We start from the raw sequence: 53977 nt of genomic DNA on the forward strand, positions 1-53977 counted from the left end.
CCGACTACTGCGAGCGCCTCCTGCGCGGCTTCCTCGCCCGGCGCACCGACGGCGAGTCGTTCGCGCACTACGTCTCCCGCGCGGAAGAGGACTGGCTGCTGTGAGCGAGGAGGACGGCGGCACGGGAAGAACCCGGCAGCTGCCGGTCTTCCACTGCCCGTACTGCGGGGACGAGGACCTGACCCCGTACGAGGACGAGACGACCTCGGGCTGGCGCTGCGGCGCCTGCCTGCGGGCCTTCTCGGTCCGCCTGATCGCGACAGGAGTGCACCCGTGACCACCGCCGTCCGGCCCACGCCGGAGCTGGCCGCCGAGGCCGACGCCCGCTTCGAGGGCATCGCCGACCCGGTCGAGCAGGCGCTCGCGGTCCTCACCTGGGCCGGGGAGACCTTCGGCGACGACTTCGCCGTGACGTCGTCCATGGCCGACGGCCTGCTCGCGCACCTGGCCTCGCGCGCCGTGCCCGGCGTGCAGGTGGTCTTCCTCGACACCGGCTACCACTTCGCCGAGACCATCGGCACCCGCGACTGGATCACCAGCGTCCTGCCGATCACGCTGGTGAACGTCACGCCGCCGCAGACCGTCGCCGAGCAGGACGCCGAGCACGGCCCCGAGCTGCACCAGCGCGACCCCGACCTGTGCTGCTCGCTGCGCAAGGTCCAGCCGCTGGCGCAGGCGCTGGCCGGCTACGCCGCGTGGAGCTCGGGGGTGCGCCGCGACGAGGCGGCCACCCGGGCCGGCACCCGGGTCGTCGACTGGGACGCCAAGCGCGGCATGGTGAAGGTCAACCCGCTGGCGGCGTGGACGCAGGACGACGTCGACGCCTACATCGCCGAGCACCAGGTGCCGGTGAACCCGCTGCAGGAGATCGGCTACGCCTCCATCGGCTGCGCGCCCTGCACCCGGCCGGTCGCGCCGGGCGAGGACCCGCGCGCCGGGCGGTGGGCCGGCCGCGGCAAGATCGAGTGCGGTCTGCACCTGTGAGCTGACGGCGGCAGACTGACCGCCGTGTCACGACCCCCGCGCCTGTCCCCCGACGAGGTCTCCGCCGCGCTGCGGGAGCTGTCCCTGTGGTCCGGCGACGCCGACGGGCTGCGGCGCACCGTCGAGCTGCCGTCGTTCCCCGACGCGGTCGCCGCGATCGTGCGGATCGGCTTCCTCGCCGAGGCGATGGACCACCACCCCGACGTCGACCTGCGCTGGCGGACGGTGCACCTGGCGTTGGTCAGCCACTCGGCCGGCGGCGTGACGGAGCTGGACCTGGAGCTGGCCCGGAGGATCGACGCGGCCCTGCCCGCGTAGGGACAGGGCCGCGCCGGCGGTCCTCAACTGCCGATCACGCCGCCGTCGTCCTTGGTGACCACGACGGTCGCCGAGCGGGGCGTGGTGATCCCGTCCAGCCGCGGCCAGGTGCTCCCGCCGTTCTCGCCCGGGTGCTGGAGGTTGACGAACAGCGTGCGCCGGTCGGGCGTCATCGCGATGCCGGTGACCTCGCAGCCGATCACGCCGGTGAGGAACCGGCGGACCTCCGGCTCGGCGGCGTAGGGCACACTCGCGTCGGCCACCAGCATCTGGTTGTTCGCCCCGCCGGGCTGCGAGCCGTCGGTCTGGACCCAGGCGCGGCGGTCCGGGTCGACCCACAGGCCGTCGGGCGAGCCGAAGGCGTCCTCGGCCGCGATCGTCGAGCCGTCCACGCCGCCGCCGGGACCCGCGAGCAGGAACAGGTCCCAGTCGAAGCGGGTACCGGTGTGGTCACCGTTCCGCTCGTCCCAGCGCACGATGTGGCCCCACCGGTTGGCCGCGCGCGGGTTGGGGGCGTTCGGCGCCGTGCGCGAGGTGTTGTTCGTCAGCGTGACGAACACGGTGCCGCTGACCGGGTCGACCGCGGTCCACTCCGGGCGGTCCATCGGGGTGGCGCCCGCGCGGTCGGCGGCCTGCCGGGTCCGCACCAGGACGTCGGCCTGGTCGGCGAAGCCGTTGGCCGCGGTGAGCCCGTTCTGGCCGTGGACCAGGGCCAGCCACTCACCACTGCCGTCCCCGTCGAACCGGGCGACGTAGAGGGTGCCCTCCGACAGCGGGTTCCTGCCGGCGCGGCGCATCTGCTCCCACGGCCGGGCGCTGACGTACTTGTAGACGTACTCGTTGACCTGGTCGTCGCCCATGTAGACCACCAGGCGGCCGTCCCGGGCGGTGTGGGTGCTGGCGTCCTCGTGCTTGAGCCGGCCGAGGGCCGTGTGCTTGACCGGCGTCGAGCGCGGGTCCATCGGGTCGATCTCGACGATCCAGCCGAACCGGTTCGGCTCGTGCGGGTCGGCGGCCGACACGACGAAACGCGGGTCGTGGTCGGCCCAGTAGAAGCTGTCCCCGCCGACGCCGTAGCGCGTCAGGTTCGCCTGCTCAGCCGCGGGCATGCCCGCCGCGTCGACGCGGAAGTACTGGTTGAAGTTCTCCTCGCAGGTCAGGTACGTGCCCCACGGGGTCTCGCCGTTGCCGCAGTTGTTGATCGTGCCCAGCGGCGTCCGGCCCGCCCGGTCGGCGGTGGTGCGCAGGAGCGCGGAACCGGCGGCCGGTCCGTCGAAGGTCATCGGCGTGTTCGCCGTGATCCGCCGGTTGAGGTCGGAGCGGACGACGGTCCACCCGTTGCGGCCCTGGGAGCGGACCTCGACGACGCTGACGCCGTGCGCGGCCTGGGACTTGCGCACCATCTCGGCGGTGTACTCGGCCCGCGTCGGCCGGCTCGTGGTGCCGGTCTGCAGGTAGAACTCGTCGGTGTACTCGTGGTTGACCACCAGCACGCCGTGCGTGTTGCCGGCGGCCGCGGGCCGGGTCGGGAAGTACGTCATGCCGTCGTGGTGGCTGCCGACCTGCTGGGCCTGCTCGTCGGCGGTGTTGCCGCCGGCCGTGGGCAGCCCCGGCCGGAACGCCGGCATCGACCCGGTGAGCGGCGTGCCCCAGGGGATGAACGGCCGCGCCGTGTAGCCGCGCGGGACGACGACGTCGTCGGCCACGCTCGGCGGGATCGCCTGGAAGCCGAGGACGGGGGCACCCGCCGCCGGCCGGCCGGGCGTCCCGCCGGGCGCCGCCGCGGCGCCGGGCGCCCGGACGACGCTCGCCGTGAGGAAGCCGGCCGCGGCGACGAGCCCGCCACCGAACAGGGAGCGGCGGGAGAAGCGCTCCTCGGCGAGGGCCCGGAACGGCGTGGCCGTCGAGGGGTTGCTGGAGAGGTCGTCGGGGTCGATCGCTGCGTCGTGGGCGCGGTCGGGCGACACGGTCATGGAAGGTGAGCTCCTGAGGTCCCGGGAGGGTTGCCGCCGGGACGCTAGGGAGTCGAGTCGACCGCCAGGTGTCCGGTCCGGGCACGGAACGTGAATCGCTCGATCACCGAGCGTTCACCTCAGCCGTGTATCCGGAACGGGATCGGGTGGCCCGGATCACGGGTCCGGCCCGCCGCCTCAGTCGGTGGGCGGCAGGACCAGCAGCCGCAGCAGCCGGTCGGCCTCCGCGTCCGGGTCGGTGGTGAGCCCGGTGTGCACCGGCCCGGTCTGGACCACGGTGCTGCGCGGCGCGGTGAGCCACCGGAACCGCGAGCCCAGCGCCTCCCGGCCCGCCGCGCCCGCGGCGCCGTCGGCGGCGCACACGTCGGCGACGGCCTGCAGGGCGCCGGCGATCGCCCCGGCGTCCGCGGTCGGGTCCAGCGCACGCAGCCGCTCGGGGTCCAGGTGCAGCCGGACGCCGAGGTAGTCCCGCTGCCGGCAGTAGACGATCACGCCGGCGTTGAGGAACTCGCCGCGCTCGACCCGCGGCACCACCCGCAGGACGGCGTACTCGAAGGTGTCCATCCCGTCCTTCACCGCTGGACACCCCGCTCCGACTCGCGCCTCACCGCTGGGTGACCCCCTCGGGCGGCGGCGGCCCCAGCCACGCCGGCCGGTTCTGCCCGATCCGGGGGCGCTGCCGGCCGGCGCCGCCCGCGGCCGCGGCCGCCACGAGCCCCGGCAGCCACGCGTCGCGGGCGGCCAGGCGGGCCAGCAGCTGGTCGACGTAGCGCCGCCGCACCGCGTCCGGCGGCTCGTCGGCCCCGGGGCCCTCCAGCCACTCGTCGGGCACCTGCGCCAGCACCTGCTCCAGCAGCGGCGGGGTCACCCGCGGCGCCAGGTCGGCGTCGGCGGCGCGGACGTCGGGGCGGCACTCCACCAGCGCGTGCTGGGCGGCGTCGTAGGGCCGGGCGACCGCGGCCGGGGCGCCGGGCCAGGAGTGGTGGAACGTCAGCGCGGCGCCGTGGTCGATCAGCTGCAGGCGGCCGTGCCAGAACAGCATGTTGGGGTTGCGCCAGGACCGGTCGACGTTGCCGATCAGCGCGTCGAACCACAGCACCCGCCCGGCGAGCTCCGCGCCGACCTCGGCCACCCCGGCCTCGAAGTCCAGCGCGCCGGGCAGGTAGTCCAGCCCGAGGTTGCGCCCCGCCGAGCGCTGCAGCAGCTCCTGCACCTCCTGGTCGGGCTCCCCCACCGCGAGCTCCGCGGCGACGTCGACGGTGACCAGCGCCGGAACCGGCAGGGCGAGCGCGCGGGCCAGCTCCCCGCAGACGACCTCGGCGACCAGCACCCGCACGCCCTGCCCGGCGGCCCGCCACTTGACCACGTAGGTGCCCAGGTCGTCGGCCTCCATGAGCCCCGGCAGCGAGCCACCCTCGCGCAGCGGGGTGACGTAGCGGGTGGCGGTGACGGCGGGCAGCACAGTGCTGGCCAACCTAGCGGCCGGGGCAGACTCGGCGGTGTGGGACTCCTGCGCGCCGTGACCCCGGCCGACCTCGCCGACGCCCCGTTCACCTACGCCGAGGTGGGTGCCACGGCGGACCCCGTGCTGCCGGCCGGCTACCGGCACTCCGAGCACACCGTCGTCGTCGGGTCGGGGCGCGCGGTGTTCGAGCGGACCGTCTCGGCGGTGTTCGGCTGGCGCGCGCAGCGCAGCGTCGGCCTGCGGGTGCGCGCCACCGGCCCCGCCACGCAACCGGGCACGGTCGTCGTCCTCACCGCCGGGCTGGACCGGCTGGGCTACGACATCCCGTGCCGGGTGGTCTGGGCGCGCACCGAGGGCGACGAGCGCGGCTTCGCCTACGGCACGCTGCCCGGCCACCCGGAGAGCGGCGAGGAGGCGTTCCTCGTGCGGATCGCGCCGTCGGGCGAGGTCACCGTGGTGTTGCGGGTCTTCTCGCGGCTGGCGTCCCCCGCCGCGCGGGTGGCCGGTCCGGCCGCGTGGGCGGCGCAGGCGCTGGCCACCAGGCGGTACCTGGCGGCGCTGCGCGCCGCGGCGCGCGGCTGAGGCGGCCGCTCAGGCCTCGCGGCGGGCGGCGACCGCCGCGGAGATCCGCTCGACCAGCTCCGCCGGGACCGGCCGCCCGTACCGCAGGTGGACGGCGTCCTCGCCCGACCGCGGCGGCGCCACCTCCGCCTCCAGCGCGCCGTCGAACACCGGCACCGGGTACAGCGCCGCGTGCTTCTCCCAGGCCGCGAAGTGCGGGCCGTAGCGGCCGCCGAGCATGGCGGCGGGCATCCCGTAGCGGATCGTCTCCGTCGCCCCGGGCATGCCGCGCAGCACGGCCGCGCGGACCTCGCCCAGCACCGCGCGCGCCTCGTCGGGCAGCGCGGCCAGGTACTCGTCGACGGTGGTCGGTGCGGTCACGCCGGCTCCTCGGGTCGGCGGTGCGGCGATCGTGCCGCACCCGGGGGACCGATGAGTCCGGCGCCGGGCGCCGGTCGGTACCGGCATGGGGCTCGCAGCGGACGTCGAGGCGGTGGTGGCCGGCGCGGTCGCCGAGGGGCAGGTGCCGGGCGCGGCCTGGTGGGCGGCGCGGGACGGCGAGGTGGCCCGCGGCGCCGCCGGCTCCCCCACCCCCGGCGGCGGGGAGGCGCTGCGGCCCGACGCGGTGTTCCGCATCGCCTCGACGACCAAGCCGATCGTCGCCGCGGCCGCGCTGGCGCTGGTCGACGACGGGCTGCTCACCCTCGACGAGCCGGTCGACCGCCTGCTGCCGGAGCTGGCCGGCCGGGTGGTGCTCGCCGACCCGGCCGACGCCGGCGCCGGCACGGTGCCGGCCGACCGGCCGATCAGCGTCCGCGACGTGCTCACGTTCCGCCTCGGGCTGGGCATCGACTTCACCGCGCCCTGGCCGACGCCGACCCTCGCGGCGCTGGCCGCCACCGGGCTGCCGGCCGGGCCCCCGCAGCCGCAGGCCGCGCCCCCGCCCGACGAGTGGCTGCGCCGGGTGGCCACGGTGCCGTTGGCGTACCAGCCGGGGCAGCGGTGGCTCTACCACCTCGGGGCGAGCGTGCTCGGCGTGCTGGTGGCCCGCGCGACCGGCCGGCCGCTGCCCGAGGTGCTCGCCCAGCGGGTGCTCGCGCCGCTGGGCATGCGCGACACCGGCTTCGGTGTGCCCGAGCACGCCCGCGACCGGCTCGGCCCGCACTGGACGCCGCCGGACGGGGACGGCCGGCGCGACTGCTACGACCCGGCCGACGGCCAGTGGGCCCGCCCGCCGGCGTTCCCGGACGGCGGCGACGGGCTGGTGTCCACCGTCGACGACGTGGCGGCGTTCGCCGCGATGCTGGGCGCCGGTGGGTGCGCGGCCGACGGCCGGCGGGTGCTCGCCGCCGGCACCGTCGCGGCGATGCTCACCGAGCAGGCCGGCCCGGTCGACGACGAGGGCGGCGGCTGGGGGCTGGGGATCGGCGTCCGCCGCGCCGACGAGTCCGGCGGCCGGTCGGCGGGCTCCTACGGCTGGGACGGCGGGCTGGGCAGCTCCTGGTGGACCGACCCGGTCACCGGCGCGACCGGCGTGCTGCTGACCAACCAGCTGTGGGCCTCGCCCCAGCCGCCGCCGGTGTTCGACGCCTTCCGCGCGGCGGTGTTCGGCCCGCGCTGACCGCCGCTCACGCCGGGACGACGATCTTCCAGTAGGAGTCCTTGCGGCGGATCCGGCCGTCCGGCGCCAGGTCGTACAGGTCGCAGCCGCGGACCCGCAGCCGCTCCCCCGCCGCCGTGGTGCCCGTCAGCAGCCAGCGGGAGACCGCGTGGTCCCCGCAGGACCAGTGCTCGTCCTCGCCGTAGTGCACGTCCGGGATCCCGGCGAACCGGCCCGCCAGCCCCTCGCGCACGGCCGCGCGGCCGCAGAACCGCGTCCCCCAGGGGTCGGTCCCCCGCGGCATCTCCAGGACGCAGTCGTCGGTGAAGAAGGCCATGATCCGGTCCAGGTCGTGCGCGTTGAACGCCTCGAGGAGCCCGCTCAGTGCCTGCTCGTCGGCCACGCCGGGAGTCTGCGCCGCCCGCGGGGCGCCGGACGAGGGTCGTCGGTCACCGGACGTCGCGGCGCTCCAGCACCAGCGCGCCCAGGGCCCACGCGCCGACCGCCCAGGCGCCGCACACGGCCAGCCCGACCGGCCAGCCGGTGGCGACGGCGAGGAACGCGTCCTCCCCCACCCGCAGCGCCGGCAGCGCCTGCGAGGCCGCCGACGCCCACCGGCCGCCGGCCAGCGCGCACACCGGGGGCAGCACGAACACCAGCGCCATGCCCAGCCCGACGCCGCCGGCCGTCGACCGCAGCAGCGTGCCCAGCCCCACCGACAGCACGGCGACCAGGACCGCCCCCGCCACCTGCAGCCCCAGCACGCGCAGCACCGCCGGATCGGTCAGCGACACCCCGCCGGGCACCGCGACCAGCGCCCGCGCGGCGACCGCGCACAGCACCGCGAGCGCCGCGCTCAGCAGCGCCGTCCACGCCGCGACGACGGTGGTGGTGGCGGCCAGCCACGCCGTCCGGCGGGGCACCGCGACCAGCGCCGAGACCGCGCTGCCGGTGCCGAACTCCGCGCTCACCGCGAGCACGCCCAGCACGACGAGCACGAGCTGGCCGAAGCCGAAGCCGGTGAGCGCCACCCCCACGGCGACGTCGGCGCGCGCGGACGTCGGCGTCCCCGCCGCCGCCAGCCAGCCGAAGCCGCCCACGACGACGAGGTAGGCCGCGGTGCACCACCACGTGGAGCGCACCGAGCGCAGCCGCACCCCGGCGCCGGCCAGCAGGTCGGCGCTCACGCCGGCCCGGCCCGGTACTCGACCTCGCCGCCGGTCAGCGCGAGGTAGGCCGCCTCCAGCGAAACGACGACCCGGGAGAGCTCGTGCACCGGCACGCCGGCGGCGAAGGCGACGTCCCCCACGCCGGCCGCGTCCAGGCCCTCGACCCGCAGCGCGCCGTCCGGCTCCAGCTCCACCCGCGCGCCGGCCCGGCGCAGCGCCGAGCCCAGCAGCGGCGCGGACGGGCTGCGCACCCGGACGGCGGCCGAGGCGCCGAGCAGCTCGGCCATCGGGACGTCGGCGAGCAGCCGCCCCCGGCCCAGCACCACGAGGTGGTCGGCGGTGTCCTCCATCTCGCTCATCAGGTGGCTGGAGACCAGCACCGTGCGCCCCTCGGCGGCCTGCGAGCGCAGCAGCTCCCGGACCCACCGGATGCCCTCCGGGTCCAGCCCGTTCACCGGCTCGTCGAGCAGCAGCACCTCCGGGTCGCCCAGCAGCGCGGCGGCGATGCCCAGCCGCTGCCCCATCCCGAGCGAGAACCCCCCGATCCGGTCGTACGCCACGGCCTCGAGACCGACGAGGTCGACCACCTCGTCCACCCGGCGCCGGGGCAGGCCGGTGGACCGGGCCAGGGCGAGCAGGTGGGCGTGCGCCGTCCGCCCCGGGTGGGAGGCGCGCGGGTCGACCAGCGCCCCGACCCGGCGCAGCGGCCGGTCCAGCCGCCGGTACGGGACGCCGAGCACGGTCGCCGTCCCCGCGGTGGGCCGGGCCAGGCCGAGCACGCAGCGCATCGTCGTCGTCTTGCCCGAGCCGTTCGGGCCGAGGAAGCCGGTCACCCGGCCGGGCTCGACGCGGACGGTGAGGTCGTCGACGGCGACGCGGTCCCCGTAGACCTTCGTCAGCCCGTCGAGCTCGATCACGCGGCGATCATCGCGACCCGGCCGCGCCGGGCGGGGAAGGCGCGGCGGTGGTCAGTCCCCCGCGCGGACGGCCGCCCGCTCCCGCTGGATCAGCTCCTTGCTGCGGACCAGCCGGAGGAACGTCACGACGAACAGCCCGCCGGCGACGTTGAGCACCGTCGTGTACCAGAACCACGCGAGCCAGTCGGCGTAGCCCATCGGGCCGCCCGCGTGGATGGCGCCGAAGACGATCAGCGAGTCGAGGATGCTGTGGAACAGCACCAGGCCCGCGAGCAGGAAGGCGCCCGCCACGGCGGCGGCCAGCTTGCCGGCCTCGGACGCCGCGCCGTGCTGCATGCGGGTCATCAGCGTGATGAAGGCGCCGGCCAGCAGGGCCAGGCAGACCGCGGCGAGGTCCAGCGGGGCGTCGACGAACGTCCGCGCCGACTCGACCGCCGTGGCACCCAGCTCGGGGAGCGCGTGCACGACGAGCCACATGACCACCCACCCGCCGGCGAGGTTGGCGACCAGCGTGCCCGCCCACAGCTTCGCCAGCTGCGCCGGGGCCGCCCGCTTGGCGACCACGGCGGTGACCGGCACCAGGAAGCCCTCGGTGAACAGCTCGCTGCGGGCCAGCATGAGGGCGATGAACCCGATGCTGAAGGCCAGGCCGGCCAGCAGGTGGCTGCGGGTCTCGGCGTAGACGGCGAGCAGCGCGACCACGCCCGCCCCGACCTCCAGTCCCCCGGCGAAGCCGGTGGTCAGGACTTCCCGCCACGAGCGGTGCAGCCGCTGGGCGCCCTCGTCGACGATCCGGTCGAACGCCTGGACGACCTGGTCCTCGGCCGGGGCGTCGGTCTCGCCCAGCTCCTCGCGTGCGCTGACCATGGGGACCCCTCCGCGCGGCGCCCTCGTCCGGCCGGTGCTGACCGGCCACCGCGTCGCGGGCGGCTCTACCCCGCCGGCCGGCCGGCACACCGGCGGCCGCGGCGGTCACAGCCGGTGGAGCAGCAGCACCTCGTCGCGGTCGTCGCCGGGCGCCACCCGGATCGCGCCGGGCATGCGGCCGAACACCTGGTAGCCCAGCCGCTCGTAGAAGCCCTCGAGGCCGTAGCCGCCGCGCACGGTGAGGTGCAGGAACTCCAGGCCGCGGGCGCGGGCCACGTCGTGCACGCCGGCCATGAGCACCCGGCCCAGGCCCTGCCCCTGCCGGGAGGGGTGCACCTGCACCCGCAGCACCGTCGCCCAGTGCCGGCGCAGCGGGCTGACCGAGGTGGACAGCACCGCGAAGCCGGCCGGCTCGCCGTCGACCCGCAGCAGGCACAGGACCTGCGAGCCGGCGTGCACCCGCTCGACCAGCGCGTCCAGGACCGGCTCGACGACGTCGGGGGTGACGGGGGCGACGAAACCCACGGCGCCGCCGGCGTTGGTGACGTCGGTCCACATCCGCAGCAGGACGGCGCGGAGGTCGTCGTCGACGCAGGTGGTCGCGGTGACCTCGGCGTGCGGCATGCCGCGATCCTCCCGCCCCGGCGACGCGGCGCCGCGCGCGCCCCCCTGGGCAGCGGCGGGACGATGGTGCAGGCTGCGCCGACCCGTCGCAGCGACGGACGCACCACGACAGACGGGGAACACACGTGACACGCGGGCGCAGGGCGCGGTCCGGGACGGCGGCGCTCACCGGCGCACTGCTCGCGGGCGGGGTGGTGCTGGCCGGGTGCACCACGGAGGTGGGAGGCAGCGCCAGCCCGGCGCCCGCCCCGGGCGCCGACGGGTACGGCGACCCCTACTTCCCGCTCGACGGCAACGGCGGCTACGACGTCGGCAGCTACGCGCTGGAGCTGCGCCTCGACCCGGACACCGACGTCCTCGGCGGCACGGCCACGGTCGTCGCGACCGCGACGCAGGGCCTGTCGGCGTTCAACCTGGACCTGTTCGGGTTCGAGGTGTCGTCGGTGACCGTGGACGGCGAGGAGGCGGAGGTGGCCCGCGACGGCGGCGAGCTCACCGTCACCCCGGCGGCCGGGATCGACGAGGGCGCGGAGTTCACCACGGTCGTCGCCTACGAGGGCGTGCCCGAGCCGCTGGACGACGGCCTGGGCCTGGCCGGCTTCATCCAGACCGGCGACGGCGCCCTGGCGGCCGGCCAGCCCGACGTCGCCGCCAGCTGGTTCCCGGTGAACGACCACCCGGCCGACGCGGCCTCGGTGGAGGTGGCGATCACCGTCCCCGAGGGGCTGGAGGGCATCTCCAACGGCGAGCTGGTCGACAGCTCCACCGAGGACGGCTGGACGACGTGGCGCTGGTCGGCGGAGCAGCCGATGGCGCCGTACCTCGTGACGCTGGCCGTCGGTGAGTTCGACATCCGGGAGTACGAGGAGGACGGCATCCGCTACTGGGACGCCGTGGACCCCGCGCTGGAGGACGAGCGCGCCCGGGGGTCGGCGACGGTGGCGGGGGTCGCGCGGGACTCGCTGGCGCTGCAGCCCGAGGTCATCGCGGTGCTGTCCGAGTGGTTCGGGCCGTACCCGTTCGACGTGGCCGGCGGCATCGTCGACGACGTCCCGGACCTGGGCTTCGCGCTGGAGAACCAGACCCGCCCGGTCTACGCCCCGGTGTTCTTCACCGACCCCAGCAGCGGCGAGACCGTGGTCGTGCACGAGCTCGCCCACCAGTGGGCCGGCGACAGCGTCCGCCTGGCCGGCTGGCAGCACATCTGGCTCAACGAGGGGTTCGCCACCTACGCCGAGTGGCTCTGGGCCGAGGCGCAGGGCACGTCCACCGCGCAGGAGCAGTTCGACCGGCTGGCGCGGACGCCCGCCGCCAACCCGTTCTGGCGGGTGGCGATCGGCGACCCCGGCCCGGAGACCGACGGCCTGTTCTCCGAGTCGGTCTACTACCGCGGCGCGATGACGGTGCACGCGCTGCGGCAGGAGGTCGGCGAGGAGGCCTTCACCGAGATCACCCGCGAGTGGTTCGGCTCCGCGGCCGGCGAGGCGGTGACCACCGACGACTTCGTCGCGCTGGCCGAGGAGGTCTCCGGCCGGCAGCTCGACGAGCTGTTCGCCGAGTGGCTCGGCGAGGGCCGGCCGGCCTCGCTGGGCTGAGCTACCCCGGAGAGCCGTGCTGGTCGGCCTCCCTGCAGGGGCCCGCCGCGAGCTCGCGAGCGGTGGGGGGCAGGGAGGTCCTCCGTCAGCCGCTGGGGCCGAACCGCTCCACGCGGATCAGCGGCGCCGGCACGCCGAGGCCCGTCAGCAGCCGGGTGGCCGCCTCGGCGAACGGCGTCGAGCCGCACACGTAGACGTCCTGCCCGTCCTCCCACAGCGGCACGAGGTCCGCGGCGGTCAGCCGGCCGGGCGGGCGGATCCCCGACGCCTCGCGGCTGGTGAGCACCACCGCCCCGGCCGCCTCCAGCTCCGCGGCGTAGGGCAGCAGGGCGCGGGTGCGGGCGGAGACGGCGATCCGCAGCAGCTCCGGCCGGCCGAGCTCGGCGGCGGTGCGCAGCATGGACACGAACGGGACGACGCCGGTGCCGCCGGCCACCAGCAGCGCCGGGCGCTCGCCCTCCCAGACGAACCAGCCGCCGATCGGGCCGCGCACCTCCAGCTCGTCGCCGGGTTCGACGACGTCGGCGAGGAAGGTCGACACCTCGCCGTCGTCCAGCCGCTCCACCAGCAGCTCGACCAGCGGGTCGGCCGGGGACGACGCCAGCGAGTAGGACCGCTGGGCGCGGTAGCCGTCCTCGGCGGTCAGCCGGACGACGTAGTGCTGGCCGGCCAGGTGGTCGACGCGGTCGGGCACCTCCAGCCGCAGCCGGACGGTGCGCGCGGTCGGCCGGTCGACCTCGCGCACCGTCGCCGTGCGCCAGCCGCCGGCCGGCGCCCGGGAGCCGAGGCCCTGGATCGGGTCAGTCACCCTGGTACCGCTGCTCGAGCCACGGGTCGCCGCGGTCGTGGTAGCCGTTCTGCTCCCAGAAGCCGGGCTGGTCGCGGGTCATCAGCGTCAGCCGGGTGACCCACTTGGCGCTCTTCCAGAAGTACAGGTGCGGGACGAGCAGCCGCACCGGGCCGCCGTGCTCGACCGGCAGCGGGCCGCCGTCGTACTCCCAGACCACCCAGGCCTTGCCGCCGGTGACGTCCTCCAGCGGCAGGTTGGTGGTGTAGCCGGTCTTGGACGTCGCCATGACGAAGTGCGCCTCGGCGGTCGGGCGGGCGGCCTCGAGCAGGGTGTCGACGCTGATCCCGGCGAACCAGGTGTCGAACTTCGACCACGTCGTCACGCAGTGGATGGCGCCGCGGTACTCCGACCGCGGCAGCGCGTGCGCCTCGTCCCAGCTCCACGTGGTGGGCTGCTCCACCTTGCCGTCGACGGTGATGCTCCACGTCTCGGGGCTGATCCGCGGGGTCGGCTCGGCCGTGAGCACCGGCCAGTCGCTGCCGGCGTCGTACTGGCCGGGGGGCAGCCGCGAGTCGCGGTCTCGGCGGCGGCCCAGGAAGCCGCGGGTCGGTCCTGCCACGGTCGTCGTCCTCTCGTCGGAGATCTCCGAGCCTGCCCGACGATCGCCGAGGTCACGATTCGGACACCGACCTGCGATCCCACCGCGGGAATCGGGCATTAGGCAACCCTTACATGAGCTGAGTCACCTGCCGTTTACCTGGCCGCTCGGAGTGCCACGACCTAGCGTTAGGGCTCGTGGTGACGGTGACGACGCAGTCCGGCCAGCGCAGGGCGCCCAAGGCCGCGAAGACCAGTTCGGTCTTCAAGAAGGTGGTGATGGCGGTCAGCGGCATCATCCTGGTGCTGTACCTGATCGCCCACATGATCGGGAACCTCAAGGCGTTCTTCGGCGCCGAGGACTTCAACCACTACTCGCACTGGCTGCGGACGCTGGGCAACCCCGCACTGCCGGGCTCCACCCTGCTGTGGATCATCCGCATCGTGCTGCTGGCCGCGGTCGCCGCGCACATCTGGGCCGCGGTCTCGCTGTGGCGCCAGGCCAAGCGCGCGCGCCCCCAGGGCTACGTCACCAAGAAGGCGGTGGCGCAGAGCTACGCCTCGCGGACGATGCGCTGGGGCGGGGTCATCATCGCCGCCTTCGTGATCTGGCACCTGCTCGACCTGACGTTCGGGGCGGTGAACAGCGAGGGCCACGACAGCACGCCCTTCGACCGGCTGCTGGCCAGCTTCCAGAACCCCGTGTCGGTGATCTTCTACACGATCGCCGTGGTCCTCGTCGGGATGCACCTGCGGCACGGCATCTGGAGCGCCACGCAGACCCTCGGGCAGAGCAACCGGCGCCGGGAGGTGACGGTCAACTACGCGGCCACCGCGATCGCGACCGTCATCACCGTCGGCTTCCTGCTCACGCCCTTCGCCGTCCTCTTCGGCATCATCGAGTAAGGACTCCCAGGCATGCCTCTCGACCTGTTCACCGTCGGCGACCCGATCGCCGACACCAAGGCGCCCACCGACGTCCCGATCGGCGAGCGCTGGAGCGAGCGCCGCTTCCGGGGCCGCCTGGTCAACCCGGCCAACCGCCGCAAGATGACGATCATCGTCGTCGGGACCGGCCTGGCCGGCGCCTCGGCCGCCGCGACCCTCGGCGAGGCCGGCTACCAAGTCAAGTCGTTCTGGTACCAGGACAGCCCGCGGCGCGCGCACAGCGTCGCCGCGCAGGGCGGCATCAACGCGGCGAAGAACTACCGCAACGACGGCGACAGCGTGCACCGGCTGTTCTACGACACGGTCAAGGGCGGCGACTTCCGCGCCCGCGAGAACAACGTGCACCGCCTCGCCGAGGTCAGCGTCAACATCATCGACCAGGCCGTGGCCCAGGGCGTCCCGTTCGCCCGCGAGTACGGCGGCCTGCTCGACAACCGCTCCTTCGGTGGCACCCAGGTGTCGCGGACCTTCTACGCCCGCGGCCAGACGGGCCAGCAGCTGCTGTACGGCGCCTACCAGGCGCTGGAGCGGCAGATGGCCGCCGGCACGGTGGAGCAGCACGCCCGCACCGAGATGCTCGACCTGATCATCGTCGACGGCCGGGCCCGCGGCATCGTCGCCCGCGACCTGGTCACCGGCGAGCTCAGCACGCACTACGGCGACGCCGTCGTCCTGGCCACCGGTGGGTACGGCAACGTCTTCTACCTGTCGACGAACGCCAAGGGCTCCAACGCCACGGCGATCTGGCGGGCGCACAAGCGTGGCGCGTACTTCGGCAACCCCTGCTACACGCAGATCCACCCGACCTGCATCCCGGTGCACGGCGAGTACCAGTCGAAGCTCACGCTGATGAGCGAGTCGCTGCGCAACGACGGCCGCGTGTGGGTGCCCAAGGAGCGCGGCGACACCCGCGACCCGCGGCAGATCCCCGAGGACGAGCGCGACTACTTCCTCGAGCGGCGGTACCCGGCCTTCGGCAACCTGGTGCCCCGCGACATCGCCTCCCGCGCGGCCAAGAACGTGTGCGACGAGGGCCGCGGCGTCGGCCCCGGCGGGCTGGGCGTGTACCTGGACTTCGCCGAGGCCATCCAGCGGCTGGGCCGCAAGGCCGTCGAGGCCAAGTACGGCAACCTGTTCGACATGTACGCCCAGATCACGGGCGAGGACCCCTACGCGACGCCGATGCGGATCTACCCCGCCGTCCACTACACGATGGGCGGGCTGTGGGTGGACTACGACCTGCAGTCGACGATCCCGGGGATGTTCGTGATCGGCGAGGCCAACTTCTCCGACCACGGCGCCAACCGGCTCGGCGCCAGCGCCCTGATGCAGGGCCTGGCCGACGGCTACTTCGTGCTGCCGGCGACCATCACCGAGTACCTCGCCGACGGCCCCTTCCCCAGGGTCGACGACAGCCACCCGGCGGCCCAGGAGGCCGTCCAGGGCGTCACCGAGCAGATCCACAAGCTGCTGTCGATCCAGGGCACCCGCAGCGTGGCCTCCTTCCACCGGGAGCTGGGCCAGCTGATGTGGGACTACTGCGGGATGGAGCGCACGGACGAGGGACTGCGCAAGGCCATCGACCGCATCCAGGAGATCCGCCAGGAGTTCTGGAGCAACGTGAAGGTGCTCGGCACCTGGAGCTCGTTCAACCAGAACCTCGAGCACGCCGGCCGGGTGGCCGACTTCATCGAGCTCGGCGAGCTCATGTGCATCGACGCCCTGCACCGCCGCGAGAGCTGCGGCGGCCACTTCCGGGCCGAGAGCCAGACCCCCGACGGCGAGGCGCTGCGGGACGACGAGAACTTCGCCTACGTGGCGGCGTGGGAGTGGACGCCGCAGGGCACCGCCCCCGTGCTGCACCGCGAGGACCTCGCCTACGAGTACGTGCACCTCGCCCAGCGCTCCTACAAGTGACGAACCAGCGGAGTCAGCAGTGACGATGACTGAGGACGGCCCCCGGGCCGCCACGGCGCCCCACCAGGAGCGCACCATGCGGGTGACGCTGCGGATCTGGCGTCAGCCGAACGCCGCCTCCCCCGGCAAGATGGTCAGCTACGAGCTGGACGACGTCTCCCCCGACATGTCGTTCCTCGAGATGCTCGACGTGCTCAACGAGCAGCTGATCATGGCCGGCGAGGACCCGGTGTCCTTCGACCACGACTGCCGCGAGGGCATCTGCGGCATGTGCGGCGTCATGATCAACGGTCGCGCCCACGGCAACGGGCTGCACGACGGCCACCCGCAGACGACGACCTGCCAGCTGCACATGCGGTCGTTCAAGGACGGCGACGTCATCGACGTCGAGCCGTGGCGGGCGACGGCGTTCCCGGTGATCAAGGACCTCGCCGTCGACCGGCGGGCGCTCGACCGGATCATCCAGGCCGGCGGCTACATCAGCGCCCCGACCGGCACCGCGCCCGAGGCGCACTCGGTGCCGGTGCCGAAGAAGGACGCCGACTTCGCCTTCGACGCCGCGACCTGCATCGGCTGCGGCGCGTGCGTGGCGGCCTGCCCGAACGCGTCGTCGATGCTGTTCACCGCGGCCAAGGTCACCCACCTCGGGCTGCTGCCGCAGGGACAGCCCGAGCGCAACGACCGGGTGGTCAACATGGTCGCCCAGCAGGACCGCGAGGGCTTCGGCGGCTGCACCAACATCGGCGAGTGCTCCGCGTCCTGCCCGAAGGGCATCTCGATGGAGACCATCTCCCGGCTCAACCACGACCTGCTCGGCGCGCTGCGCGCCGGCGCCCGGCCGAAGAGCTGATGTAAGGACCCCGTCCTCCTCACCCCTCACGAGCTCGGGGCGAGCCTCTGGACGGGGCCAGGAACGCCGCCGGCGGGCGGGGACCCCTCGCGGGTCCCCGCCCGCTCGCGTTCCCGGGGGCGGCGGTCGCCGTCCTCCCTCACCGCAACGCGTCCTCCCTCACGGTGTGCGGTGAGGGAGGACGCGCCACGATCAGGTCACCTGATCCCGGCCGGTGCGTCGAGGCGCTCGAGGATCGTCGCGTTGGCCAGGCCGCCGGCCTCGCACATCGTCTGCAGCCCGTAGCGGGCGCCCCGCTGGTGCAGCGCGTCGACCAGCGTCGTCATGATCCGGGCGCCGCTGGCACCCAGCGGGTGGCCGATCGAGATGCCGCCGCCGTTGACGTTGACCTTGTCGGTGGTCACGCCCGTCTCCGCCTGCCAGGCCAGGACGACGGAGGCGAAGGCCTCGTTCACCTCGAACAGGTCGACGTCGCCGATGGACAGGCCGGCCCGGCGCAGCGCCTTCTCCGTCGCCGGGACGACCGCGGTCAGCATCATCAGCGGGTCGTCGCCGACGACGGTCATGGTGTGGATGCGGGCGCGCGGCCGGAGCCCGAGCTCGCGGGCCTTCTCGCTGGTGGTCACGAGCAGCGCGGCGGCGCCGTCGTTGAGCGGGCTGCTGTTGCCGGGCGTCACCCTCCACTCGGTGAGCTGCGGGAAGCGGGCCGCGATCCGCTCGTCGGCGAAGGCCGGGCGCAGCCGGGCCAGGGTCTCCAGGTCGGTGCCCGGCCGCACGGTCTCGTCGGTGGTCACCAGGGCGAGCGAGCCGTCGGCCTGGCGGGCCTTGACGGGCACGACCTGGTCGGCGAACAGGCCGGCGGACCAGGCCTCGGCGGCGCGGGCGTGGCTGCGGGCGGCGTACGCGTCCAGCTGCGTCCGGGACAGCCCCCAGCGGGCGGCGATGAGCTCGGCCGCCACGCCCTGGCTGACCCCGCCCTCGGGGTAGCGGGCGGCGTAGCGCTCCCCCATCACGTCCTCGGCGCCGCGGGCCGCGCTGCCCATGGGCACGCGGCTCATCGACTCCACCCCGCCGACGACGGCGACGTCGTAGGCGCCGGAGATCACGCCCTGGGCGGCGAAGTGCACCGCCTGCTGGCTGCTCCCGCACTGCCGGTCGACCGTCGTCGCCGGCACGTGCTCCGGGAAGCCGGCCCCGAGGGCGGCGCGCCGGGCGATGTTGGCCGCCTGCTCCCCCGCCTGCGACACGCAGCCGACGATCACGTCGTCGACCACCGCCGGGTCGACGCCGGATCGCTCGACGAGGCTCTCCAGGGTGCCGGCGAGCAGGTCGGCCGGGTGCACCCCGGCCAGCGACCCGCCGGGCTTGCCCTTGCCGACCGGCGTCCGGACGGCCTCCACGATCACCGCGTCCCGCATGGCGGGCCTCCTCAGTTCGATTCTCCAACCGACGAGGCGGCACGCTAGCCGGAGTCGGTTTGATGTGCAAACCTAGAGCCATGACGTCCGCCGTCGACCTCGCCGAGCTGCCCGGCCGCCCCTGCTCGATCGCCGCCGCCCTGGAGCTGGTCGGCGAGCGCTGGTCGCTGCTGGTCGTCCGCGAGGTGTCGCTGGGCAACCACCGCTTCAGCGACATCGCCCGCGGCACCGGCGCGCCCCGCGACCGGCTGACCGCCCGGCTCAACGCCCTCGTGGCCGCCGGCGTGCTGGAGAAGCGCCCGTACAGCGACTCCCCGCCGCGCTCGGGCTACCACCTGACGCCGGCCGGGCGGGACCTGCTGCCGGTGCTGCAGGCGCTGCTCCAGTGGGGGAACCGGTGGGCCGCCGACGAGCCGCCCGTCCGCCTCACCCACGCCCCCGGCGACTCCGCCGCCCACGAGGTGGACGCCGAGTGGGTCTGCCGCACCTGCGGCGAGCCCGTCATGGGCTCCCGGGTCACCCGCGAGCTCACCCCCGCCGGCCGGGTGCTGTCCGGCCTGCCCGCCGACGAGGAGTCCGACGATGAGCGCTGACCCGACCGCCGCCGAGGCGCCGCCCGCCTGGGGCGAGCCCCGCTCGCGCACCGTCACCTGGTACGACCCGATGGTCACCGCGGCGGGCGCGCTGGAGCGCTCGGGCCTGGAGACGCTGGAGGCGCTGCGGGACGGCGTCCTGCCCCCGCCGCCCATCGTGCCGCTGGTGCAGATGGACCTGGTCGCCGTCGAGGCCGGCCGGGTGGAGTTCTCCTGCCTGGTCGACGAGTCGGTCTACAACCCGATCGGCGTCGTCCACGGCGGGCTGGTGTGCACCCTGCTCGACACCGTCGCCGGGTGCGCCGTCCACTCGACCCTGCCCCGGGGCACCGGCTACACCTCGATCGAGCTGAAGGTGACCTACCTGCGCGCGGTCACCGCCGACAGCGGGCCGCTGCGCGCGGTGGGCCGGGTGGTCAAGCCCGGCCGGCGGGTGGCCTTCGCCGAGGGCGAGGTGTTCGACGCCGCCGGCCGCAGCGTGGCCACGGCGTCGAGCTCGCTGCTGGTCTTCCCGATCCCCGGCTGACCGTCGGCAGCACGGCTAACCGGCGTGCGGCGCGGCCCCCTCGGGCAGGATCCGCGCGAGCAGGTCGGCGTCCACCAGGCCCGCGGTGCCGAACCGGCGGCCGATCTCGACGAACTGCGGCGCGACCTCGGCCAGCTCGCTGAGCATCCCCCGGGCGGCGTCCTCGCGGCCGGCCAGCCCGGCGACCACGGCGCGCCACAGCACGTGGTCGGGCTCGGTGTGCGGATCGGGCAGCCGCAGCGCCTCCAGCACCCGGTCGGCGGTGACTGCGTCGCCGCCGATGGCCTGCTGGAAGGCGCGGACGACGTCCTGGTAGCGGGACAGCCGGACGACGAGCGCGTCGAGCTCGCCGACCGGGTCCTCGGAGTCGTCGACCCGCAGGTCCACGACGGTGTCGCGCCACGGCCGGCCGGTCGTGGTGGCCCGCACGACGAACACCGCCGCCGACCGCCGCCCGCGCAGGTCCCCGCCGGCGTCCTCCCCCGCGTGCAGCGCCAGCAGCAGCCGCTGGGCGAGCGGCCCCTCGGTGGTCTCGAAGGTGGCGACCATCGACTCCCACACCCGCGGCCCGGTCACCATGTTGGCGAGCGCGACGCAGCCCTCCCCCACCATGTGCCCGGCGTCGGCGACGCACGCCTCGCCGGTGTAGGCGGCGAGGTCACCGGAGACGTCGAGGACGGCGACCTGCCGCAGCTCGGGGTTCGGGTCGACACTGCGCAGCGCGGTCAGCACCTCCTGGGCGGTGAAGCCCCCGCGCAGCAGGTCCAGGCCGATCTGCCCGTACATCGGCTCGCCCATCGACTGGCTGGCGATCACCCCCTGGCCGGGGAGGGCGAAGGGGACGCCGCTGCCGACGGCGAACGCCTGCGACTGGGTGGCGACGCCCATCTCCCCGGTCGTGGTGTCCCGGGCGACGATCGAGTAGGTCACGCGCAGCCGCCTGCCCCCATCGGGACACCGCGCAAACACCGGCCCGGTCTTGCGGAGACCTTGCGGGAGGGCGGCGGGCGGCCTGCGGTTCGGGGCCGAGAGTCCTCCCTGCCGGCGGAACAGCCCGCCCGGCAACCGGACTGGAGGAACCTGAGATGACGTCTTCCCGCAACGTCGTCGCCCGCCGCCGCACCCAGGTGCTCGGCTCGCTGGGCGTCGTGGCCGCTGCCGCCGCCGTGGCCGGCCTGGGCACGTTCGGCACGTTCACCGACAGCACGACCCCGATCTCGACGCAGGTCTCGACCGGCACCGTCTCGATCGACGTGAGCCAGCGCGGCGCCGCCGTCCCGGTGACCACCGCCGGCTTCGTGCCGGGCGACTCGATGACCCGCGCGGTCGACCTCGTCAACGACGGCACCTCGCCGCTGGGCCAGGTCAGCCTGGCATCCTCGGCCGCCGCCGGCGTGCTGACCAGCGACCCCACCTCTGGCCTGCAGCTGTCGGTGCGCTCCTGCCCGGCCGCGTGGACCCAGGGCGGCACGCCGTCCGCGCCGACCTACACCTGCTCGGGCGGGGCCTCGACGCTGTACTCCGGCCGCGCGGTGATGGACGCCCCGCTCGCCGGCGTCGCCAGCCTGCAGCCCGGCGGGGTCGACCACCTGGTGTTCACGCTGTCGCTGCCGACGTCGGCCGGCGACGCGTTCCAGGACCAGAGCGCGACGCTCGCGCTGACCTTCACCGGCGTCCAGCGCGACGGCGCCGCTCGCTGACCCGGCCGCCCCCGCCCCGCCGTCCGCGGGGTCACGGCGGAGGGGGCAGGCCACGCCGACGCCCCCCGCTCCCCCTGGCCCGGGAGCGGGGGGCGTCGTCGCGTCCGCGCGCGGGGAGTCCCCGCGCGGCGGCCGGCGCTGCTAGCTTCCGCGACCGCCCGGCGGCCGGGCACGAGGGAACGGGAGGCAGGCGGGTGCAGGAGCACGAGCGGGAACTGGCCGAGGCCGACGCTCGGCGGGCGCGGCGGGAGCGGCGCTGGGGACGGATCGGCTACTGCCTGGCCGCGGCCGGCGTGCTGGCCCTGTTCTCGGAGTTCGTGCTGCCCGTGGACCGCAGGATCACCATCGGCATCGCCGTCGCGCTGTGGGCGGTGGCCGCCCCCTTCCTGATCGCTGCGGACTGGCGGCGCCGGGTCGGCGGCGGGGGCCACCTGGGCGCGAACTCCTCGGGCGGGCTGCTCGGCCTGGTGTCGGCCTTCTTCCGCTGACCCGGCTCAGCGGCTCTGCAGCGCGTCCAGGGCCACGGCCATCGACGCCGCGACCCGGAAGTCCAGCCGCGGGTCGTGCACCGTCACGTCGTAGCGGTCGCGGACGGACTTGCGCCGTTCGCTGGTCATCACCGGCGTCCCGGTGGCGGTGTCGACGAAGTCGAAGTGGAAGACGAACGGCACCCAGACGTCGCCGACGTAGGGGATCACCGTCCAGATCCGGCGCAGCAGCGCGATGACCGGACGGCGCTCCTGCCCGACGGCCTGCAGGCCGGGCATCGACAGGTCCCAGGTGGAGCGCAGCAGGCTGGCGCCGAACCGCTTGCCGAAGCTCCCCAGCGCGTTGCCGTGCTCGTCGAGCACGTCGTGCTGGGCGTGCACGTCCAGCCGCTGCCGGGCCTTGAAGGAGAACACCGGGCGGCCGTCGGCGGTGAAGACGACCTCCTCCCGGAGCTTCATCCGCTTCTGCTCGGCCAGCGCCAGCAGCGGTCCGTCGCTGCCGTCGGGCTGGGTGGCGACCAACTCGTAGCGGTTGACCATGACGGTGATCCGCTGGTGCACGGAGAAGCGCGGCACCACCATCGGGGCGGGCTGGGTCACGGTGGGCTCCCGTCGTCGTGGGTGGTCCGGGTTGCGGCCCGGCGCCAGTCCCGTGGCGCCATGCCGTACTCGGCCCGGAACCGGCGGCTGAAGTAGGAGGGGTCGCCGAACCCCCAGCGGCGGGCGACCGCGCCGATCGCGCGCCCGCTGTGGGCGAGGTCGTCCCGGGCCCCGCGCAGCCGCTGGCCGATGACCTCCTGCTCGAGGCTCGCCCCGGCGGCGGCGAACATCCGGTACAGCTGGCGGACCGAGACGGCGTGCGCCCGCGCGATCCGCTCGACGTCCAGGTCGGGGTCCCGCAGGTGCTGCCGCACGTAGGCGCGCACCTGGCCGAGCAGCGTGCCGGGGTGTCCGCCGGGCAGCGGGCGGCCCGCGGCCGAGGCGAGCAGGGCCCGGGCCAGGTCGACCGTCGCCGCGGCGAGGGTGTGCGCCTGCGGCTCGCGGGCGAGCCGCTCGGCGTCCCGGGTGAGGTGGACGACGTGTGCGCGCACGAGCGGGAAGAGCGGGCTGCGGTGGGCGACCGGCACCGCCGCGCGGACGACGTCGACCGGGAGCCCGAGCCGCTGGGCGGGGATGCGCAGCGCCCGGCAGGCCCCTGCACCTGCCCACCGGTACTCGTAGGGCGCCGACACGTCGGTCACCGACAGCCCGCCGGCCGGCACCACCCGCTGGACGCCGGCCTGCTCCTGCCGGGCGCTGCCCACCTCCTGGACGGCGAGGGACACCACCGACGCGGGGTCGGCGCGGGCGTGCCGGGCGGTCCGCAGCAGGGACAGGTCACCGGTGAGCTCGGCCCGCATCACCGACACCCCGCCGAGGTCCCAGCCGTCGAGCCGGGCGGAGGCCGCCGCGTGCGGGTCGGGGAAGCGCACCCGCGAGGACATCGAGGCCTCGAGCAGCTCGGAGACCGCGCCGGCCCGCCGCTCGCCCGGCGGCAGCGCGGCGGTGTCGACGAGCGTGACCACGGTGCCTCCAGTCCGGCCGGGAACCGGCCGCGTCGCCGGGAGGACGCGATCGTGGCGGCGGGCGCGCGGGCGTGTAAAGGGCCGGGACCCGGCAGGCAGGGTCCAGGACCGGTCGGGCAGGGCACCGTGCGCCGGCCGTCACCGGCCCTAGCGTCGCGGCGTCGCGGCCGCCGGTCGCCGCGCCCCTCGTCCGTCCGGGAGGACCCGTGAGCGCCGCCGAACCCGTCCCCGTCGTCCTGGTCCACGGGCTCTGGCTGCACGCGAGCAGCTGGGCGCCGTGGGCCGAGCTGCTGACCGCGCGCGGCTACGCGCCGGTGGCCCCGGGCTGGCCGGGCGAGCCGCCCACCGTCGCGGAGGCCCGGGCGCACCCGGAGGCGGTGGCCGGCGTGGGCATCGGCGAGGTCACCGACCACCACGCGCGGGTCATCGCCGAGCTGCCCGCCCCGCCGGTCGTCATCGGGCACTCCTTCGGCGGGCTGGTGGCGCAGAAGCTGCACGGGATGGGGCTGACCCGCGCGTGCGTGGCGCTGTCGCCCGCGCAGTTCCGGGGCAACCTGACGCTCCCGCCGGCGCAGCTGCGCACCGCCTGGCCGGTGCTCTCCCGTCCGCAGCTGCGCAGCCGCACCTGGGCGCACACCCCGGACAGCTTCGCCCGCGGCTTCGCCAGCGCCGTCCCCCGCGAGGAGTCCGACCGGCTGTACGCGGCGTACGCCATCCCCTCCCCCGCCCGGCCGCTGTTCCAGGCGGGGCTGGCGGCGTTCGCCCCGCGCGGCGCCGCCACGGTCGACGTCCACCGCAGCCGCGGGCCGCTGCTGGTTATCGGCGCGGGCCGCGACCGCACCGTGCCCGAGGCGACCTCGCGGACGGCCTACCGGATCCAGCGGCGGCACGGCGGCGGCATCACCGAGTTCGTGTCGTTCCCCGACCGGGGCCACTCGCTGGGCATCGACGTCGGCTGGGCGGAGGTCGCCGGGACGGCGCTGGACTTCCTGGACCGCCACTCCGTCGGTGCGGCGGCCGCGGACCCGCCGGTGGTGCCGCAGCCCTGACCGCGGCGCTGACCGGCGATCAGGCCGGCGGGCTCTCCTGCCCGGCCTCGAGGAGGCGCAGCCGCTGCTCGACCTGCGCCAGCCGGTCCTCCACCGAGGCGTCGCCGTGCCCGGCCGACGGGTCGCCGTCCTCCCCGGCGCCGGGCCGGACGGCCATGCCGGCCAGTGCGGCGCTCAGCCGGCCGACGAGCGAGGCGGCCTCCTCCGGGGTCAGGCGGACCGTGCCGGCGCAGCGGTCGTCCCGCCAGAAGCTGACGGTCAGCAGGCCCGCGTCGACGTGCGGCGAGACGCGCACGGCGCGGGTGAGCCCCCGGGCGCTCTCCCAGGTCCAGGAGTCGGAGCGGAGGGGGACGACGGTCATGCGCCGAGGGTGACCGTCCGCTGCCCCGCCGTCAACGATCCGGCGCACGGCCGCGACCTGCGCCGACGCCGCCGGTGTGCAACGGGTTCACCCCGGCCGGGCGGGGTACGGCGCGGTCCGGACGGCCGCAGAGCGCGGGCCGCAGAGGAGGAGCGACTCATGGGCAAGCTGTCGTTGGCGTTCGGCATCGGCGTGGGCTACGTGCTCGGCACGCGGGCCGGACGCGCGCGGTACGAGCAGATCCAGCAGGCCGCCACGCGCCTGACCGAGCGGCCGGAGGTGCAGCAGGCCGTGGGCAAGGTGCGCGAGAGCCTGCCGCCGCAGCTGCAGGGCGCGGTGGACGGGCTGACCAAGCACGCGCCGGCCGCGTCGAGCGGCGGCAGCGGGGCGGCCAACGGCGGCGCGGCCGGCGGCGGGTTCCCGCTGGAGGACGAGGAGCCGGTCGCCCAGACGTTCTCCGCCTTCACCGAGCGCACCGCCGACGACCCGTCCACGGAGCAGGCCGGCGCCGGCGGCACCCCGGCCCCCGTCGACCCGGCCGCGGTCGACGAGGAGCCGGTCGCCCAGACGTTCTCCGCGTTCACCGAGCGCACCGCCGACGAGCCCACCACCGAGCAGTCCCGCTAGCCCCTCCCCGCGCTCATCGCGTGGGCGGCGCGGGCGGCGCGCCGGTCGGCGGCGTCCCGCCCGCGCCGGGGCCACCGGGCGCGGCCATGCCGCCCCCGGTCGGCGTGGTGGCCGCGCCGACGCCGGAGGGAGGGCAGGTGGCGCCGGCTGAGCAGCGTGCCGACGTCGAAGCCCAGCCCCTGGCCGACGAGCTCCTCTCCGGCGCTGGGCGCGCGCGGTGGGTCCGCCGGCAGCGACACGGATCGGGCACAGCCCCTTCCCTCCGGACGACGTCCGTGGTCGGATGCGCCCCACCGCCATGCGGCGGCGCGTCAGCAACGGTGCTGGAGGCGCTCATGGACGACGTGTCGTTGGAGGCCCCCGACGGGGCTCATGCCCCCGGCGTCCCCGGGACGCCCTTCCTCGGCGGCCGGCGGACCACGCCGTGACCGCGACCGCTCCGCGCAGAACCGGGGCGGTCACCCCCGGGCGCGGCAGGAGCGAGACCCCGCCCCGCCGCGCGGCCATCGCGGCACGCACCCTGCGCACCGACCGCTGGTGGCTGCAGCCGCTGATCACGGTCGTCGTCCTGGTGCTGTTCATCGTCTACTCGACGATCCGGGCGTTCCAGAACGCCCACTACTTCGCCGAGCCCTACATCTCGCCGTTCTACTCGCCGTGCATCACGACCGACTGCGAGGGCGACACCTTCCCGGAGCTGTTCACCGGCCCGTCGTGGATCTCCCCGGCGATCTACATCCTGGTCGTCCCGCTCGGGTTCCGGCTGACCTGCTACTACTACCGCAAGGCCTACTACCGGTCGTTCTGGCTGTCGCCGCCGGCGTGCGCGGTCGCCGAGCCGCACCGCCGCTACACGGGTGAGACCCGGCTGCCGCTGCTCGGGCAGAACGTGCACCGCTACTTCTTCTACGCGGGCCTGGTCTTCAACGTGATCCTGACCTACGACGCCGTCCTCGCCTTCCGCGACGAGACCGGCGCCTGGGGGCACATGGGGCTGGGCACGCTGGTCCTGCTGGCCAACGCGGCGCTGCTGTGGCTGTACTCGCTGTCCTGCCACTCGTGCCGGCACATCGTCGGCGGACGGCTGAACTCCTTCTCGCGGCACCCGCTGCGCTACCGCTTCTGGACCGTCGTCTCGAAGCTCAACGCCAACCACATGAAGTTCGCGTGGATCTCGCTGTTCGGCGTCGCGTTCGCCGACTTCTACGTGCTGCTGCTGGCGACCGACACGATCTCGGATCTGAGGTTCTTCTGATGGTGGAGCTGGAGCGGCACGACTACGACGTCGTCGTGGTGGGGGCCGGCGGCGCCGGCCTGCGGGCGGCGATCGAGGCGCACGAGCAGGGCGCCCGGACGGCGGTGGTGTGCAAGTCGCTGCTCGGCAAGGCGCACACCGTGATGGCCGAGGGCGGGATCGCCGCGGCGATGGCGAACCTGTACCCGGAGGACAACTGGCGGGTGCACTTCCGGGACACCATGCGCGGCGGGAAGATGCTCAACCACTGGCGGATGGCGCAGCTGCACGCCCAGGAGGCGCCCGACCGCGTGCGCGAGCTCGAGGACTGGGGCGCGCTGTTCGACCGCACCGCCGACGGGCTGATCAGCCAGCGCGACTTCGGCGGGCACCGGTACGCCCGGCTGGCCCACGTCGGGGACCGCACCGGCCTGGAGCTCATCCGCACCCTGCAGCAGCGGACGGTGGCGCTCGGCATCGACGTGTACATGGAGTGCACGGTGACCCGGCTGCTCACCGACGCGGACGGCATCAGCGGCGCGTTCGGCTACTGGCGGGAGTCGGGCCGGTTCGTGGCCTGGCGGGCGCCGTCGGTGGTGCTGGCCACCGGCGGGATCGGCAAGTCCTACAAGGTCACCTCGAACTCCTGGGAGTACACCGGCGACGGGCACTCGCTGGCGCTGGCCGCCGGCGCCTCGCTGGTGAACATGGAGTTCGTCCAGTTCCACCCCACCGGGATGGTCTGGCCGCCGTCGGTGCGCGGGATCCTGGTGACCGAGAGCGTCCGCGGCGACGGCGGCGTCCTGAAGAACTCGGCCGGCAACCGGTTCATGTTCGACTACATCCCGGACTTCTTCCGCAAGGAGACGGCGGAGACCGAGGACGAGGCCGACCGCTGGTACGACGACAAGAAGAACAACCGGCGGCCGCCGGAGCTGCTGCCCCGCGACGAGGTCGCCCGGGCGATCAACAGCGAGGTGAAGGCCGGCCGGGGCACCCCGCACGGCGGCGTCTACCTCGACATCGCCTCCCGCCGCTCGGCCGAGTACATCCGCAAGCGGCTGCCGTCGATGTACCACCAGTTCAAGGAGCTGGCCGAGGTCGACATCACCGCCGAGGCCATGGAGGTCGGCCCCACCTGCCACTACGTGATGGGCGGGGTGGAGGTCGACCCGGACACCGAGGCCGCGCGGGTGCCCGGCCTGTTCGCCGCGGGCGAGGTGGCCGGCGGCATGCACGGCTCCAACCGGCTGGGCGGCAACTCGCTGTCGGACCTGCTGGTGTTCGGCCGCCGGGCCGGTGCGGCCGCCGCCGAGCACGCCGGCGCCCGGCCGCCCGGCAGCCGGCCGCCGCTGGACGAGGACGCCCTGACCGACGCCGCCCGCGCCGCGCTGGCGCCGTTCGAGCGGGAGGGCGGGGAGAACCCGTACACGGTGCAGCAGGACCTGCAGCAGACCATGCACGACCTGGTCGGGATCATCCGGACCGCGGCCGAGATGGAGCAGGCGCTGGACCGCATCGAGGCGCTGAAGAAGCGGGTGGCGGCCCTGTCGGTGGAGGGGCACCGGCAGTACAACCCCGGCTGGCACCTGGCGCTGGACCTGCCGCACATGCTGCGGGTCAGCGAGTGCATCGCGCGGGCGGCGCTGGAGCGGCAGGAGAGCCGCGGCGGGCACACCCGCGACGACTTCCCGGCCACCGACGACGAGTGGTCGCGCACCAACCTCGTCTGCGCGCTGGCCCCCGACGGCTCCGTGTCGCTGACCCGGCAGCCGCTCCCGCAGATGCCGCGCGAGCTGGCCGAGATCTTCGAGGGATGAGGCGATGAGTTACGACGCGACGTTCCGGGTCTGGCGCGGGGACGCGTCCGGCGGGGACCTGCAGACCTTCACGGTGCCGGTGAACGAGGGCGAGGTCGTGCTCGACGTCGTCCACCGGCTGCAGGCCACCCAGGCCGGCGACCTCGCCGTCCGGTGGAACTGCAAGGCCGGCAAGTGCGGGTCATGCAGCGCCGAGATCAACGGCCGGCCGCGGCTGATGTGCATGACCCGGATGAGCACCTTCGCCGAGGACGAGACGGTGACGGTGACGCCGCTGCGCACCTTCCCCGTCGTCCGGGACCTGGTGACCGACGTGTCCTACAACTACGAGAAGGCGGCGCAGATCCCGGCGTTCACGCCGCGCCCGCGGGAGGAGGACGGCAGCCACCGGATGCAGCAGGTGGACGTCGAGCGCTCGCAGGAGTTCCGCAAGTGCATCGAGTGCTACCTCTGCCAGAACACCTGCCACGTCATCCGCGACCACGAGGAGAACAAGGCCGCCTTCGCCGGGCCGCGGTTCCTCATCCGGCTGGCCGAGCTCGACATGCACCCGCTGGACACCGTCGACCGCCGGGGCCTCGCGCAGGACGAGTTCGGGCTGGGCTACTGCAACATCACCAAGTGCTGCAGCGAGGTCTGCCCGGAGGGCATCCACCTCACCGACAACGGGATCATCCCGCTCAAGGAGCGGGTGGTGGACCGCCGCTACGACCCGCTGACCTGGCTCGGCTCGAAGATCCGCCGCCGTCCGCGGGACTGACGGCGTCACTCCGGGAGCGGACGCCGCGATGACCGGGTCCGGCGACCAGCCGGGCGGGCCCAGCGCTCCCCCGCCGCACCCCCGGCTGCGCGACCTCGACGTCCTGGTGGGGACGTGGCGGCTCGAGGGCCACGACCTCGACGGCGGCTCGCCGTTCACGGGCACGGTGACCCGCCGCTGGCTCCCCGGTGGCCACTTCCTCGTCCAGGTCATGCGGATGGACGGCGACGAGTCCGAGGGCGCCGAGTACATCGGGTACGACCACGCCCAGCAGACGCTGCGCTCGATGTTCTTCAGCGCCGAGGGACCGGGACCGTTCTGCTCGTTCGCGCTGGAGTACTTCTGGCAGGTGGAGGGCGACCGGCTGACGATCTGGCACGGCGCCAGGGACTCCCCGGCGCGCTTCACCGGCAGGATCGACCGCGAGGCCGGCACGGTCGACGGGCGCTGGGAGTGGCCCGGCGGCGGCTACCGGGCGACCGAGACCCGCGTCGACGAGCCGGACTGAGCGGGCGCGCAGCACGCCGTCCCGGCCGACGGGCGGCGACCGCCCGGATCAGTGCTGCCGCGCTGGCCGGGTCAACGCGCTCAGGACCGTCTCGGTCACGAGTCGTCCCACCTCTCGCACCGCGAGCTGTCCGAGCCGAACGCCGTCGGCACCGCCGACGAGCAACCACGTCACCATGATGACGACCCACTCGGCGCTGAGGTCGACGCGGAAGACGCCGCCCTCCTGGCCCCGCCGGACCAGCGCGCGCAGCTGTTCGTCGCTGCCGTGCACCAGGGTCAGGAGTTCCTCCTCCACCAGCTCGTCCAGCGGTTGGGACGTCAGCAGCCCGAAGCGGACACCGAGCGGGGCCAGCGCGGCGATGAGCCGACGCAGGGCCTCGTCCGGAGGCCCGTCCTCGAGCCGGGCGGCGTCCGTGGCCTCGACGTAGGCCTCGGCGGCCGCGCGCGCCACCGCCGACACCAGCACCTGCCGATTCGGGAACCGCCGGAACAGGGTGGCCCGGCTGATGCCCACGGCTGCGGCGATCTGCTCCATGGACGCGGTCGGCGCCGCCGACAGGACCTCGGCCGCACGCGTCAGGAGCGGGTCCACGGCCACCGGGACACCCTACCGTGTTGAGACGGTCACATCTCAACTGAGATAGCATCGTCTCATGGCTGTGTGGGTCCCGCGATGACACCCAGCCTGCTGGCAGGCATCGCCGGGTTGGCGGCGCTCGACTCCCTGAACCCGGCCACGATCGCCGGCGTGGCGCTGGTCCTGCTGGCGCCACTGCAGCGCCGGGTGGCCACCGCGCTGGCATACGTGGGCGGGGCCTACTCGGCCGTCCTCGCCGTCGGGGTCGCCGTCTACGCCGGCGCGGACCTGGCGGCGGACGTGGTCACCGGCGGGCTGGTGTGGGTGCGCCGGGGCGCCTTCGGCCTGGCCGCGCTGCTCCTGCTGGTCGCGGCTCTCCGCCGACTACGCCCCCGGGAGCGGTCGGCGGTCGCCCTGCCCCGGTGGTTCGGCCCGTGGACCGCCGCCCCCGTCGGGGTGCTCGTCACGGCGGCCGACCTGCCCAACGCCTTCCCGTACCTGATCGCCATCGAGCGACTGGTCACCGCCGACGTGCCCCTGGCGACCGGACTGTGGGTGCTGGCCGGTTACGCCGTCGTGTACTGCCTGCCCTGCCTGCTGCTGCTCGCCGTGGGCACCCTCCACGGGGAGCGGGTCCGCCACCGGCTCCAGCGGGTCTACGACCGCATCGGCCGGGCGCGCACGGTGCCACGCAGCATCCCCGCCGCCCTGGGCCTGCTGCTGCTCGGAGCCATCGTCGCCGCCATCGCGGCACGGGTGTGAGCGCGGTGGGCCTGTGACCGGCTGCGCTCGGTGCCGCGTGCGCGACGGACGTGGCGCTCAGCGAGGCTCGGACGGCCCGCTCGCGAGGCAGCCCCGGGAGACGCCGGGCTGCCGATACGACAGTCGTGATCGTGGCCAGTCGAGAGGACATCGCCGAGCAGTTGTGGCTGCGGGACGAGCACGAACTCGCGCGGATGGTGCTCGACGCCGACGACCGCACACATGGCCGGGTCATGGAGCTCGCCGCGAAGCCGACTCTCGGGCGCCTGATCCACGACCGGGTGGATCAGCTGCTGGTCTCCGCTGCCATCGAGGTCCTCACCGGTGAGCGACGCAAGCCACGTCGCTGGCGTGCCCGGTCGGACGAGCGGCTGCCGCAGTTCTGGCAGGAGGTCGGTCCCGACCGCGACCGTCGCAGCGAGTCGGACCCGCTGGCCGACATCAGGCGTGTGCTGGGCGAGGGCTGACCGCGCCTCTCGGCTCGCCGGACGCGCGACCTCACCCGCCCAGTGCGCCCGCCCAGCGCCAGTCGCCCTCCGGCCCGAGGTACTCCACGCGCTGGACGTCCTCCTCCGCCTCGTCCTCGGCCCACGCCAGCGCCTGGGCGTGCTCGGCGAACTCCTGCTCGGCCACGACGTCACCCATCGCGTCGAGGAACCTGTACCGGGTCACGCAGCGAGGCTAGGGCGGACGGGCCCACGTCTCAGCGGCTTCTCGCGTCCCACCGGAGGACCGATGAGTGCGGCGGCCGACCGCGGTCTCCACCCCCGACGGGCAGCCCGAGCGGACGGAGCGAGCGAGATGACACGGACCCGCATCCACAACCTCTCCATCTCGCTGGACGGGTTCGCCACCGGCGAGGGTCAGTCCCTCGAGACGCCCTTCGGCCACGCCGGCGAACGGCTGCACGAGTGGATGGTCGCCACCCGCTTCGGCGCCCCGATGGTGGGCCGCGAGGGCGGCAGCGCCGGCGCCGACGACGCCTTCGCCCGGCAGCACGAGCCGGGCATCGGCGCCGAGATCATGGGCGCGAACAAGTTCGGCCCCCCGGGCTGGCAGGACGACGCCGGGTGGACGGGGTGGTGGGGCGAGGACCCGCCGTTCCACACGCCGACCTTCGTGCTCACCCACCGGCCGCGCCCGCCGATCGAGATGGCCGGCGGGACGACGTTCCACTTCCTCGACGCCCCGCCGGCCGAGGCCCTGGACGTCGCGCGCGAGGCGGCGGCCGGCCGGGACGTGCGCATCGGCGGCGGGCCGACCGTCGCCCGCGACTTCATCGCGGCGGGGCTGGTCGACCACGTCCACCTCGTCCAGGTGCCGATCGTGCTCGGCCGCGGGGTGCGGCTGTGGGACGGCCTCGAGGCGATGGAGGCCGGCTACGACGTCGAGGCGGTCTCGACGCCCGGCGGGGTCACCCACCTGACGTTCACGAGGTCGTGACGGCGCGCCGTCCCCAGAGCGAGCGCACCAGGTCCCCCAGCCGCCGGGTCTGCCACAGGTGCAGCGCCCGCGTCGCCTGGTGCAGCTGGATCCGGGCGTTCTCGTGCCGGCTGAGCCGGGTGTCCCGGTAGCTCTCCACGGCGTCGAGGTCCTCGACCTCCCGCGGCACGGCGACCGGCGCCCCCAGCGAGTGCGGCAGGCCGGACGCCGCCCCCAGCAGGATGTGCAGCCGCAGCTCCTCCAGGTCCAATCGCGGCCCGCCGGCGGCCGCGTACTCCTCGGCGAACACGGTCAGCAGGTGGTCGAGGTGGTCGTCCCAGACGAAGGGCTCGGCGCCGCTGATCGCCCCGGTGATCGACTGGGCCACGCTCAGCTGCCCGGCGTTCGCCCAGTCCAGGAAGCCGGCCTCCAGCCGGCCGTCCGGGCCCGGCCGGAAGAAGCAGTTGTCGATGTTGGCGTTCCAGTGCGCGAAGGCGATGAGGTCAGGGTTGCCGTGCAGCACCTCCCGGATCCGGTCGCCGGCGGCGAGCACGTCCGGGATGTCGGCCAGCACCCGGTCGCGCAGGCCCGGGGCGCGCACGGTGTCCGGGAACAGCCGCGGGTAGCGGTCGACGAAGTCGAACAGCCGGGTGGCCCACTGCACGACCTTCGCCTCCGGCACCTGGCCGCCGAACCCCGCCGAGGCCTGCTCACGGTCGTAGGGGAACCGGCGGTCGACCTCCGGGGACAGCCGGCCGGCCCGGTGCGCGCCCGAGAGCCGCGCCAGCCCGCGGAGGATGGCCTCGTAGTGGCCGACCTGGTCCGGCACGGCGTAGTCCATGCACTTGACGTGGTGCGGCTCCACGCCGTCCCGCCCGTAGGGGATGCACTCGGAGACGATCAGCCCGGTGTGGGTGTCCGGGTCGACGTCGGCGAACAGCACGGCCGGCACGGGCACCGGGAAGTCCGGGGACCGGGACAGGTTCGCGACGGCCACCTCGGACACCATCTGGTGCCGGCCGCTGTCCCACAGCGCGTCGTCGTAGTTGCGCGAGAACTTCACGAACAGCTCGTGGGGCAGGCCCGGCCCGGGCCGGTCGTACTCCACCGTCAGCACCAGCTTCCTGCCGGTGCCGCCGCCGTGGAACTCCCGCGCCCCGACGACGCGGCGGACGCCGTTGTCGGCGGCGAGGGCGCCGGAGGCCCGGAACGCCCGGGTGAGGAAGCCCGGGCCGTCGACGAGCAGCGTGGCCGCGTCGCCGGGGACCTGCAGGCCGGAGGTCGCGCCCGGCGCCCACCGCTCGGTGTCCGGGGCCGGCCCCTCGCTCGTCGCAGTCACGCCTCCCTTCTACCGGGTGGGGTGACCGCCCGTCCCCACCCGGGCCCCGACAGCCCGGGGAGGGGACCCTCCCGTCGTCGCCGGCACTACGGTTCGGCGTGGCCGGTTCCGCACTGGTGATCCGCCCTGCCCGGGCCGGGGACGCCGCGTCGATGGCGCGGGTGAACGTCCGCTGCTGGCAGGAGACCTACCGGGGGCTCGTGTCCGACGCCCTCCTCGACGACCCGGGCTTCCCGGCCGCCCGCGAGCGGTTCTGGACCGCCGCGCTGACCGACGAGCGGTACCGCGCCAACCGCGTGGCGGTCGCCGAGCGGGACGGCGAGCTGGTCGGGATCGCCATGTCCGGCCCGCCGCTGGACGCCGGGGCGACGTGGGCGCGGCAGCTGTACGTGCTGTACGTGCTCGCGGCCCACCACGGCACCGGCGCGGGGCCGGCGCTGCTGGACGCGGTCGTCGGCCCCGGGGAGCCGACGGTGCTGTGGGTGGCCGACCCCAACCCGCGGGCGCAGGCCTTCTACCGCAGGCACGGGTTCGTCGCGGACGGGGCGACGCAGGTCGACGGCGGCGTCCGCGAGATCCGGATGGTCCGGGACGGCGGCTAGCCCGACTGCTCCTCGGCCCGCCGCTCCGCCCCGGTCTCGCCCGCGTAGCCGGCGTCCTGCCCGGCGACCCGGCCGACGGCCGTCTCCGACTCGCCGGTGCCGGTGGTCGCGCCGGCGTCCGGGCCGTCAGCCGGCCCGCCGCCGGTCGCCCGCGACAGCGCCTGCGCGTCGTCCCGGCCGACGTCCTCCTCCCCCGGCCGCGGATCGGTGCCCACCTCAGAACATCCCGTCGCCGGCGACCATCCCCGCCGCCGGCAGCGGGCGCCGGACGACGGGCCGCACCCGGCGGGCGGCCGGCAGGCGGCGGGTGTAGCTCTCGGCGTTGGCCCGGATGTGGCCGAGGTCCTCCTCCGTCGCCGCCCGGATCACCCGCGCGGGCACCCCGGCCACGACCGACCACGGCGGGACCTCGGTGCCGGGGGTGACCACCGCCCCGGCCGCCACGATGGAGGTGCTGCCGATGTGCGCGCCGTTCATCACGATGCTGCCCATGCCGATCAGCACGTCGTCGTCGATCCGCGCGCCGTGCAGGACCACCCGGTGGCCGACGGTGACCCCGCGGCCGACGACCAACGGGAACCCGGGGTCGCAGTGCAGCGCGCAGCCGTCCTGCACGTTGGTGTCCGGGCCGATGAGGATGGCCTCCTCGTCGGCGCGGGCCACCGAGCCGTACCAGATGCTCGACCGGGGGCCCAGGGTGACCGCGCCGACCACGACGGCGGTCGGGGCGACGAACGCGTCCTCGTCGATCTCCGGCCGGCCGAACGGCAGCTCCGCGATGTAGTTGTCCCGCTCCATGTCGCTCCCCTGCACCTCGTCGAGGGCCCTGCGCCGGCACGGTGCCGCCGCCGTCCGGCCACCCCGCTGCAGAGTGGCGTGGGTCACATCTACTCCGCCAGGGGCTCCGCCGCGACCCTCCCGGGCGGTCGGCGTCACCACTACCGTGCCGTCGTGCGCACGGAGCGCGGCCTGGACCGGCTGATCACGTTCCTGGACGCCGTCGTGGCCATCGCGATCACCGTGCTCGTGCTGCCGTTGAGCGAGGTGCTCGAGTCGCCCACCGAGGAGCTCGGCGCCCTGCTGGCCGACGAGCGCAGCCAGTTCGGCGCCTTCCTCCTCAGCTTCGTCGTCATCGCCCGCCTGTGGCTGGTGCACCACCGGCTGGTCGAGCGGATCGGCGCCTACGACAGGGCGTTCCTGCTGGTCAACCTGGCCTGGGTGCTGACGATCGTGCTGCTGCCCTTCGTCACCCAGGCCACGGCCATCTACGGCGCCGACCGGCTCGCCGTGGCCCTGTACATCGGGACGATGACCGCGAGTTCCGCCCTGCTGACCGGCCTGGCGCTGCTGATGTGGCGGCGGCCCGCGCTGTGCCGGGCCGACGAGCCCGAGCCGTTCCCGGCGTCGGCGGTCGCGACGACGGCGATCTTCGCCGGGGCGCTGGTCCTCGGCGTCGCCGTCCCGAGCATCGGCTACTGGGCGCTGCTCGCGCTGTTCGCCACCGACCCGGTGGAGCGGGTGCTGCGCCGCCGCGCCGGGGCGGCCGGGGACTGACCCCGCCGCTCGGGGCGGCCGGGGCGCCCGCGTCCAGCCGGTGCCCGCCGCGTTGCCGTCGTACCGTCGGGGAGGTGACCACCGCCCCGCCGTCGACCGTCCCCCTCGGCGACCGCTTCGCCCGCGAGCTGCCGGAGATGGCGCTGCCCTGGCACGCCGAGGAGGCACCCGACCCGCGGCTGCTCGTCCTCAACGAGCCGCTGGCCGCCGAGCTCGGGCTGGACCCGGCCGCGCTGCGCCGACCGGACGGCGTCCGGCTGCTGGTCGGCACCGCGGTGCCGCCCGGCGCGCGGCCGGTGGCGCAGGCCTACGCCGGGCACCAGTTCGGCGGGTACAACCCGCGGCTGGGCGACGGCCGGGCGCTGCTGCTCGGCGAGCTCACCGACACCCAGGGCCGGCTGCGCGACCTGCACCTCAAGGGCTCCGGTCCCACCCCGTTCTCCCGCGGCGGCGACGGGCTGGCCGCGGTCGGCCCGATGCTGCGCGAGTACGTCGTCAGCGAGGCGATGCACGCCCTCGGCGTCCCGACGACCCGCGCCCTGGCCGTCACGGCGACCGGCCGGGCCGTCTACCGCGAGACCGTGCTGCCCGGCGCCGTGCTGGCCCGCGTGGCCAGCAGCCACCTGCGCGTGGGCAGCTTCCAGTACGCCCGGGCGACCGGCGACGTGGACCTGCTGCGCCGCCTCGCCGACCACGCCATCGACCGGCACGGGATCGGGTCGGGTGACGGCAGAGCCGCCCAGGCGGAGAACCGGTACCTGGCGCTGTACGAGGCGGTCGTCGCCGCGCAGGCGTCGCTGGTGGCGCAGTGGATGCTCGTCGGCTTCATCCACGGGGTGATGAACACCGACAACACCACGATCTCCGGCGAGACCATCGACTACGGCCCGTGCGCGTTCCTCGAGGCGGTCGACCCGGAGACGGTCTACAGCTCCATCGACGCCGGCGGGCGCTACCGCTTCGGCCACCAGCCGCTCGTCGCGGAGTGGAACCTGGCCCGCTTCGCCGAGTCGCTGCTGCCGCTGCTGCACGAGGACCAGGAGCAGGCGGTCGCGCTGGCCGTCGAGGCGCTGCAGGGGTTCCGCCCCCGGTACAGCGCGGCGTGGACGGCCGGGATGCGCGCCAAGCTGGGCCTGCCGGAGGGGCTGGACGACGCCGTCGTCACGTCGCTGTCCGAGGACCTGCTGGAGCTGCTGCGGGCGGGCCACGTCGACCACACCTCGTTCTTCCGGGCGCTCGGCTCCGCCGCCCGCGGGGACGCCGACCCGGCCCGCAACCTGTTCCTGGACCTGGCCGGCTTCGACGCGTGGGCACAGCGCTGGCGGGCCCTGGCGCCCGACGGCGCGGCGATGGACCGGGTCAACCCGGTCTACGTGCCCCGCAACCAGCTCGTCGAGGAGGCGCTCGAGGCGGCCACCGGCGGCGACCTGGGGCCGCTGGGCCGGCTGCTGGACGCGGTGACCCGCCCGTTCGAGGAGCGGCCGGGCCTGGAGCGCTACGCCGCCCCGGCGCCGGCCGACTTCGGCGCGACGTTCCGGACCTTCTGCGGCACCTGACCCCGCCCTCGGTTGCCTCGACGAGATCTGCACACTCGTCGCCATCGACCGCTGATGGCGACGACATTGCAGATCTCGGCGGGGTCAGGGCAGGACGTCGCGGGAGACGTCGGTGACGATCGCGCGGAAGGTGGTCGTGTCCACCTCGTCGTCGACGGTCACCCGGACGACGTCGGCGACCTGCTGCTCACAGGTGGGCTTGAGCGCCGCGACGCGGGCCGCCGCGACGAGGTGCAGGTAGCGGACCCGGTGCGCGTCGTCGGGCAGGGACTCGGGGCTGCGGTGCGCGTGCATGGGACGACGGTGACAGTCGCCGGGCCCGGCTCGGGGGACCAGCGCCGGGCGAGCCGGACCGATCCGTCCCCGTCGTCACACGGGCCCCCCCGACCACCGCCGTCCGGGCCTTCCCACCCGGGGCCTCGCCTGCCGATGGGAACGGCATGCGCGCCAGCCACCTCGCCACCGCCCTGACCGCCTTCTCCGCCGGCCTGTCGGCCGCGACCGTGCTGCACCGCCGCGCCGAGCGCCGGCTGCCGCCCGCCCCGACCCGCGTCGCCCCGGCCGCCGCGCCGGCGCCGGCCACGCCCGAGGCCGACGGCGTCGTCCTGCCGTTCCTGCGCACCGTGCCCGCCACGCCGGCGCCCGCGCCCGCCGCCGGGCCCGCCCGGTGCGGCGACGCCGGCGGCCGGACGAAGGCCGGCACCCCCTGCGGCGCCCGGGCCACCGCCGGCGGCCGCTGCCACCACCACCCGCTGGCCGCCTGAGCCCCGACGGGCCTGCGCGCCCCGCCCGGACGGCGAGCGGCGTCAGGCCGGGTCGGGCGTGAAGGTGCGGCGGGCGATCCGCCAGGCGCCGTCGACCCGGCGCAGCTCGTCGGTGACCCGCCCGGCGCTGACCACCGCGGTCCCGGACAGCACCACGATCGAGGACCGGCACACCGCGGTGTCGCCCTCCACGTCGATGAGGTGGTTGGCCGACAGCCGGTGCACCGACCCCGGCACCAGGCCGGCGGCGAAGGCCTCGAGCGCCGCGCGACCCACGACGTCGTCCCCGCCGGTGCCGCCGCCGACGAAGACGCCGTCGTCGGTGTAGAAGGCGGCGAACGTCGCCGCGGCACCGGTGTCGAGGGCGTGGACGTAGCGGGCGTAGACGTCGCGGATGGCGTCGCGGTCGTCGGCGAGGGTCGGCACGGCGCGCATGCTCGCACCTCGCCGGCGCCCAGGTTCAGGCGCGGACGGTGATGACGGACGCCGGGCAGGCCGCCGCGGCCGCGCGGGCGGCGGTCCCGTGCTCCGCGCCCGGCGCGGCGTCGAGCAGCACGACGAGGCCGTCGTCCTCCGCCTGGTCGAACAGGTCCGGGGCGGCGAGGACGCACTGACCCGCGCCGATGCACCTGTCCCGGTCGGTCTCCACGATCACGGCGCGCCTCCCGCTGTCCGTGCACGACGTGCATCTATGCACGACGTGCACCGCCAGGCTAGCGTCCCCGGCACACCCCGGCGGAGAGGACGCAGCGATGAGCACCGACAGCGCGCAGACCGAGGACACGGTGGAGCGGGTCACCATCGACATCCGCCGGCCGATCGCCGCGGACCTGGTGGAGCACCCGCCGGGCTGCCCGTTCGACCCGGCGCCGGGCATGGTCGAGCGCCGCGGGCAGGGTGCCGTGCAGCCGCTGCGCCTGCTCAACGGCGTGACCGCCTACCTGGTCACCGGCTTCGAGGAGAGCCGCACCGTGCTGGCCGACGCCCGGTTCAGCGCCGACAAGCTCCGCAACCGCGAGGCCACCTCCTTCTCCCCCGAGGAGTTCGCGGCGATGGGCGAGGCGGCCGAGCGGGGCGGCTGCCCCGTCGTCTCCCCTGAGGACGCGGCGCCCCGCGGCGACGGCTACTTCGTGTTCATGGACCCGCCGGAGCACACCCGGCTGCGGCGGCTGCTGACCGGGCAGTTCACGGTGCGGCGGATGCAGGCGCTGGAGTCGCGGCTGCGGGAGATCGCCGCCGGGCAGATCGCGGCGATGCAGGCGGCCGGGACCGGGGCCGACCTCGTGTCCGCGTACGCGCTGCCCATCCCCTCGCTGATGATCTGCGAGCTCCTCGGCGTCGACCCCGGCGACCGCGAGGAGTTCCAGCACAACACGTCGGTCGGCACGAACGTCCAGGCCAGCGACGAGGAGAAGGCGATCGCCGGCGGCGCGCTGTACGCGTTCATGCAGCGGCTGGTGGCCGGCAAGCGGGCGAACCCGGGCGACGACATCCTCTCCGGCCTCGTGCGCGCCACCGACCCCGAGCTGACCGACCAGCAGCTGGTGGACATGGCGCTGGTGCTGCTGGGCGCCGGCCACGAGACGACGGCGAACATGCTCAGCCTCGGCGCACTGGCGCTGCTGTCCCACCCGGAGCAGGTCGAGGCGCTGCGCGCGGACCCGGGGCTGTTCGACAACGCCGTCGAGGAGCTGCTGCGCTACCTCAGCATCGTGCAGTTCGGCGTCACCCGGATCGCCACGGAGGACCTCACCCTCGGCGGGGTCGACGTCCCGACGGGGGCGACGGTCATCGTCGCGATGCCCGAGGTGAACCGGGACCCGCAGCACTTCCCCGACCCCGACCGGTTCGACGTCACCCGGCCGCGCACCTCGCACCTGGCGTTCGGGCACGGCGTGCACCAGTGCCTCGGCCAGCAGCTCGCGCGGATCGAGATGCGCATCGGCCTGCAGGAGCTGTTCACCCGGTTGCCCGGCCTGCGCCTGGCGGTGCCCGTCGGGGAGGTGCCGGTGAAGAACGAGATGCTCATCTACGGCCTGCACTCGCTGCCGGTCACCTGGGCATGACCGACCCCGCCCCGGTCGGCGGCGATCCGCACCCCGGCGGCTGAGGTGGCAGCGGGTACACAGGCCGCCGTGGACGGTCGGGCGGGGACGGCGACGGCGGGACGCCGGGAGCAGAAGAAGAGCGCGACCCGGGCGGCCATCCGGGACGCGGCGCTGCGCCTGGCCGTCCGCGACGGCGTGGAGAACGTGACGCTGGAGCAGATCGCGGCCGAGGCCGACATCGCGCTGCGGACGTTCTTCAACTACTTCTCCAGCAAGGAGGAGGCCGTCGTGGCCTCCGCCGCCGGCGACTTCCACCGCTTCGTCGCCGAGTTCCGGGCCCGCCCGCGGGAGGAGTCGGTGCTGCGCGCGCTGCGTGAGGCGGCGCTGCTCGCCCTGGACCGGGCGGCGGCCGACGACCGCGACCACGTGACCGCGCTGCAGGTGATCCGCGGCCAGCGGTCACTGGTCCCGCAGCTGCTGGCGGCCCTGGCCGCGCAGGAGGCGGTGCTGGCCGACGCGATCGCCGAGCGGCTGGCGCCGGCGGTCGCGGCGTCGGTCTACCCGCGGCTGTGCGCGACGACGGCGCTGGCGGGGATGCGGGTGGCCGTGGACCGGTGGCTGGACGGGAGCGCCGTCCCCGCGTTCGCCGACCTGCGCACCGAACTGGACCAGGTCCTCTCGGTGCTGGCCGCCGGGCTGGACCGGACGGGGGTCCCGGGGAGCGCCTGAGCGCCCCCCGGGGCTCCCCCCCCGTCAGGCGTTGAAGCGCAGCGCGCCGTCGAGCCGGATGACGTGGCCGTTGAGGTAGTCGTTCTCGGCGATCTGGTGGGCGAGCTTCGCGTACTCGGCGGGGCGGCCCATCCGCTTGGGGTTGGGCACGATCTTGCCGAAGGTCTCGTCGGCCTTGACCGGGTCGGGGAACGCCGGGGTGAGGAAGGTGCCGGGCGCGATGCCCATGACGCGGATGCCGGCCGGGGCGAGGTCGCGGGCGGCGGCCAGGGTCAGGGCGATGACGCCGCCCTTGGCCATCGCGTAGCTGGTCTGGCCCGGCGCGGCCTCGAAGCCGGCGATGCTCGCGGTCATGATCACGACGCCGCGCTGGTTGTCCTCGAGCGGCTCGTTGCCCTGCATCGAGGCGGCCGCACGGGAGAGCACCCGGTAGGTGGCCGTGTAGTAGTACTCGGTCGTCTGGAGGAAGGCCTCCATCGGCATCGGCGTGCCGTCGCGGGACACGATCCGCTGCGCGGCGCCGCCGCCCGGGCCGCCGTTGACGATGACCGTGACCCGCAGCGGGCCCAGCGACTGCGCCGTGGCGATGGCGGCGTCCACCGACTCGTCGCTGGTGACGTCGGTGTGGACGAACTCCACGCCGTCGCCCAGGTCGGCCACGATGGCCTTGGCCTTCTCCTCGGCGACGTCGGCGATGACGACCTTGAGGCCCTCGGCCGCGTACTTCCGGACGGTCTGCTCGCCGAACCCGCCGGCACCGCCGACGACGAGTGCTGATGCTCCAGTGAGGTCCACGGTCACTCCGCTCTCCGGGACGCGTGCCACCGACGCGTCGCGCCCGGCACTGTAAGTGGCCGCGATCACGCCGCGGCCCGGCTCCCGCTCCGCGCGGGGCGTCCGGCTGCCAGCCTGCCCGGGCGCGCGGCGCCGCCGTGGCCGGACGCGCGCCGTTCCGGGTGCGGCGGGCCGTGCCCGGGGCGCCGCGGGCCCCGGACGGGCCGGTCGGGGCGGGACGGGCGGTTCCGGAGAGAGGTGATCCCCCGGCGGTGCGACGGGACCGCGGGCGGCGGGGCACGCGCCGGACGGGGACGCCGAGGAGCCCCGCGCACCGGCCCTCCCCCGAGGCGGTGCGCGGGGCTCCTCGCAGTTCCCCCTGCCGCCGGTCCCCCCGTGACCCGGCGACGAGGACGACTCTGCCCGCCGTCCCGCAGCATCCGCGCAGCCGTTCCGCACGATTCCCGCAAGACCGGGGACCCGGCTCGCGGGCTGCGCGCCGGGACTGCGGGGCGCGCGCACCCCCCACGGCGGGCGCGCCCCGCCTACGCTGCGCGCCGTGCCCGATGCCCCGACCCCCGCGACCGCCGCCCCGACCGCCGTGTGGCTGGAGCGCGGGCTGGCGCTCGCCCTGACGCTGTGCTTCGCGATCGCCCTGGTGCTCAAGCTGAACGAGCACGACGGCTCACCGGCCGCGCAGTTCGTCCTGCTCGGGGTGGCGGCCGTGCTCGCGCTGGCGCTGGTGGCCGTCCGCCGGCGGGGCGGGGCCCCCGACGTCTCGCTGAACGGTCACATGTCCCTGTAGCGGACGGCCTCGGCCAGCTTCTCCCGCAGGATCTCCGGCGTGGCCTGGCGGCCGGGCCCCGGGAACTCGGTGCCCGGCGCGAGGTAGACCCCGGCGTAGGCGGCGGTGTCGCGCTGGTAGCGCCACCCCTCGGCGAGCGGGCCGACGTCGTAGGCGTCGTAGCCGATCGAGTCGAGGAACTCCGTCACCGTCCGCTTCGCCGCGGCGTCGTCGCCGGCGATCGCGACGACGGACCGCTCCGGTGAGCCGGCGGGACGGGCCAGCCGGCGCAGGTGCTCGGAGTAGACGTTGTTGAACGCCTTCACCACGCGGGACTCGGGCAGGTGCGCCTGCAGCAGCTCGCTGACCGTCGTCGACTCGTCGTCCAGCTCCGGGATCTGCCCGTCGCGCTGCGGGTAGTAGTTGTTGGTGTCGATGACGACCTTGCCGCGCAGCGGCTCGACCGGCACCTCCCGGTAGGCCCGCAGCGGGATCGTCACGACGACGAGGTCGCCGGCCGCCGCGGCCTCGGCCGGGGTGGCCGCCCGGGCGTGCGGGCCGAGCTCGGCGACCAGGTCCGCGAGCGTCTCCGGCCCGCGGCTGTTGCTCAGCACGACGTCGTGGCCGGCGTCGACCGCCAGCCGCGCGACCGTGCCGCCGATGTGCCCGCTGCCGATGAGTCCGAGAGTCGTCATGCTCCCCCGCAAGCCGCCGCCGGCCGGCGTCATTCCCAGGCCGAACGGCACTGGCCGCGTCGGCCTCCCCCGGCCAGCGTGGGCGGCCCACGCTCAGGAGGACGCCATGCGGATGATGCTGAGGGTCGTCGTCGACACCGAGAGCGGCAACCGGGCCATCGCGGAGGGCAACCTGGACAAGACGATCCGGGAGACGGTCGAGCGGCTGCGACCGGAGGCGGTCTACTTCGTCGGGGAGGAGGGCTGCCGCGGCCTGTGGGCGGTCATCGACATGACCGACTCGGCCCAGATGCCGGAGATCGCCGAGCCCCTGTTCCAGATGGGCGCCCGGGTGACCCTGACGCCGTGCATGAGCCTGGAGGACCTGCAGCGGGGCATGTCGGCGCTGCGGTGAGCGGCCCCGTCCGCGAGCCGGTACCGGTCGGCTGAGTCGCGCGGGGGCGCCGGGTCGGCCCGCGCCGCCGCGCGTCCGGACGCCCTGCGGGCCCCGGTCCCGCCCCTACGATCCGCGCCGTGCAGGTCACGGTGCTCGGCGGGCTGGGCGTGCGCGTCGACGGCGTCCCCGCGGACCTGGGCGGCCCGAAGCCGCAGGCCCTGCTCGCCCTGCTGGTCGCCGCCGAGGGCCGGCCGGTGTCGGTGCCGCACCTGGTCGACCAGATCTGGGGTGAGGACCCGCCGGCCCGCGCCGAGGCCTCGCTGCAGTCGTACGTGGCGCGGCTGCGCAAGGAGCTCGAGCCCGCCCGGCGGGCGCGGGCCACCACCGACCGGCTGCGCACCCACCCGGGCGGCTACTCCCTCGCCGTCGGGCCGGCGGACGTCGACGCCCGCCGGTTCGCCGACCTCGTCCGGCGGGCGCGGGCCGAGCGGTCGGAGGCGCTGTTCGACGAGGCGCTGGCCCTGTGGGGCGGGGAGCCCTACGCCGGGCTGACCGCGACCTCGCCGGCGCTGGCCGCCGAGGCGGTGCGCCTCACCGAGCTGCGGCTGTCGGCGGCGGAGGACGCGTGGGAGCTGCGGCTGGACCGTGGGCACCGGGACGCCGCCGCCGAGCTCGAGCACCTCGTCCGGCTGCACCCCGCCCGCGAGCGGCTGTGGGGGCTGCTCGCGCTCGCCCAGTACCGCGCCGCCCGGCAGGCCGACGCCCTCGACACGCTGCGCCGCGCCCGCGCGCACCTCGCCGGCGAGCTGGGCATCGACCCCGGGCCGGAGCTGCGGCAGCTCGAGGCCGCAGTCCTGCGGCAGGACCCGGCGCTCGAACGGCGCCCGGCCGCGCGGGCCACCGCTCCCGCCGTGCCTGCCTCAGTGCCCGCCGCCGGTCCCGCCGCCCCGCCCGCCGTCGCGACCGGCCCGGAGCCCCCGCCGGCGGCGCCGCTGCACGGCCGGGACGCCGAGCTGGCCGCCGTCGACCGGGTGCTGGCCGCGGCGGCCGCCGGGCGGGGCCGGGTGGTCGTCGTCCTCGGCGAGCCGGGCATCGGCAAGACCCGCTTCACCGACGAGGTGCTGGCCCGGGCGGCGGCCCGCGGCGCGCGCACCGGCCGCGGGGCGTGGGAGCCCGACGGCAGCCCGCCGCTGGCGGGCTGGACCGCCGCCGCCCGCGAGGCGCTCGGCCGCGAGGGGGTGCTGGCACCCACCCCCGGCGAGGCCCGCGACGCCGCGGCGGAGAGCTACCGGCTGGCGGAGGCGCTGCTGGCCGGGGTCGGCGACGGCCCGCCGGTGGTGCTGGTGCTCGACGACGTGCACTGGGCCGACACCGACAGCCTCCGCCTGGTCCGCCGCGTCGGCGCCCGGCTGGCGCCCGTGCCGCTGGTGCTCGTCGTCGCGCTGCGGGCGGCGACCGCGGACACCCCGGCGCCGGTCGCCGACCTGCTCGGCGCGCTCGCCCGGCTGGACCCGCTGCGGCTGGAGCTGGCCGGGCTGGACGCCGGCGCGGTGACCGCCGCCGTCGCGGCCGCCACGGGCATCGACCTGCCCGGCGGCGTCGCCGACGAGCTGGTGGCGCGGACCAGCGGCAACCCGTTCTTCGTCACCGAGGTGGTCCGGCTGCTCGCGGCCGAGGGCGCGCTGACCGACGCCGACGCACCGGCCTGGCGGTCGGTGCCGCGCGGGGTCCGGGACGTCGTCCGGCAGCGGCTGGCCGGGCTGCCGCCGTCCGCCGGGCGGGTGCTCGCCGTCGCCGCCGTCGCCGGGCGCGGCTTCGACCTGCCGGTCGTCGAGCAGGCGGCCGGCCGGTCCGGGGCCGAGGTGGACGAGGCGCTGGAGGCGGCGCTCGCGCTGGGGCTGGTCGAGGAGGAGGGGCCCGGGCGCTACCGCTTCCCGCACGCGCTGGTCCGGGACGCGGTGTACGAGGCGCTGTCCGCGCCCGCCCGGGCCCGGGCGCACGCCGACGTCGCCGCGGCGCTGGAGGACTGGCACGCCAGCCGGGTCGCCGACCACGCCGCCGAGCTGGCCGAGCACTACCGCCTCGCCGGGCCGGCGCACGCGCGCTCCGCGTGGAGCTTCGCCCGGCGCGCCGCGGACGCCGCGGCCGCCCGCTCGGCGCACGACGAGGCCCGGCGGCTGTTCGCCCTGGCCGCGGAGCTGCAGGCGCACGACCCCGCCGCCACCGACGCCGAGCGGGAGGCGGTGACCGTCGGGCTGGCGCGGGCGCTGCGCCGGCTGGGCCGGCCGCTGGAGGCGTGGCCGCTGCTGGCGGCCGCCGGGGCGTCGGCGCTGCGCCGCGAGGGGCCGGGCCGCGCCGCGGACGTGCTGCTGGAGATCAGCGAGGGTGCGGTCTGGGGCTGGCGTATCCGCGGGCAGGTCGACTCCGCGGCCATCGCGCTGTGGCACAGCCTGCTCGACGCCCCGGACGGCGACCTCTCCCCGGTGCAGCGGGCGCGCGTGCAGGCCGCGCTGACGCTGGAGTACATGTTCGTGCCGGAGGCGGCGGACACCAGCACCGCGCTGCTCGACGCGGCGATCACCGCCGCCCGCGGGCCGGGGTTCGGCGACCGCGACCGGGCCGCCGTCCTGCAGGTCACGACCGGGGCGCTGACCCGCCCGGACCTGCTGCACCGGCGCACCGCGGTGGCCGACGAGATGGTCGCGCTGAACACCCGCACGGGCGACGAGCCGGGCCTGGCCTACGCGCTCACCCAGCGCGCCACCGTCCGCGGGGAGCTGGGCCTGCTGGACGACGCCGGGTCCGACCTCGCCCGGGCCTCGCTGCTGGCCGAGCGGCACGCCGTCCCGCAGGTGCTGCTGATCGCCGGGTGGGGACTGGCGCTGCTGCGGCAGGCGCGCGGCGACCTGGCCGGGGCGGAGGCCGACGTCGTCCGGCTGGAGCGGCTGGCGCAGACGCTGGCCATGGCGGGCGTCGGCGTGGGGCTGGCGCAGCTGACCACGATCCGCTGGGCGCAGGGCCGCCTCGCCGAGCTGGAGCCGGAGCTGCGCGTGGCCGCGGAGTACCAGCCGAACGAGATGCGCGACGCGCACGCCCTGGCGCTGATCGCGGCCGGCCGCGCGGCCGAGGCCCGGGTGCTGCTCGGGGCGTGGACCGAGCAGCCGCCGATCAACCGCGACTACCTGTGGCTCAGCCTCACCGTGCTGCGCGCCTGGGTGTGGCTGGAACTGCACGCGGCCGGGCTGGCCGGCGACGAGGCGGTCGACGACCTGCGCCGGGCGCTGGAGCCGTACGCCGACCGGTGGGCCGTGGGCGGGCTGTCGGCGCTGTTCGCCGGGTCCGTCGGGCACACGCTGGCCCGGCTGGCCGCGGCCGGCGGCGACCTGGACGCGGCCCGGCGGCACGCGGAGTCCGCCGTCTCCCGCCACCGGGCCGCGGGGCTGGACCGGTGGGCGGAGCGGACGGCGGAGCTCCTCGCCGCGTACTCAGGGCGTCGCGGTGCCGTGGATGAGGAGGGCGTGCTTCCGGAACGCCCGGCGTGACAGCTTCGGCACGATCCAGCGGACCGGCGGCGGCGCCGCGGCCAGCATCGCGTCGATCGCCGCGGGGTCGCCCTCGTACTGCAGCATCCCGAGGACCAGCGACATCTGGTCCTTCCGGTTGCTCCTGCGGGCCCGCTCGCCCACCTCGTGCCACTCCTCCTGGGTGATGGTGCGGGCGATGATCGGCAGCACCCGCTCCTCCTCGGCGTCCAGGTGCTCGACCAGGTGCACGCAGAGCCGGTCGAACAGCTCGGCGAGCCGGTCGCGGTCGGCGGCGCCGCCGGTGACCGCCCAGCGCGGCCGGATCTCGTCGATCTCGGCGATCAGGACGTCGACCCTGCCGTGCTGGGCCTCCATCAGCCGCACGATCGGGGCCAGCTCCTCGGGGACGCGCTCGAGCAGGCGCGGCCAGATCAGCTCGTCCTCGTGGGTGTGGTGGTGGTGCAGCGTGCGGGTGAGCAGGTCCAGGTGCTCGGCGACGACCCGCGCGCGCCTCGCGTCCCCCTCGGCGACCCGGCGGACGACACCGCCGGCGAGCCGGAACTCGCGCCGGAAGAAGCTGTGCACGGTGGGCATCTCGCGGGTGTCGATCGGGGCGGTCGTGGTCGCGGTCATCTCGGTCTCCTCGGGATCGGCGGGACCCGACCGTCGCGCGCGCCCTCTGCAGCCCACTTGCACCCGTCTTGCACCCGCGATCGGCTACAGCGAGAGGACCAGGCCCGTCCGCGGGTCGACGTCCCCCTTCAGCAGCGCGGTGTAGGCGCTCGTCAGCGCGTCGACGCCGGTCGCGTGCCGGAACTCGACCAGCGCGGGCAGGCGGGTGGTGGCGAACCCCGCCCACGCCGCCCCGAGCGCCCGGGCGAACGGCAGCTGGCCCAGCTCCGCGGACCGCTCGTCGGCCGCGTCCGGCGCGAAGAACACGACCGGCTCCGGCCCCGGCAGCCCCTCGGCCTCGAAGGTCGCCCCCTCCCAGTGCGTCGCGCCGACCAGGACCGAGGCGCGCAGGACGTCGGCGGTGGCCCGGTGGACCGCCGTGCGGAGGCCCGGGTCGCCCGCCACGTCGACCAGCGCCAGCCCGCCGTCGACCGGCAGCGAGCCGACCTCCTCGTAGGCGAGCACCCGGTCGTACAGGCCGGTGGCGGCGGTCGCCGCGACGCGCGCGGGACTGGTCAGGCCGAGCAGCGACGGCGGCGCCGGGTGCTCCCGGATCGCGGCCGCCGTGCAGAGGGCGGTCCGGCTCGACGCCGAGGTGAGCACCACGGCCTGCGCGCCGTGCCAGCCGGCGCGGGCCAGCTGGTCGGCGATCAGCCAGCCGGTGAGGTACAGCGGTCGGACCACCGCGGCGGCGTCGTCCAGCTCGGGCGGGAAGCCGGTCTGCGGCACGGCGCGCAGGTAGCGGTTGTAGACGGCGGGCAGCGTGGCGCGCGCCGCGGAGGTGTCGACGAAGCCCGGCCCGGCCGGCGCGACCTCGAGGGTCACCCGGGTCGACATCGGCCAGTACCCGTAGAAGCGCTCGCCCACCGCGATGCCGTCGACCCCGGACGCCTCGACCCGGCCGAAGCCCCAGACGGGCACCCGGCCCCAGCCCTCCGGTGCGGGGAAGAACTCCCAGTAGCGGAGGGCGTCGCCGAACACCGCGTAGGTCAGGTTGTTCGCGGTGAGCCCGAAGCGCTCGACCCGGAACTGCACGGCGCCCTGCGGCACGTCCGTCCGGGCGGGCTCGCCGGCGTCGACGCGGGTGGTCCGCGGGTCGTCGCGCCGGACCAGGAGGTCGGTCATCTGTGGCTCCTCTGCGGTGGGCGGCCGGGCCGGCCCGCGGAGCGGGGCGGCCCGGCCGGGGGTGTCGGTCAGGCGCGGCGCGCGGTCACGAGCAGGTACTCCCAGTCCATCGCGATCGCGCCCGAGCCGTGGTCGTACCGGGCGGCCAGAGCGGTCAGGTCCCGGTCCAGCGCCGCGGTGCGCTCGGGGTCGTCGGCGACGGTGCGGTAGGCGACGATCGTCGGCCCGTAGACGGTCTTCCAGTAGTCCCGCCAGGCCTCGGGCGAGGGCTGGCCGGTGACGGTCACGGTCTGCCGGCGGGCGACGAGGTCGGTGACCCGGTCGCCGAGCAGCGCGCGCACGTGCGCCTCGTCCCCCCACAGCGGCGGCGGGGAGGCCCCGGGCGGCGGCGGGGGCGCGTACGGCTTCATCGTCCTGAACAGCTCGCCGACGAAGCCCTCCGGCGTCCAGTTGACCAGGCCGATCGTGCCGCCGGGCCGGGCCACCCGGACCAGCTCGTCGGCGGCCTGCTCGTGGTGCGGGGCGAACATGACGCCGACGCAGGAGAGGACGACGTCGAAGGCGGCGTCGGCGTAGGGCAGCGCCTCGGCGTCGGCCTCCTCCCAGCGCAGCCGCGCACCGCGCGCCTCGGCGGACCGGCGGCCGGCCTCCAGCAGCTCGGGGGTCAGGTCCGAGGCGGTCACGTCGGCGCCGGCGAGCGCCGCCGGGACGGCGACGTTGCCGCTGCCGGCCGCCACGTCCAGCACCCGGTCCCCCGGGCGGACGCCGGCCGCGGCCACGAGGACGGGGCCGAGCTCGGCGATCACGTCGGACGCCACGGCCGGGTAGTCGCCGAGCGCCCACATCGCCCGGTGCCTGGTCTTGAGCGCGCGGTCGGCGGCGGCCGCGTCGATGGTCTCGGTCATCTCGGACTCCTGGTCGTCGGTGCGGGGGTGGGCGGGGGATCCACCCGGTGCGACGACCGTCGGCCCGGCCCGTTGCAGGCCGGCTGCAACGCCGCTGCACGCTCACGCGATCCGGTGCAGGGCCGCGCGGGTGTGCGCGACCGCCGTCGCCAGGACCGGGCCGGGGTCGCGGACCGACCCGGCCGGCGGCGGGCCGGCCGGGCCGAGGGGCGAGGGCTTGCCCGCCGCGACGAGGCAGGCGTGCAGGGCGGCGGCGTCGGCGGTCGCGCCGACGCGGTGCAGCAGCCGCGCCGCGTAGCGCAGGGCGAGCCACTGCTGGGTGGCGTCGCCGACGCGCTCCCAGTGGTCGAGCACCGCGAGGAACGCCCGCGCCGCGACGGCCGGGTCGTCGTGCACGCCGCGCGTCGCCGCGGCCTCCATCAGCGCGATCCCGTGCCACCAGAAGTTCCGCACGCCCGCGGCCAGCTCGCCCGCCTCGTCGAACAGGGCCAGGGCGCGCTCGGGCTCGGACTTCTTCACCACCAGGCCGACGGCGTAGCGGGCCATCGACCGCGCCGTCGGGTTCGCCGTCCCCTCGGCCACCTCGAGGCTCTCCCGCGCCGCGGCGAGCCCCTCCTCCGGCCGGCGGCGCACGGCCTGGCAGACGGCGACGTAGTAGAGCGTCCACACCAGCCGGATCCGGTCGTCGTCCGCCCGGGCGCGCTCGGCCTCCGCCGCGTAGTGCCGCAGCGCCGGCTCGGCGTCCCCCTGGTACATCGCGACGTCGGCGAGGACGTCGCCGGGGTAGGCGATCCGCGCGGTGCCCGGCGGCGGCCGCCGGCCCCCGGCCAGGCGGGCCAGCGCCGTGGCGCGGGGGAAGTCGCCGCGGTTCCACGCGCCGCGGGCGGCGGCGCCGACGGCGGCGACGTAGCGGGGGTGGGCGGGGTCGGCGCCGGCGACCACCCGCTCGGCCCAGGCGGAGGCCTCGTAGCCGATCCGCAGGTGCACCAGCTCGGGCACGGCCGCGGCCAGCCGCAGCGCCAGGTCGCGGTCGCCGTCGGCGGTGCGGAGGAACGCGGCGCGGAAGTTGTCGTGGTCGGCGAGGGCCTCCTCCACCCAGGCGCGCTCGTCCGGGCCCTGCACCCCGCGCGCGGCCCGCTCCGCCAGGTCCACGTAGTGGGCGGCGTGCCGGGCGTGCAGCGCCCGGTCGGTGCCGTCGGCCTCGGTCCGCGACCGCCCGTAGGCGCGCAGGGTCTCCAGCAGCCGGTAGCGGCTGTGCGCCCCGCCGCTGACCGCGCCCACCAGGGAGCGCTCGACGAGGCGGGTGAGGCGGTCCAGGGCGTCGTCCTCGGTCGCCTCGGGGTCGGCGACCCGGTGCACCGCGCGCAGGTCCGCGCCGCCGACGAACACCGACATGTTGCAGAACAGCCGCTGCTCGGGCTCCGGGAGCAGCCGGTAGGACCACTCCACCGCCTGCCCGAGGCTCTGGTGCCGGGCGACGGCGCCGCGGCCCCCGCCGACCAGCGGAGCCTCCTCCAGCCGCCGGGCGATCTCCGCCGGGCTCATGACCCGCATCCGGGCGGCGGCCAGCTCGATGCCCAGCGGCAGCCCGTCGAGCCGGGCGCAGATGGCGGCGACCGCCTCGGTGGCGGCGTCGTCGAGCCGCAGGTCCGGCGACACCGCGCGGGCCCGCTGCACGAACAGCGCGGCCGCGTCCTCGGCCGGCAGCGGCGGCACCGGCCACAGCTGCTCGCCCTCGACGCCCAGCGCCTCGCGGCTGGTCGCCAGGACGACGACCCGCGGGCAGTGCGCGACGACGTCGGCCACCAGCCGGGCGGCCGGGCCGAGCACGTGCTCGCAGTTGTCGACGACGAGCAGCAGGGCGCGGGGGCGCAGGTAGTCGACGACGGTCTGCTCGATCGTCAGGCCGGGGCGCTGCTGGATGCGCAGCACGGCCGCGACCGCGTGCCCGACCGGGCTGCCGTCGGGCAGCGCGGCGAGCTCGCACAGCCAGGCCCCGTCGGGGAAGCGCGGCCGGGCCCGGGCCGCCACCTCGATCGCCAGCCGGGTCTTCCCGGCGCCGCCGACCCCGGTGAGGGTGACCAGCGGCCCGGCGCGCAGCGCGGCCAGGACGCGGTCGACCTCGCGCTCGCGGCCGACGAAGCCGCTGGCCCGCCGCGGCAGGTTGCCCTGCCGGGGCGCGGCGGCCAGCGCCGGGTCGTGCACGAGGATCCGCCGGTAGAGCGCCTGCGCGGGGGCGGCCGGCTCGACGCCGAGCTCGTCGTCCAGGCGGGTGCGCAGGTCGTGGAAGGCGGCGAGCGCGTCGGCCTGCCGTCCGCTGGCGTACAGCGCCCGCATCAGCGCGACCGCGGGCCGCTCCCGCGTCGGGTGGCGGCGCACCATCGCCTCGAGCTCCGGCAGCGCCTCGGCCGCCCGGCCCAGGTCGAGCAGGACCTCCAGCCGGTCCTCCTGCGCGCTGGTGCGCAGCTCGGTCAGCCGGGCGGCCGTCGCCGTGGCGAAGTCGTCGTCGGCGAACTCGGCCAGCGCGTCGCCGCGCCACAGGGCGAGCGCGGCGTCGAGGTCGGCCAGCGCGCGGTCGAGGTCGCCGGCGGCGGTCGCGGCCCGCGCGGTGCCGAGGAGCCGCTCGAAGGTGTCGGCGTCCAGCGTCGCGCCGTCCAGGGCCAGGCAGTAGCCCGGCGGCCGGTGCCGCAGGGCCGCCGCCCCGTCGAGGGCGGCGCGCAGCCGGGAGACGTAGGCCCGCAGCGCCGTCGCCGCGCCGGGCGGGGGGTCGTCGCCCCAGAGGGCGGCGACCAGCCGGTCGGTGGACACGAGGTCGCCACGGGCCAGCAGCAGGGCCGCGAGCAGCGTGCGCGGTTTGTGCCCGCCGACGGCGACGGGGCCGCGGGCGTCCTCCACCTGCAGCGGTCCGAGGATCCGGACGTGCGCCGTGCCTGCACCTGTCATCGGCTGGCCTGCAATCGGGATGCAACGGGCGCGGCCGACCCTAGCGGCGGCCAGGTGACGAGGACAGATGCCGAGGGGTGCCGACCATGACCACACCGACCCGACGCCTCTCCGTGGGCGTCACGCCGATGGAGAACCGGGCGGACGTCGTCCTGCACCTGGCGATCCAGGCCGACGCGCTGGGCTACGAGTCCTTCTCGGTCGCCGAGGGCTGGGGGCACGACGCCGGCGTGCTGCTCGCGGCGATCGCCGCCCGCACCGAGCGGATCGGGCTGGCCACCGGCGTGCTCAACGTCTGGGGGCGCAGCCCGGCCGCGATCGCGATGCTGGCCGGCTCGCTCGACACGGTGTCCGGCGGCCGGTTCGCGCTCGGGCTGGGCGCCGGCTCCCCGCAGTTGGCCGAGGGGCTGCACGACCAGCGGTTCACCGCCCCGGTGGCCCGGCTGGGCTCGGTGACCCGGGAGGTGCGCGCGCTGCTGGCCGGCGAGCGGATGACGCCGACGCTGGCCGGCGGGCAGCGGCCGCTGCGGCTGGCGGTCGACCCGCACCCGGGCATCCCGGTGCACCTGGCCGCGCTCGGGCCGCGGTCGGTCCGGCTGGCCGGCGAGCTCGCCGACGCCTGGTGCCCGTTCTTCCTGCCGCGGTCCGGTCTCGCCGACGGCGTGAAGCAACTGCAGGAGGGCGCGATCGCCGCCGACCGGCCGCTGCCGACGGTGCGGCCGGGGCTGCCGGTCGCGGTGGCCGCGGACCCGGAGGTGGCGCGGGAGGTCGCCGCGTGGTGGGTGGTCACCTACCTGACGGGCATGGGTCCGCTCTACGCCGGGACGCTGCGCCGGCTGGGGCTGGGCGCGGCCGTCGACGCGGTGGTGGCGGCCAACCCCACGCCGCGCTCCCCCGTGCTGCCGGCGGAGGCGCAGGTGCTGGTCGACGAGGTGCTCGTCGCCGGCGACGCCGCGTCCGCCCGCGCGGCCGTCGAGGGCTGGGCCGACGCGGGCGCGGG

Annotated in this window: 63 protein-coding genes (2 of these 63 cut by a window edge); 33 read left to right on the forward strand and 30 right to left on the reverse strand. The window is 75.8% G+C overall.

The genetic code is table 11. The features are described 5' to 3' along the window. The 4 genes in view from ACI79F_RS06715 to ACI79F_RS06730 are tightly spaced (at most 24 nt apart) and all read left to right on the forward strand, a layout consistent with a single transcriptional unit that may run on beyond the window. A protein-coding gene (locus ACI79F_RS06715; protein ID WP_456546293.1) for a nitrite/sulfite reductase crosses the window boundary here: on the forward strand, nt 1–104 show its 3' end. 1570 nt of this gene lie to the left of the window's left edge; the window shows 104 of its 1674 coding nt (coding positions 1571–1674); its start codon lies beyond the left edge, outside the window; the stop codon is at nt 102–104. Continuing rightward, nucleotides 101–277 (forward strand): hypothetical protein, encoded by a 177-nt coding sequence (locus ACI79F_RS06720; RefSeq protein ID WP_456546292.1) that lies wholly within the window; start codon nt 101–103, stop codon nt 275–277. Before ACI79F_RS06715 ends, ACI79F_RS06720 begins: the two co-directional genes overlap by 4 nt. Further along, nucleotides 274–984, forward strand: coding sequence for a phosphoadenylyl-sulfate reductase (locus tag ACI79F_RS06725; protein WP_456546291.1), 711 nt, complete (start codon nt 274–276; stop codon nt 982–984). Before ACI79F_RS06720 ends, ACI79F_RS06725 begins: the two co-directional genes overlap by 4 nt. A 24-nt stretch (nt 985–1008) precedes the next feature. Then, nucleotides 1009–1302 (forward strand): 4a-hydroxytetrahydrobiopterin dehydratase, encoded by a 294-nt coding sequence (locus ACI79F_RS06730; protein WP_456546290.1) that lies wholly within the window; start codon nt 1009–1011, stop codon nt 1300–1302. 23 nt (nt 1303–1325) lie between these two features. On the opposite strand, the gene ACI79F_RS06735 is transcribed toward ACI79F_RS06730, so the two are convergent. The 3 genes from ACI79F_RS06735 to ACI79F_RS06745 all read right to left on the reverse strand — a co-directional run bounded on the left by ACI79F_RS06735 (nt 1326) and on the right by ACI79F_RS06745 (nt 4737). Further along, nucleotides 1326–3275, reverse strand: a complete 1950-nt coding sequence (locus tag ACI79F_RS06735) for a PhoX family protein (protein WP_456546289.1) — start codon at nt 3273–3275, stop codon at nt 1326–1328. Nucleotides 3276–3452: 177 nt separating this feature from the next. Beyond that, nucleotides 3453–3839 carry a DUF3037 domain-containing protein gene (locus tag ACI79F_RS06740; RefSeq protein WP_456546288.1) on the reverse strand — a complete coding sequence of 129 codons (387 nt, stop codon included), beginning with the start codon at nt 3837–3839 and terminating at the stop codon, nt 3453–3455. 40 nt (nt 3840–3879) lie between these two features. Continuing rightward, nucleotides 3880–4737, reverse strand: a complete 858-nt coding sequence (locus ACI79F_RS06745) for a HipA family kinase (RefSeq protein ID WP_456546287.1) — start codon at nt 4735–4737, stop codon at nt 3880–3882. Nucleotides 4738–4776: 39 nt separating this feature from the next. Here ACI79F_RS06745 and ACI79F_RS06750 point away from each other — a divergent pair, with 39 nt between their 5' ends. Further along, a complete protein-coding gene (locus ACI79F_RS06750) occupies nt 4777–5322 on the forward strand; it encodes a DUF1990 family protein (protein ID WP_456546286.1) in 546 nt (181 codons plus the stop codon). A gap of 9 nt (nt 5323–5331) precedes the next feature. On the opposite strand, the gene ACI79F_RS06755 is transcribed toward ACI79F_RS06750, so the two are convergent. Next, nucleotides 5332–5682 carry an iron chaperone gene (locus tag ACI79F_RS06755; protein ID WP_456546285.1) on the reverse strand — a complete coding sequence of 117 codons (351 nt, stop codon included), beginning with the start codon at nt 5680–5682 and terminating at the stop codon, nt 5332–5334. Between the two features lie 85 nt (nt 5683–5767). Between ACI79F_RS06755 and ACI79F_RS06760 the strand changes: the two genes are divergently transcribed. Then, complete coding sequence (locus tag ACI79F_RS06760) at nt 5768–6922, forward strand: serine hydrolase domain-containing protein (protein ID WP_456546284.1); 1155 nt, start codon at nt 5768–5770, stop codon at nt 6920–6922. 7 nt (nt 6923–6929) lie between these two features. On the opposite strand, the gene ACI79F_RS06765 is transcribed toward ACI79F_RS06760, so the two are convergent. The 5 genes from ACI79F_RS06765 to ACI79F_RS06785 form a co-directional block, all read right to left on the reverse strand. Continuing rightward, on the reverse strand, nt 6930–7304 hold the full coding sequence (locus ACI79F_RS06765) for a nuclear transport factor 2 family protein (RefSeq protein WP_456546283.1): 375 nt from the start codon (nt 7302–7304) through the stop codon (nt 6930–6932). 46 nt (nt 7305–7350) lie between these two features. Continuing rightward, nucleotides 7351–8088: a hypothetical protein gene (locus tag ACI79F_RS06770; RefSeq protein ID WP_456546282.1), complete on the reverse strand. Its 738-nt coding sequence runs from the start codon at nt 8086–8088 to the stop codon at nt 7351–7353. After that, on the reverse strand, nt 8085–8987 hold the full coding sequence (locus ACI79F_RS06775) for an ATP-binding cassette domain-containing protein (protein ID WP_456546281.1): 903 nt from the start codon (nt 8985–8987) through the stop codon (nt 8085–8087). Before ACI79F_RS06775 ends, ACI79F_RS06770 begins: the two co-directional genes overlap by 4 nt. Before the next feature lie 51 nt (nt 8988–9038). After that, the gene (locus ACI79F_RS06780; protein ID WP_456546280.1) at nt 9039–9854 is read right to left on the reverse strand and encodes a formate/nitrite transporter family protein; all 816 of its coding nucleotides are present in this window, start codon (nt 9852–9854) and stop codon (nt 9039–9041) included. A 105-nt stretch (nt 9855–9959) separates the two neighbouring features. After that, complete coding sequence (locus ACI79F_RS06785) at nt 9960–10478, reverse strand: N-acetyltransferase family protein (protein WP_456546279.1); 519 nt, start codon at nt 10476–10478, stop codon at nt 9960–9962. A gap of 125 nt (nt 10479–10603) precedes the next feature. Between ACI79F_RS06785 and ACI79F_RS06790 the strand changes: the two genes are divergently transcribed. Next, nucleotides 10604–12073: a M1 family metallopeptidase gene (locus tag ACI79F_RS06790; RefSeq protein WP_456546278.1), complete on the forward strand. Its 1470-nt coding sequence runs from the start codon at nt 10604–10606 to the stop codon at nt 12071–12073. 85 nt (nt 12074–12158) lie between these two features. On the opposite strand, the gene ACI79F_RS06795 is transcribed toward ACI79F_RS06790, so the two are convergent. Together ACI79F_RS06795 and ACI79F_RS06800 are read right to left on the reverse strand one after the other, a co-directional pair. After that, on the reverse strand, nt 12159–12881 hold the full coding sequence (locus ACI79F_RS06795) for an FAD-binding oxidoreductase (protein ID WP_456546277.1): 723 nt from the start codon (nt 12879–12881) through the stop codon (nt 12159–12161). After that, nucleotides 12874–13482, reverse strand: a complete 609-nt coding sequence (locus tag ACI79F_RS06800; protein WP_456546276.1) for a sulfite oxidase-like oxidoreductase — start codon at nt 13480–13482, stop codon at nt 12874–12876. The genes ACI79F_RS06795 and ACI79F_RS06800 overlap by 8 nt, the downstream gene beginning before the upstream one ends. A 176-nt stretch (nt 13483–13658) precedes the next feature. On the opposite strand from ACI79F_RS06800, the gene ACI79F_RS06805 reads away from it, so the two are divergent. From ACI79F_RS06805 to ACI79F_RS06815, 3 genes are read left to right on the forward strand one after another with little or no spacing between them, the layout of a single operon-like run. Then, the gene (locus ACI79F_RS06805) at nt 13659–14366 is read left to right on the forward strand and encodes a succinate dehydrogenase cytochrome b subunit (RefSeq protein ID WP_456546275.1); all 708 of its coding nucleotides are present in this window, start codon (nt 13659–13661) and stop codon (nt 14364–14366) included. 12 nt (nt 14367–14378) lie between these two features. Beyond that, nucleotides 14379–16325: a fumarate reductase/succinate dehydrogenase flavoprotein subunit gene (locus ACI79F_RS06810; RefSeq protein ID WP_456546274.1), complete on the forward strand. Its 1947-nt coding sequence runs from the start codon at nt 14379–14381 to the stop codon at nt 16323–16325. Between the two features lie 25 nt (nt 16326–16350). After that, the gene (locus tag ACI79F_RS06815) at nt 16351–17175 is read left to right on the forward strand and encodes a succinate dehydrogenase/fumarate reductase iron-sulfur subunit (protein ID WP_456546366.1); all 825 of its coding nucleotides are present in this window, start codon (nt 16351–16353) and stop codon (nt 17173–17175) included. A gap of 197 nt (nt 17176–17372) precedes the next feature. On the opposite strand, the gene ACI79F_RS06820 is transcribed toward ACI79F_RS06815, so the two are convergent. Further along, the gene (locus ACI79F_RS06820) at nt 17373–18593 is read right to left on the reverse strand and encodes a thiolase family protein (RefSeq protein WP_456545549.1); all 1221 of its coding nucleotides are present in this window, start codon (nt 18591–18593) and stop codon (nt 17373–17375) included. Between the two features lie 80 nt (nt 18594–18673). Here ACI79F_RS06820 and ACI79F_RS06825 point away from each other — a divergent pair, with 80 nt between their 5' ends. Beyond that, the gene (locus tag ACI79F_RS06825; protein ID WP_456545548.1) at nt 18674–19186 is read left to right on the forward strand and encodes a winged helix-turn-helix transcriptional regulator; all 513 of its coding nucleotides are present in this window, start codon (nt 18674–18676) and stop codon (nt 19184–19186) included. Further along, nucleotides 19176–19712 (forward strand): PaaI family thioesterase, encoded by a 537-nt coding sequence (locus ACI79F_RS06830; RefSeq protein ID WP_456545547.1) that lies wholly within the window; start codon nt 19176–19178, stop codon nt 19710–19712. Before ACI79F_RS06825 ends, ACI79F_RS06830 begins: the two co-directional genes overlap by 11 nt. A 15-nt stretch (nt 19713–19727) precedes the next feature. On the opposite strand, the gene ACI79F_RS06835 is transcribed toward ACI79F_RS06830, so the two are convergent. Then, nucleotides 19728–20642 carry a DUF1028 domain-containing protein gene (locus tag ACI79F_RS06835; protein ID WP_456545546.1) on the reverse strand — a complete coding sequence of 305 codons (915 nt, stop codon included), beginning with the start codon at nt 20640–20642 and terminating at the stop codon, nt 19728–19730. Nucleotides 20643–20797: 155 nt separating this feature from the next. Here ACI79F_RS06835 and ACI79F_RS06840 point away from each other — a divergent pair, with 155 nt between their 5' ends. Then, the gene (locus tag ACI79F_RS06840) at nt 20798–21412 is read left to right on the forward strand and encodes a TasA family protein (protein WP_456545545.1); all 615 of its coding nucleotides are present in this window, start codon (nt 20798–20800) and stop codon (nt 21410–21412) included. A gap of 194 nt (nt 21413–21606) precedes the next feature. After that, nucleotides 21607–21900 carry a hypothetical protein gene (locus ACI79F_RS06845; protein WP_456545544.1) on the forward strand — a complete coding sequence of 98 codons (294 nt, stop codon included), beginning with the start codon at nt 21607–21609 and terminating at the stop codon, nt 21898–21900. Nucleotides 21901–21906: 6 nt separating this feature from the next. Here ACI79F_RS06845 and ACI79F_RS06850 read toward each other — a convergent pair whose 3' ends face one another. Both ACI79F_RS06850 and ACI79F_RS06855 read right to left on the reverse strand, forming a co-directional pair. Then, the gene (locus tag ACI79F_RS06850; RefSeq protein WP_456545543.1) at nt 21907–22500 is read right to left on the reverse strand and encodes a hypothetical protein; all 594 of its coding nucleotides are present in this window, start codon (nt 22498–22500) and stop codon (nt 21907–21909) included. Then, on the reverse strand, nt 22497–23465 hold the full coding sequence (locus ACI79F_RS06855; protein WP_456545542.1) for a helix-turn-helix domain-containing protein: 969 nt from the start codon (nt 23463–23465) through the stop codon (nt 22497–22499). The genes ACI79F_RS06850 and ACI79F_RS06855 overlap by 4 nt, the downstream gene beginning before the upstream one ends. A 206-nt stretch (nt 23466–23671) precedes the next feature. On the opposite strand from ACI79F_RS06855, the gene ACI79F_RS06860 reads away from it, so the two are divergent. Continuing rightward, a complete protein-coding gene (locus ACI79F_RS06860) occupies nt 23672–24514 on the forward strand; it encodes an alpha/beta hydrolase (protein WP_456545541.1) in 843 nt (280 codons plus the stop codon). A 19-nt stretch (nt 24515–24533) separates the two neighbouring features. On the opposite strand, the gene ACI79F_RS06865 is transcribed toward ACI79F_RS06860, so the two are convergent. Continuing rightward, a complete protein-coding gene (locus ACI79F_RS06865; protein ID WP_456545540.1) occupies nt 24534–24875 on the reverse strand; it encodes a hypothetical protein in 342 nt (113 codons plus the stop codon). A 159-nt stretch (nt 24876–25034) separates the two neighbouring features. Between ACI79F_RS06865 and ACI79F_RS06870 the strand changes: the two genes are divergently transcribed. From ACI79F_RS06870 to ACI79F_RS06890, 5 genes are all read left to right on the forward strand, one after another. Further along, nucleotides 25035–25502: a hypothetical protein gene (locus ACI79F_RS06870; RefSeq protein ID WP_456545539.1), complete on the forward strand. Its 468-nt coding sequence runs from the start codon at nt 25035–25037 to the stop codon at nt 25500–25502. 424 nt (nt 25503–25926) lie between these two features. Beyond that, entirely contained in the window at nt 25927–26757 is an 831-nt protein-coding gene (locus ACI79F_RS06875) for a hypothetical protein (protein ID WP_456545538.1), read from the forward strand. After that, nucleotides 26757–28556: a fumarate reductase/succinate dehydrogenase flavoprotein subunit gene (locus ACI79F_RS06880; protein WP_456545537.1), complete on the forward strand. Its 1800-nt coding sequence runs from the start codon at nt 26757–26759 to the stop codon at nt 28554–28556. The genes ACI79F_RS06875 and ACI79F_RS06880 overlap by 1 nt, the downstream gene beginning before the upstream one ends. A gap of 4 nt (nt 28557–28560) precedes the next feature. Further along, the gene (locus ACI79F_RS06885) at nt 28561–29316 is read left to right on the forward strand and encodes a succinate dehydrogenase/fumarate reductase iron-sulfur subunit (RefSeq protein ID WP_456545536.1); all 756 of its coding nucleotides are present in this window, start codon (nt 28561–28563) and stop codon (nt 29314–29316) included. A gap of 28 nt (nt 29317–29344) precedes the next feature. After that, nucleotides 29345–29824 (forward strand): DUF1579 family protein, encoded by a 480-nt coding sequence (locus tag ACI79F_RS06890; RefSeq protein ID WP_456545535.1) that lies wholly within the window; start codon nt 29345–29347, stop codon nt 29822–29824. Between the two features lie 48 nt (nt 29825–29872). Here ACI79F_RS06890 and ACI79F_RS06895 read toward each other — a convergent pair whose 3' ends face one another. Beyond that, complete coding sequence (locus tag ACI79F_RS06895; protein WP_456545534.1) at nt 29873–30424, reverse strand: TetR/AcrR family transcriptional regulator; 552 nt, start codon at nt 30422–30424, stop codon at nt 29873–29875. 75 nt (nt 30425–30499) lie between these two features. Between ACI79F_RS06895 and ACI79F_RS06900 the strand changes: the two genes are divergently transcribed. Together ACI79F_RS06900 and ACI79F_RS06905 are read left to right on the forward strand one after the other, a co-directional pair. Beyond that, the gene (locus ACI79F_RS06900; RefSeq protein WP_456545533.1) at nt 30500–31165 is read left to right on the forward strand and encodes a GAP family protein; all 666 of its coding nucleotides are present in this window, start codon (nt 30500–30502) and stop codon (nt 31163–31165) included. A 125-nt stretch (nt 31166–31290) separates the two neighbouring features. Continuing rightward, on the forward strand, nt 31291–31632 hold the full coding sequence (locus tag ACI79F_RS06905; protein ID WP_456545532.1) for a hypothetical protein: 342 nt from the start codon (nt 31291–31293) through the stop codon (nt 31630–31632). A 31-nt stretch (nt 31633–31663) separates the two neighbouring features. Here ACI79F_RS06905 and ACI79F_RS06910 read toward each other — a convergent pair whose 3' ends face one another. Then, entirely contained in the window at nt 31664–31837 is a 174-nt protein-coding gene (locus ACI79F_RS06910) for a hypothetical protein (protein ID WP_456545531.1), read from the reverse strand. A gap of 129 nt (nt 31838–31966) precedes the next feature. On the opposite strand from ACI79F_RS06910, the gene ACI79F_RS06915 reads away from it, so the two are divergent. Continuing rightward, the gene (locus ACI79F_RS06915) at nt 31967–32608 is read left to right on the forward strand and encodes a dihydrofolate reductase family protein (protein ID WP_456545530.1); all 642 of its coding nucleotides are present in this window, start codon (nt 31967–31969) and stop codon (nt 32606–32608) included. Here ACI79F_RS06915 and ACI79F_RS06920 read toward each other — a convergent pair. Continuing rightward, complete coding sequence (locus ACI79F_RS06920) at nt 32595–33926, reverse strand: hypothetical protein (RefSeq protein WP_456545529.1); 1332 nt, start codon at nt 33924–33926, stop codon at nt 32595–32597. The genes ACI79F_RS06915 and ACI79F_RS06920 overlap by 14 nt on opposite strands. A gap of 98 nt (nt 33927–34024) precedes the next feature. Here ACI79F_RS06920 and ACI79F_RS06925 point away from each other — a divergent pair, with 98 nt between their 5' ends. Further along, the gene (locus ACI79F_RS06925; RefSeq protein WP_456545528.1) at nt 34025–34528 is read left to right on the forward strand and encodes a GNAT family N-acetyltransferase; all 504 of its coding nucleotides are present in this window, start codon (nt 34025–34027) and stop codon (nt 34526–34528) included. On the opposite strand, the gene ACI79F_RS06930 is transcribed toward ACI79F_RS06925, so the two are convergent. Then, on the reverse strand, nt 34525–34743 hold the full coding sequence (locus ACI79F_RS06930) for a hypothetical protein (protein WP_456545527.1): 219 nt from the start codon (nt 34741–34743) through the stop codon (nt 34525–34527). The two genes, ACI79F_RS06925 and ACI79F_RS06930, sit on opposite strands and share 4 nt — an antisense overlap. Before the next feature lies 1 nt (nt 34744). Then, nucleotides 34745–35413, reverse strand: a complete 669-nt coding sequence (locus tag ACI79F_RS06935) for a gamma carbonic anhydrase family protein (RefSeq protein WP_456545526.1) — start codon at nt 35411–35413, stop codon at nt 34745–34747. Between the two features lie 66 nt (nt 35414–35479). Between ACI79F_RS06935 and ACI79F_RS06940 the strand changes: the two genes are divergently transcribed. Together ACI79F_RS06940 and ACI79F_RS06945 are read left to right on the forward strand one after the other, a co-directional pair. After that, complete coding sequence (locus tag ACI79F_RS06940) at nt 35480–36082, forward strand: TMEM175 family protein (RefSeq protein ID WP_456545525.1); 603 nt, start codon at nt 35480–35482, stop codon at nt 36080–36082. Nucleotides 36083–36156: 74 nt separating this feature from the next. Then, the gene (locus ACI79F_RS06945) at nt 36157–37638 is read left to right on the forward strand and encodes a protein adenylyltransferase SelO (protein WP_456545524.1); all 1482 of its coding nucleotides are present in this window, start codon (nt 36157–36159) and stop codon (nt 37636–37638) included. 84 nt (nt 37639–37722) lie between these two features. Here the strand turns inward: ACI79F_RS06945 and ACI79F_RS06950 are convergent, their stop codons facing one another. Then, the gene (locus ACI79F_RS06950; protein ID WP_456545523.1) at nt 37723–37932 is read right to left on the reverse strand and encodes a hypothetical protein; all 210 of its coding nucleotides are present in this window, start codon (nt 37930–37932) and stop codon (nt 37723–37725) included. A gap of 146 nt (nt 37933–38078) precedes the next feature. On the opposite strand from ACI79F_RS06950, the gene ACI79F_RS06955 reads away from it, so the two are divergent. Then, nucleotides 38079–38402, forward strand: a complete 324-nt coding sequence (locus ACI79F_RS06955; RefSeq protein ID WP_456545522.1) for a hypothetical protein — start codon at nt 38079–38081, stop codon at nt 38400–38402. A 42-nt stretch (nt 38403–38444) separates the two neighbouring features. Here the strand turns inward: ACI79F_RS06955 and ACI79F_RS06960 are convergent, their stop codons facing one another. Continuing rightward, nucleotides 38445–38837 (reverse strand): SgcJ/EcaC family oxidoreductase, encoded by a 393-nt coding sequence (locus tag ACI79F_RS06960; RefSeq protein ID WP_456545521.1) that lies wholly within the window; start codon nt 38835–38837, stop codon nt 38445–38447. A 25-nt stretch (nt 38838–38862) separates the two neighbouring features. Further along, the gene (locus ACI79F_RS06965; RefSeq protein WP_456545520.1) at nt 38863–39057 is read right to left on the reverse strand and encodes a ferredoxin; all 195 of its coding nucleotides are present in this window, start codon (nt 39055–39057) and stop codon (nt 38863–38865) included. A gap of 97 nt (nt 39058–39154) precedes the next feature. Between ACI79F_RS06965 and ACI79F_RS06970 the strand changes: the two genes are divergently transcribed. Further along, nucleotides 39155–40468 (forward strand): cytochrome P450, encoded by a 1314-nt coding sequence (locus ACI79F_RS06970; protein ID WP_456545519.1) that lies wholly within the window; start codon nt 39155–39157, stop codon nt 40466–40468. A 69-nt stretch (nt 40469–40537) separates the two neighbouring features. Further along, entirely contained in the window at nt 40538–41179 is a 642-nt protein-coding gene (locus tag ACI79F_RS06975; RefSeq protein ID WP_456545518.1) for a TetR/AcrR family transcriptional regulator, read from the forward strand. A gap of 24 nt (nt 41180–41203) precedes the next feature. Here ACI79F_RS06975 and ACI79F_RS06980 read toward each other — a convergent pair whose 3' ends face one another. Continuing rightward, entirely contained in the window at nt 41204–41974 is a 771-nt protein-coding gene (locus ACI79F_RS06980) for an SDR family NAD(P)-dependent oxidoreductase (RefSeq protein WP_456545517.1), read from the reverse strand. Between the two features lie 538 nt (nt 41975–42512). Between ACI79F_RS06980 and ACI79F_RS06985 the strand changes: the two genes are divergently transcribed. Next, nucleotides 42513–42758: a hypothetical protein gene (locus ACI79F_RS06985; protein WP_456545516.1), complete on the forward strand. Its 246-nt coding sequence runs from the start codon at nt 42513–42515 to the stop codon at nt 42756–42758. Here the strand turns inward: ACI79F_RS06985 and ACI79F_RS06990 are convergent. After that, nucleotides 42743–43432 (reverse strand): NADPH-dependent F420 reductase, encoded by a 690-nt coding sequence (locus tag ACI79F_RS06990; RefSeq protein WP_456545515.1) that lies wholly within the window; start codon nt 43430–43432, stop codon nt 42743–42745. The genes ACI79F_RS06985 and ACI79F_RS06990 overlap by 16 nt on opposite strands. A 106-nt stretch (nt 43433–43538) precedes the next feature. On the opposite strand from ACI79F_RS06990, the gene ACI79F_RS06995 reads away from it, so the two are divergent. Then, the gene (locus tag ACI79F_RS06995) at nt 43539–43826 is read left to right on the forward strand and encodes a hypothetical protein (protein WP_456545514.1); all 288 of its coding nucleotides are present in this window, start codon (nt 43539–43541) and stop codon (nt 43824–43826) included. 119 nt (nt 43827–43945) lie between these two features. Then, on the forward strand, nt 43946–47350 hold the full coding sequence (locus ACI79F_RS07000) for a BTAD domain-containing putative transcriptional regulator (RefSeq protein ID WP_456545513.1): 3405 nt from the start codon (nt 43946–43948) through the stop codon (nt 47348–47350). Here ACI79F_RS07000 and ACI79F_RS07005 read toward each other — a convergent pair. The 4 genes from ACI79F_RS07005 to ACI79F_RS07020 form a co-directional block, all read right to left on the reverse strand. Continuing rightward, entirely contained in the window at nt 47294–47965 is a 672-nt protein-coding gene (locus ACI79F_RS07005) for a hemerythrin domain-containing protein (protein ID WP_456545512.1), read from the reverse strand. The two genes, ACI79F_RS07000 and ACI79F_RS07005, sit on opposite strands and share 57 nt — an antisense overlap. A gap of 84 nt (nt 47966–48049) precedes the next feature. Beyond that, on the reverse strand, nt 48050–49129 hold the full coding sequence (locus ACI79F_RS07010; protein ID WP_456545511.1) for a DUF2855 family protein: 1080 nt from the start codon (nt 49127–49129) through the stop codon (nt 48050–48052). Between the two features lie 68 nt (nt 49130–49197). Beyond that, nucleotides 49198–50034 (reverse strand): class I SAM-dependent methyltransferase, encoded by an 837-nt coding sequence (locus ACI79F_RS07015; RefSeq protein ID WP_456545510.1) that lies wholly within the window; start codon nt 50032–50034, stop codon nt 49198–49200. 102 nt (nt 50035–50136) lie between these two features. Next, entirely contained in the window at nt 50137–52977 is a 2841-nt protein-coding gene (locus tag ACI79F_RS07020) for an AfsR/SARP family transcriptional regulator (protein ID WP_456545509.1), read from the reverse strand. An 86-nt stretch (nt 52978–53063) separates the two neighbouring features. Here ACI79F_RS07020 and ACI79F_RS07025 point away from each other — a divergent pair, with 86 nt between their 5' ends. After that, on the forward strand, nt 53064–53977 hold the 5' portion of the coding sequence (locus ACI79F_RS07025; protein ID WP_456545508.1) for an LLM class flavin-dependent oxidoreductase. 76 nt of this gene lie beyond the right edge of the window; the window shows 914 of its 990 coding nt (coding positions 1–914); the start codon lies at nt 53064–53066; the stop codon falls past the right edge of the window.

The sequence above is a fragment of the Blastococcus sp. SYSU D00868 genome, from assembly GCF_054050575.1.

Excerpts from the sequence above, each read along its gene's own strand:
- ACI79F_RS06735 (WP_456546289.1), bottom strand. The coding sequence starts at position 3,275 with ATGACCGTGTCGCCCGACCGCGCCCACGACGCAGCGATCGACCCCGAC.
- ACI79F_RS06740 (WP_456546288.1), bottom strand. The coding sequence starts at position 3,839 with ATGGACACCTTCGAGTACGCCGTCCTGCGGGTGGTGCCGCGGGTCGAG.
- ACI79F_RS06760 (WP_456546284.1), top strand. The coding sequence starts at position 5,768 with ATGGGGCTCGCAGCGGACGTCGAGGCGGTGGTGGCCGGCGCGGTCGCC.
- ACI79F_RS06780 (WP_456546280.1), bottom strand. The coding sequence starts at position 9,854 with ATGGTCAGCGCACGCGAGGAGCTGGGCGAGACCGACGCCCCGGCCGAG.
- ACI79F_RS06785 (WP_456546279.1), bottom strand. The coding sequence starts at position 10,478 with ATGCCGCACGCCGAGGTCACCGCGACCACCTGCGTCGACGACGACCTC.
- ACI79F_RS06810 (WP_456546274.1), top strand. The coding sequence starts at position 14,379 with ATGCCTCTCGACCTGTTCACCGTCGGCGACCCGATCGCCGACACCAAG.
- ACI79F_RS06815 (WP_456546366.1), top strand. The coding sequence starts at position 16,351 with ATGACTGAGGACGGCCCCCGGGCCGCCACGGCGCCCCACCAGGAGCGC.
- ACI79F_RS06820 (WP_456545549.1), bottom strand. The coding sequence starts at position 18,593 with ATGCGGGACGCGGTGATCGTGGAGGCCGTCCGGACGCCGGTCGGCAAG.
- ACI79F_RS06825 (WP_456545548.1), top strand. The coding sequence starts at position 18,674 with ATGACGTCCGCCGTCGACCTCGCCGAGCTGCCCGGCCGCCCCTGCTCG.
- ACI79F_RS06830 (WP_456545547.1), top strand. The coding sequence starts at position 19,176 with ATGAGCGCTGACCCGACCGCCGCCGAGGCGCCGCCCGCCTGGGGCGAG.
- ACI79F_RS06840 (WP_456545545.1), top strand. The coding sequence starts at position 20,798 with ATGACGTCTTCCCGCAACGTCGTCGCCCGCCGCCGCACCCAGGTGCTC.
- ACI79F_RS06865 (WP_456545540.1), bottom strand. The coding sequence starts at position 24,875 with ATGACCGTCGTCCCCCTCCGCTCCGACTCCTGGACCTGGGAGAGCGCC.
- ACI79F_RS06870 (WP_456545539.1), top strand. The coding sequence starts at position 25,035 with ATGGGCAAGCTGTCGTTGGCGTTCGGCATCGGCGTGGGCTACGTGCTC.
- ACI79F_RS06880 (WP_456545537.1), top strand. The coding sequence starts at position 26,757 with ATGGTGGAGCTGGAGCGGCACGACTACGACGTCGTCGTGGTGGGGGCC.
- ACI79F_RS06885 (WP_456545536.1), top strand. The coding sequence starts at position 28,561 with ATGAGTTACGACGCGACGTTCCGGGTCTGGCGCGGGGACGCGTCCGGC.
- ACI79F_RS06890 (WP_456545535.1), top strand. The coding sequence starts at position 29,345 with ATGACCGGGTCCGGCGACCAGCCGGGCGGGCCCAGCGCTCCCCCGCCG.
- ACI79F_RS06900 (WP_456545533.1), top strand. The coding sequence starts at position 30,500 with ATGACACCCAGCCTGCTGGCAGGCATCGCCGGGTTGGCGGCGCTCGAC.
- ACI79F_RS06915 (WP_456545530.1), top strand. The coding sequence starts at position 31,967 with ATGACACGGACCCGCATCCACAACCTCTCCATCTCGCTGGACGGGTTC.
- ACI79F_RS06950 (WP_456545523.1), bottom strand. The coding sequence starts at position 37,932 with ATGCACGCGCACCGCAGCCCCGAGTCCCTGCCCGACGACGCGCACCGG.
- ACI79F_RS06955 (WP_456545522.1), top strand. The coding sequence starts at position 38,079 with ATGCGCGCCAGCCACCTCGCCACCGCCCTGACCGCCTTCTCCGCCGGC.
- ACI79F_RS06960 (WP_456545521.1), bottom strand. The coding sequence starts at position 38,837 with ATGCGCGCCGTGCCGACCCTCGCCGACGACCGCGACGCCATCCGCGAC.
- ACI79F_RS06970 (WP_456545519.1), top strand. The coding sequence starts at position 39,155 with ATGAGCACCGACAGCGCGCAGACCGAGGACACGGTGGAGCGGGTCACC.
- ACI79F_RS06990 (WP_456545515.1), bottom strand. The coding sequence starts at position 43,432 with ATGACGACTCTCGGACTCATCGGCAGCGGGCACATCGGCGGCACGGTC.
- ACI79F_RS06995 (WP_456545514.1), top strand. The coding sequence starts at position 43,539 with ATGCGGATGATGCTGAGGGTCGTCGTCGACACCGAGAGCGGCAACCGG.
- ACI79F_RS07005 (WP_456545512.1), bottom strand. The coding sequence starts at position 47,965 with ATGACCGCGACCACGACCGCCCCGATCGACACCCGCGAGATGCCCACC.
- ACI79F_RS07010 (WP_456545511.1), bottom strand. The coding sequence starts at position 49,129 with ATGACCGACCTCCTGGTCCGGCGCGACGACCCGCGGACCACCCGCGTC.
- ACI79F_RS07015 (WP_456545510.1), bottom strand. The coding sequence starts at position 50,034 with ATGACCGAGACCATCGACGCGGCCGCCGCCGACCGCGCGCTCAAGACC.
- ACI79F_RS07020 (WP_456545509.1), bottom strand. The coding sequence starts at position 52,977 with ATGACAGGTGCAGGCACGGCGCACGTCCGGATCCTCGGACCGCTGCAG.